The sequence below is a fragment of the Micromonospora sp. NPDC005553 genome (genome assembly GCF_042871765.1).
Lineage (GTDB): Bacteria > Actinomycetota > Actinomycetes > Mycobacteriales > Micromonosporaceae > Micromonospora.
Genome location: NZ_JBIAJD010000002.1, coordinates 336,054 through 391,155, shown reverse-complemented (window position 1 = coordinate 391,155; position 55,102 = coordinate 336,054). Strand labels below are relative to the sequence as shown.

Sequence of the window (55,102 nt, the reverse complement as noted above, 5' to 3'; positions counted from 1 at the left end):
GTACCAGCAGGAACCGCGCACCGATGAAGACGACGAAGAGGCTGAGTACGACGGCGAGCCCGTAGGCGATGAAGGACAGCATGAGTCCGGCTCCAATTCCTAGCGCTGCTAGATACGGGAGCAACGCTAGCAGAGCATCGGCAGAACTGCTAGCAGTGCTAGGGTTGCTGTCATGTCGATGCAGGGACGCCGGGAGCGCGAACGGGCGGAACGGGAGCAGGCGATCATCACCGCGGCTCGCGACCTGGCCCTGGCGGAGGGCTGGGACGCGGTGACCACCCGGCGGCTGGCGGCCGAAATCGAGTACAGCCAGCCCGTCCTCTACAGCCACTTCAAGGGCAAGGACGCCATCATGGCGGCGGTAGCCGTCGAGGGCTTTGCCGAACTGGCCGCCACGCTCGTCTCAGCCCGAGCGTCGGCCGCCGACTCCCGTCAGGCGGTCGCCGACGTCGCAGCGGCGTACGCCTCTTTCGCCGAACAGCGGCCCGCGATCTACGACGCGATGTTCACCCTCGCCGTGGACCTGCCGTTCGCCAGCCAGGACGTCCCGACCGACCTGGCCCGGGGCTTCGCCGAGTTGGCCGAGACGGTGCGCCCATTCGTCGGCAACGACGACCTGGAGGCGGTCACCGAGACGTTCTGGAGCGGCCTACACGGGCTGGTCACGCTGATGCGCAGCGGCCGGCTCCGCCGCGCCGACCACGACCGCCGGCTCGCGGTGCTGGTGGACCGCTTCTCCCGTTGAGCGATGCCGGTCAAGGCTGACGCGGTCGTCGCGCGCACGGCGCGAGGTGGTCGGTGGGCAGAGCGCACCGCGCTGATCGACTCGCGTTCCAGGAAAGCGGGGCATCCCAGCGCCCCGAACACCGCGACTTCCTGGAAACCGAGTCGATCAAGGCCGCGCGGGGGTCAGTCGACCGTGGGCAGCTTCGGGCCGAGGACGTCGTCGGCGTCGACGATCGTGTACGCGTAGCCCTGCTCAGCGAGGAAGCGCTGCCGGTGTGCCGCGTACTCGGTGTCGATCGTGTCCCGGGAGACCACAGTGTAGAAGTGCGCCTGTCGACCGTCGGCCTTCGGCCTGAGCACCCGCCCGAGCCGCTGCGCCTCCTCCTGCCGTGACCCGAACGTCCCGGACACCTGGATCGCCACCGCCGCCTCGGGCAGGTCGATGGAGAAGTTGCCGACCTTGGAGATGACCAGGGTTCGCAGCGTGCCGGACCGGAACGCGTCGAAGAGCCGCTCCCGCTCCTTGTTCGTGGTCGAGCCCTGGATGATCGGCGCGTCGAGGTACTCGCCGAGCTGGTGCAACTGGTCGATGTACGCGCCGATCACCAGCACCTGGTCGTCCGGGTGCCGGTCGACCAGCGCCTTGACCACCGGCAGCTTGGTACGGGCGGTCGCCGCCATCCGGTAACGCTCCTCGGCCTCCGCCGTCGCGTACGACATCCGCTCCGCGTCGGTGAGGGTCACCCGGACCTCGGTGCACTCGGCCGGGGCGATCCAGCCCTGCGACTCGATGTCCTTCCACGGCGCGTCGTACCGCTTCGGCCCGATCAGGCTGAACACGTCGCCCTCGCGGCCGTCCTCGCGTACCAGAGTCGCGGTGAGGCCCAGCCGGCGGCGGGCCTGGAGGTCCGCCGTGAACCGGAAGATCGGCGCCGGCAGCAGGTGCACCTCGTCGTAGACGACCAGGCCCCAGTCGCGGGCCCCGAAGAGGTCCAGGTGGGTGAACGCGCCGCCGCGCCGCGAGGTGAGCACCTGGTACGTGGCGATGGTGACCGGACGGATCTCCTTGCGCTCGCCCGAGTACTCGCCGATCTCCTCCTCGGTCAGCGAGGTACGGGCGATCAGCTCCCGCTTCCACTGCCGACCGGCAACCGTGTTGGTGACCAGGATCAGGGTGGTCGCCTTCGCCTCGGCCATCGCCGCCGCGCCGACCAGGGTCTTGCCGGCACCGCAGGGCAGCACCACCACCCCCGACCCGCCGGCCCAGAACGCCTCCACGGCTTCCCGCTGGTACGAGCGCAGCGTCCACGGCTTGCGCCCGTCCTTGCCGGCCTCGGCCAGCTCGATCGGGTGCGCCTCACCGTCGACGTAACCGGCCAGGTCCTCCGCCGGCCAGCCCAGCTTGAGCAGCGCCTGCTTGAGACGGCCACGCTCGGACGGGTGCACCCTGATGGTGTCGTCGTCGATCTTGTCGCCGAGCATCCCGGCGAGCTTCTTGCTCTTGGCCACCTCGATCAGCACCAGCCGGTCAAGTGCGCGCAGCACCAGCCCGTACGCCGGGTCGTTGGCGAGCTGGAGCCGGCCGTACCGGTCCATCGTCTCGGCCACGTCCACCAGCAGCGCGTGCGGCACCGGGTAGCGGGAGTACTTGAGCAGCGAATCCACCACTCCCTCGGCGTCGTGCCCCGCCGCGCGGGCGTTCCACAGACCCAGCGGGGTCAGTCGGTAGGTGTGCACGTGCTCCGGCGAGCGTTCCAGCTCCGCGAACGGCGCGATCGCCATCCGGCAGGCCTGCGCGTCGGGGTGGTCGATCTCCAGCAGCAGGGTCTTGTCCGACTGCACGATCAGTGGTCCACCGCTCACGCCAGCGTCCTCTCCTCGGTTGGCCGACCGGCCGGAACGGGTCGCATACCCGCTGCTGGCCGACCATCCAGTGTTGCACGGTGCGGGACGGCGGAAGAAAGATGCTCACCAGACGCAACCGTGATGGCACTCACGAACGTCTAGTAAAGGGACAACTGTCTGGGGAGGGCCCATGGAGCATGTTCGGATCGCCTCCCGGCTGGTTGCCCTCGTGGTGGTCGTGCTGGTCGGCGCGGGAGCGTGCGCGTTCGATCCGCAGTCCGGCGGGAGTGGTGGCGGGGGAGCCGCCCCAGCCGGTGCGGCGGAACAGGCAACGGGGGCGGGCGACACGTCCGGGTCCGACCAGCACGGCCGGCCCACCCCGGCCGCGCCCACCGCGAAACCCTCCCCGAAACCCACGCGGAAACCCACGCCGAAGCCGACCCGCCCGGCACCCACCACGACCCCCGGCACCGGTACGCCGACAGTCGCCGGCTGCCCCCAGGGGCAGCACCAGCGGGCGGTGGAGACCCACCTGGCCCGGTTGGGCGGGTTCGGGGCGGTGACAGTGGACGGCCGGCAGTCCGCCGCCGACTGCGCGGCGATCAAGAAGTTCCAGAAGAGGTACGGCATTCGCCCCGTCGAGGGTCGCGCCGGACCAACCACCCTCGACGTGGCCCAGCGCCTCGCCACCACCGACACGACCCGGTGCAAGGCCGGCAGCGGCACCACGTTCTGCGTAGACCTCACCCGGCAGACCGTCTGGGCGCTCCGCGGCGGCAAGGTGATCATGGCGCCGACGGTGACCCGCACCGGCATGTCCGGCTACCGCACCCCGGCCGGCACGTACGCCGTCAACTACCGCAACCCCAAGGAGTGGTCCAACCCGTACGAGGTGTGGCTGCCGTACTGGCAGCACTTCACCCAGGGGATGGGCTTCCACGAAACCACCACCTACCTGCACGACAAGTCGATCGGCTCGCACGGCTGCGTCAACCTGCTGCACGCCGACGCCGTCCGGATGTGGGAGCTCGGCAAGGTCGGCACCCGGGTGGTGCTGATCGGCCGACGCCCCGGCACCTGAGTGACACGGAGCGAATCGCGGCGATAACCCCCTGTCCGACCGGACCAACGAGTGTCACCCTTGGAGTCCAGGGCCGGACCGGGCGGGGAGGCTGGGCATGACGGTCGACCGTGACGTGATCGCGGAGCACGAACACGCACCACCCGACGAGGTGTCCCGAGCGACGGTGATCGCGTACGTCGTCGCGGCGACACTCCTGCTCGGGTGGTTCCTCTTCGGCTGGCTGGTGCTTCAGCAGGGCTTCGTCGACTCCATCGGCGAGTCCGCCGGTGCCGGCTTCGCGCTGCTGTTGATCATCTCGGTGGTCGGCACCGTACGCCGCAGTCGCCGCTGACCGACGGCGTCCGCGCGGTGGCACCGTCGGTCAGTCCGCCACCACCGCCGCGGTGATCCGGTGCAGCGCGAACGTGTGCAGCATCTCGGTCCGTTCGTCCTCGGCCCGCAGGTAGCCGGCACCGATCGAGACCGGCTTGAGCAGGCGTGACGCCGTCGCCCCGTGCGCGTCGACGTAGCCCACCCAGACCAGCGCCTTGTCCCGGACCGCCTGCTGGAGCACCGCCAGTGCCTCGCTGTGGGTGTGCGCCGGAACCGGGCCGCCGCCCAGCCCGGGCGCACCGCCGCGCACCACGGCAGGCGCCCGTCGGGCGGCCCGTGCCGCCGCGTCGCCGCGACGGATGTGCTCCACCACGCCGAGCAGCCGGGGCATGGGCAGCTTCGGTGCGGCCAGCGGATCGATCGTCCGGGTGGTCACCGACACCCGGGGCGGGGCCCGCCGGATTCGCGGCCGGGCCAGCACAGTGCTGCCGGTGCCGTCCTCCTGCACCGGGGCGTACCCCGCGTCGCGCAGCGCACCCAGCAGCCGACCAACCTGGTACTGCGTACACAGCACCGTCGGCGCGAGCCGGCGCAGCGCCAACGACTCCAGCCGCCGGTCGGCCAGCACCTCGCTGATCAGCGTCTCGTCGTCGCTGCGCAGGTACGCCCCGGCCAGGCCGACCCGCAGCCCGCCGTGCTTACGGGCCACGTCGTCGATCAGGTAGGTGAGCCCCTGCGGCACCGGGGTACGTGACCGACGCCGGAACACGTCGTGCAGGTCGTCGGCCGTGTAGCCGGAATCCAGGGCCCGCCGCACGCTCGCCGTGGTGACCCGGTGCACGCTGGCCCCGCCGGCCGACTCCAGCTCGGTCATCGCCTCCAACTCGACGGCGAGCGCCGGCTCGGGTGGGCCGGGCACCACCACTGTCAGGTCGGCCTGCACCAGGAAGTGGTCGACCGGTGCGGGCAGCAGGGCGTCCAGCGCCCGCGCGGTGCTGGACGGGTCACCGCTCTCGACGTCGGCGTGCACGCCCAGCGGGTCGTCACCCCGCTCGTCGGTCGACGTCAGGTCCCCCAGCAGCAGCCGACCGTACGAGGTGAGCGCCCCCAGCCCCGTCACGCCCAGCTGTGCGGCCTCGGCCAGCACCTCCCGGTGCGCGGCGTCCCGGCCCCGGCTGCGACGGGGAGACCGCCAGTCCAGCAGCTCCTGCACCTCTTCCGGGGTGGGCGCCGTCGCCGGCTCCAGATCGGCGAGTACGCCGAGCACCGCCCGTCGGGTGGCCGGCACGCTGGCCCGCTCGGCCTCGGCGGAGAGCGCGGTGATCGGCCGGTCCCGGTCGTCACGGCGGCCCACCAGCCCCACCTGCCGGGTCATGGTCAGCCACGCTCGGGCGAGCTGCTCCCACCGTTGGGCCAGCGAGGCGGCCCGCCACACCTCGTACCCGCCGGTCGGCAGCACCTGCTGATCCGCCCCGTACCGGCCGGTGGTCGCACCGGGCATCTCCAGCTCACCGAGGAGCCCCGTCGCGTACGCCACCTCCAGCAGCAGTGCGGTGGTCGGTTCGTCCAGCCCGGCGGTACGCGCCAACCGGCGCAGGTCCCGTACACCGATGCCACCCGAACGCAGCACCGGCGCGGGTTCGTCGGCGAGCTGCTCCAGCAGCCCTTCGGTGTGCCGGACCACCTCCATGGACTGCCCGGCTCCGGCCGAGTCGACCGCTTTCGGCTCGCGCGGCGCGGCGGCCACCGGCGGCGGGCTGGTACGCAGCGGCCCGAGGGGGCCGCTGTCGCGGCGCAGCAGCAGGCCGACCTCGCGGGGCAGCTCCACAGTCCCGCTGGCCGTGGACGAGCCGGTCGTCGCCGGGACCAGCAGCCGGTTGTCGACGAGCCACCGCACCGGGGAGCCGGTCGGCGCGCCACCGTTCGTCGGGTCGGTGAGGACCGGGTCCGCCGCGCCGAGCGGCGGCGCCTGCAACGCCCCCGGCGGCACGCTGCCCACCGGTGGGCCGGCCGCCAACCGGTCCAGGATCGCCCGGGCCGAGGGCGGGGCGGCGAGCACCGTCCGTCGCAGCTTCGCCGGGTCCGCGCAGAGCGCGGCCGCACGCGGGTCCAGCTCCGCGGCCGGTCGGCCGAGCCCAGCGGGGTACGGGGAGACCTCGTCGACGGCGGGCAACACCTGGAGCGCGTGCTCCGGGCCGTACAGCAGGAAGAGCGCACGCAGTCGGCCCACGGCGGCCCGGACGGCCGTCGGAGCCGGCGGGTGCGGCCCGGCGGTCGCCATCGCGAGCACGGCGTCGATGGCCGTGGTGGCGTCGTCCGGGTTCCGGGTGAGGCGGGCGGCGTCGAGGATCTGGAGGGTGAACTGGTCCAGGCCGTCCAGCGCGCGGGCCACGGAGACCCGGGACTGGGCCCGGATGGCCAGGGCGGAGACGTCGGCCGGCACGGGCACGACGAGGTCGGGCCGCAGTTGGAGGAGCGCGGCCAGTGACTCGTCGGGCAGCGACCGCAGGTGGTCGGCGAGTGAGGTGGTCATCGTCTTTCCACGCTAGCCCGGCACCGGGCTTCCGCGCCCCTCGGACGTCCGGTCGGCTGGGAGTAGCCGGTACGTTTCTCGACATGCCCGCACTGACCGTCGGATTCGACCTCGACATGACCCTGGTGGATTCCCGCCCCGGCATCGCCGCGGCGTACCGGGCGTTGACCGCGAGGACCGGTGTGCCGGTCGACGCCGAGCTGGCGGTGTCCCGGCTCGGGCCGCCGCTGCGTACCGAGATCGCGCACTGGTTCCCGCCGGATCAGGTCGAGTCTGCCGTGCGGGTGTATCGCGAGCTGTACCCGGCGTACGCGATCACCCCGACGCTCCTGCTGCCCGGCGCGCGGGAGGCCATCGAGGCGATCCGTGCGCGCGGTGGCCGGGTGCTGGTCGTCACGTCCAAGATCGGCCGGCTGGCCCGGTTGCACCTGGACCACCTCGGTCTCACTGTCGACGAGTTGGCCGGCGACCTGTTCGCCGAGCAGAAGGCGACCGCTCTGCGGGAGCACGGCGCCACCCACTACGTCGGTGACCATGTCGCGGACATGGTGGCGGCGGCGGCGGCCGGGGTGCCCGGCATCGGTGTGGCGACCGGCCCGTGCTCCTCCGATGAGCTGCGCGCGGCCGGGGCGGAAGTGGTGCTGGACGAGCTCACCGAATTCCCAGCGGCGCTCGACCGGATGATCCAGCTAGCCTTGGAGCAGTAGCGGCTCAAGTGAAGCAGGGGTTTTCAGGTGCCTACGGGTCGAGTGAAGTGGTACGACACGGCCAAGGGATACGGCTTCGTCACGAGTGACGAGGGCGGCGACGTGTTCCTGCCCAAGGGGGCGCTGCCGGCGGGTGTCACCGACCTCAAGGGTGGCCAGCGGGTCGACTTCAGCGTGGTGGACAGCCGCCGGGGCTCGCAGGCCATGGGGGTCAAACTGCTGGACGCGCCGCCGTCGATGTCGGAGCTGCGCCGTCGGCCGGCTGAGGAACTGCACGGCCTGGTCGAAGACATGATCAAGGTGCTGGAGGCGAAGGTCCAGCCGGACCTGCGCCGGGGTCGGTACCCGGACAAGAAGTCCGCGCAGAAGATCGCTCAGCTGGTCCACGCGGTGGCCCGCGAGCTGGAGGTCTGAGGCACCAGGCCGGCGGTGGCGGCCCGGTCGAGCAGTGCCGCCACCGCGGCGAAACCGGCCTCGCCCAGGTCGGCTGTGAACTCGTTGACGTAGAGGCCGATGTGCCGGTCGACCACGTCGAGTTCCATCTCCTGGGCGTGCGCCAGCACGTACTCCCGGCTGGCCGCCGGGTCCGCCCAGGCCTGCCGGACCGACTCGCGGACCCAACCGGCCGCGGCCTGCGGGTCGACCGCCCCGCGTCGGGCCAGGATCGCGCCGAGGGGGATGGGTAGGCCGGTGTCGGCCTCCCACCACTCGCCGAGGTCGACGAGGGCGCTCAGGCCGTGCCGGTGGTAGGTGAACCGGGCCTCGTGGATGACCAGCCCAGCGTCGTAACGCCCAGCCGCCACGCCCGGCATGATCTCGTGGAACGGCACCACCTCGATCCGGGCCGGTGGCCGCCCGGCCGACCAGAGCCGGAACAGCAGGTAAGCGGTGGTCCGGTCACCCGGCACCGCCACAGTGGCACCGGTCAGGTCGGTGCGGTCCGGACCGCCGTCGCGGTCGCCCCGGGTGAGCACCAGCGGACCACAACCGCGACCGAGGGCGCCGCCGCAGGGCAGCAGGTGGTAGTCGTCGAGCAGCCAGGGCAGCGCCGCGAAGCTCACCTTCACCAGGTCGAACGCGCCCCGCTCGGCCGCCGTGTTGGTGACGTCCACGTCGGCGTACGTCACCTCGACCGGCGGTGCGCCGGGCACCCGCCCGTGTACCAGCGCGTGGAAGACGAACGTGTCGTTGGGGCAGGGCGAGATCGCCAGGGAGAGCGCCACACCCTCACGGTAGTCCCGCGCCCGCCTCGCGACCCGCGCCCACCCCACCCGGTGTGATCCGCGTCGGAGATCCGTGATGACCGGCTGGTGGGCCCGGGCCGTGGCCGGTCGCCGGCAGCAGCGTGGGTGCCGGCCCGTTGTGACGCGGGGGTCGGGCACCTGTCTCGGATTCCCTTTGGAGCTGATATCGCAAACGAATCGCACTGGGCTCAGGGCGGTCGTCCACCGACCCGAGCGGTTGTCCACAGCTTTGTCCACAGCTCTGGCCGGGGTGTTGATAGTGCGCTGACCAGCGGGGAGCATCGGTCTGTGACCGAGGCGAGTGACCACACGGATGAGAGCAGCGGGGTCGATCTCGGTCCGGCGCTCCGCGCTCTGCGTCGGCGGGCCGATCTGAGTCAGCGGCAGTTGGCCGAGAGATCTGAGGCGCGCCGCGCTGCCGCACTGCGCCTGGGCCATCCTGGCAAGCGCCGCTTCTCCTGAGCGTCGGCCGGGTCAGCGCAGTGCCGGGGCTGCTGCGGTCAGGGCGGCCAGGGCTTCGCGCAGCCGCCAGGCGTCCCGGTCGCGGGGGCCGATCGGGTTGGAGATCGTGCGCAGTTCGGCGAAGGGCACCCCGGCCTGAGCCGCGGCGACCGCCACGCCGTACCCCTCCATGGCTTCGGCGACCGCTTCCGGATGCCTCCGGCGCAGCTCGTCGCTGCTGGCCGTGGTGCCGGTGACGGTGCTGACCGTGAGCACCGGGCCGGCGGTGGCCGTCGGGAGGGCGGCCCGCAGTGCCGCCAGCAGGCCCGGGTCCGCCGGCACCCTGCTGCCCGCAACGAGCAACGCGGGCGGCATGCCCAGCTCGTCGACCGGGATGAAGCCGTCGGGCGACTCGGCACCCAGGTCGGCGGCGATGCTGGCGGTGCCGAGCACCGTGTCGCCGACCTCGGCCCGCCCGGTGAAGCCGCCGGCCACGCCGACGCTGACGACCGCACGGTACGGACGACCGGCGGCCTCTGCCAGCGCCAGCAGCCGGGCGGTGGCGGCACCGGCGAGGGCCGGGCCCACACCGATCGGGGTGACGGTCACGCTGGGGTCGGTCAGCCCGGAGCGGACCGCGTCCGCCTCGGCTGGAACCGCCGTCACCACGAGCAGCCCGGTCACGAGACTGAGCCGGGGGACTCGCGGCGGGTTTCGTCGTCGGCCCCGCCACCCGGGCCGCCAACGGCCGACGACGGGCGGTAGATGTGGTAGCCCGGCGGGGCGAGGCTCGGGTCGTCGTACTGCGGTGAGCTGGTCTGGGCCGGGGCCGGTGAGGTCGGTGTGGGGTCCCCGGGCTCGTCCGCCGGCTCGTCCTCGGTCAGTTCGTCGTCACCGAGCGGTCGGCCGGCCAGCTTTTCACCGCGCAGCCGGGCGGCGGCCAGCACACCCCGGATCGCCGCCAGTACGCCGACCCCGGCGGCCACGGCGATGCCCATCCGGCCGTCGAACGGCACCAGCCCGAGCCCACCGCCGGCGACGAAGGCGAGCATCAGCACCGTCTCGGAGTGGGCGAAGGAACTGGCCCGCAACCGTTCCGGGATGCGCTCCTGGATCGAGGCGTCCACCGCCAGCTTCGCTATCCCGCTGGCCAGCGCGGCGACAAGGCAGAGCAGGGCGACCATCAGCAGCGAGAACTGGATGACGGCGAGCACCGCCACCCCGGCCACGATGATCATGCTGCTGGACTGGATGGCGGTCGGCCGGTGGATGCGCAGCCGGGTGCCGATGGCGGTGGCCAGGAAGGTGCCGACCGCGAGCGCGCCGCCGACCACGCCCAACGCCCACTCGGCGCCCAGATCCCGGCCGAACACCACTGTGGTCAGGTCGCCCTTCTTGATCGCGAAGGCGAGGAAGAGCAGCAGGAAGCCGTAGAGCGCGCGTAGCGTCGCCGCGCCGATCAGGGTGGCGATCACCAGCCGGCCGGACGGTCGGCCCCGGCCCAGCGGCCGGTCGCCACGGCGGCGGCCCAGCGCGCGCAGTGGCCGGGGGACCCGCTCCGGTGGCTCCGAGTCGGCCTTTGGCGGCAGCCGCAACGAGATCACCATGCCGACCAGGAAGATCACCGACGCGACCCGCAACGGCCACTGCGGCCCGAACCAGAACGCGGCCAACCCGATCGGCGCCACCAGCGCACCCGCGACGGTGCCGTAGACGCTGGCCCGGGCACCCACCTGCGACAGACCGAGCCCTTCCGGCAGCAACCGGGGCACCGCCGCGGATCGGGCCACGCCGTACGCCCGGGAGAGCGCGAGCACCCCGAACGCGGCCGGATAGAGCCCGAAGCCGTGGATGTAGTCGGAGATCAACCAGGCCAGGAAGGCGCGCCCGAGCATCGTCGCCGCCAGGGCGTACCGCCGGCCGTGTCGGAAGTGATCCAGCAGCGGGCCCACCACCGGGGCGAGCATCGCGAACGGCACCATGGTCACCAGCAGGTAGAGCGCGACCTTGCTGCGAGCCTCGCCGAGCGGCACGTTGAAGAAGATCGTGCCGGCCAGACCGATGGCGATCAGGGTGTCACCGGCGCAGGAGAGCGCGTGCAGGTCGAACAGGCGAACCATGCCGACCTCGCCGCCGGCACCCCGGGCGCGGGCCCGACCGGCCCGGCGGGTCACCCAGCGGCCGCTACCCACCGAACCACGCAACAGCAGACGGATGGCGCGAATGCCGGTGCCGACGGTCCGCCCGAGGACGGATCGCCCGGAGCGGGAGTACGACGGCATGTGCACCATCCTCGCCCATCTGATCCGGGTACGCCGCACCACCGCTGGGAAAGGTTCCCCGGGAGTCCCTGTCACCCCTGCGAGGCGCATGGGGAACAATGGTCGGGTGACCAGGCCCGTCTCCACCCGTGCCGCCCGTCTCGACCAGGTCTGCGCCGCCGCCGTCGAGGTGGCCCGCGCTGGCATCACCGAGGTGGACGCCGACGATGTCGGCGACCACCTGCAGGTCGTTGCCGAGGGCGATCGGCTGGTTACCCACTACTTCGAATGTCGCCTCGCCGGCTACAACGGCTGGCGCTGGGCGGTCACCGTCACCCGGGTGTCGCGCAGCAAGACCGTGACCATCTGCGAGACGGTGTTGCTGCCCGGCCCGGACGCGCTGCTCGCGCCCGGCTGGCTGCCCTGGCAGGAGCGGCTCAAGCCGGGCGACCTGGGTCCGGGTGACCTGCTCCCGACCTCGCCCGACGACGATCGACTTGTCCCCGGTTACCTGCTCTCCGACGACCCGGCGGTCGAGGAGACGGCCTGGGAGTTGGGGCTCGGGCGCGCCCGCGTGCTCTCCCGGGAGGGTCGCATCGACACGGCGCAGCGCTGGTACGAAGGTGACCACGGCCCCGCCGCGGCCATCTCGTCCGCCGCTCCGGCCGCCGCCCGCTGCGGCACCTGCGGCTTCTACCTGCCGCTGGCAGGTGCCATGCGGCAGGCATTCGGGGCGTGCGGCAACTTCTACGCTCCCGACGACGGCCGGGTGGTGAGCGCCGACCACGGGTGCGGCGCACACTCCGAGACGTTGATCGAGGTGGCCGAGACCGCTGTCGACGAGCTGCCCACCATCTACGACGACAGCGCGGTGGAGGCCATGTCGGTCAGCCGGGCCCCGGGCTCGGTGGAGGCCGCTGAGCCGGCGGAGCCGTACGAGCACTCCTGATCGTCCGCGCCGGAGTGCTCCGGCGTGGCGGCCAGCTCACCTCGCGCGGCGGCGGCGTCGGTTGGCGTCGTGCCGCATCATCACGGCGAGGCCCGGGAAACCCCACAGGAAACCGGCGAGGCAGGTCCAGAGCCAGTTCTGGTGACCGTGGTCGGTCAGCCAGCCCCTGAAGAAGATCAGCAGGACCAGCCCGGCCACCGCCCACGCGATCAACCCGGCGAGGGCGAACGGCACCATCGGCGGATCCAGTGGTGCGGGCCGCGGTGGCTGCTCGTTCGGCATCCGGCAAGCGTACGGGATCTACTTCCCCTGCCCACCGACGATCTGGGACGATGCGCGCGACAACTGGAAGATCACCTGCGAGGACCTGATGGCCGTAGCGCCGCCCGAGAACGGCACACCTTCCAACTCCGCCCCTCCGCGTAACGGTTTCGACCGGTTCTTCGAGATTTCCGCCCGTGGCTCGACGTTGAGCCGTGAGGTACGCGGTGGTCTGGCGACCTTCTTCACGATGGCGTACATCGTGGTGCTCAACCCGCTGATCCTGGGTGGCGCCGTCGACGGTGACGGCAAGAGCCTCCCGATTCCCGCGCTGGCTGCCGCGACCGCGCTGGTCGCCGGCCTGATGACCATCCTGATGGGTGTGGTCGGCCGGTTCCCGCTGGCGCTCGCCGCCGGCCTGGGTGTCAACGCGCTCGTGGCGTACGAGATCGCCCCCGAGATGACGTGGGCAGACGCGATGGGCCTGGTGGTGATCGAGGGTCTGATCATCGCGGTGCTCGTGCTGACCGGTCTGCGGACCGCTGTGTTCCGCTCGGTGCCGACCCAGATGAAGAGTGCGATCGGGGTCGGCATCGGTCTGTTCCTGACCATCATCGGCCTGGTGGACGCCGGCTTCGTCCGGCGCATCCCGGACGATGCCAACACCACAGTTCCGGTCGGCCTGGGCATCGGCGGCAAGCTGGTGAGCTGGCCGATGCTGGTCTTCGTGGTGGGCCTGCTGATCACGCTGGTGCTGGTGGTCCGTCGGGTGAAGGGCGCGATCCTGATCGGCATCCTCGCCTCGACGGTGCTCGCGGTGATCGTGGAGGCGATCGGCAACATCGGCCCGTCGTTCGTCAACGGTCAGCCCAACCCGAAGGGCTGGTCGCTGAACGTGCCGGAGTTGCCGAAGTCGGTGGTCGACCTGCCGGACCTGTCGCTGCTCGGCAAGTTCAACGTGTTGGACTCGTGGGGCCGAGCCGGTTGGCTGGTCGTGCTGATGTTCATCTTCACGCTGTTGATCACGGATTTCTTCGACACCATGGGCACGATGGTCGCGGTCGGCCAGGAGGGTGGCCTGCTCGACGAGCAGGGCACTCCGCCGAAGGCCAAGGAGATCCTGCTTGTCGACTCGATCGCGGCGGCGGCCGGCGGTGCGGCCAGCACCTCCAGCAACACGTCGTACATCGAGAGCGCCGCCGGTGTCGCGGAGGGTGCCCGGACCGGTGTGGCCAACCTGGTCACCGGCGTGCTCTTCCTGCTCGCGATGTTCCTGGCGCCGCTGGTCGTGATCGTGCCGTTCGAGGCGGCGTCGACGGCACTGGTGGTGGTCGGGTTCCTGATGATGACAGGGGTCCGGACGATCGACTGGTCCGACTACGAGATCGCCATTCCGGCCTTCCTCACCATCGTGTTGATGCCGTTCACCTACTCGATCTCCAACGGGATCGGCGCCGGTCTGATCACCTTCGTGGTGGTCAAGCTGGCGCGGGGCAAGGCCCGGGAGATCCACCCGTTGCTGTACGGGGTGGCCGTGCTGTTCGTGCTGTACTTCCTGCGTGGGCCGATCGAGTCCCTGGTGCTCTGAGGTCTCGTCCGGGCGGGGAGTCGATCAGGATTCCCCGCCCGTACCATCTGAATCCCCTCGTGAGCCTGGTCATAACGGATGTCGTTAGCCATGCTCATTAGTTAAGCTAACTACTGTGACGGAGCGGACGGTGACGGCGGAACGCGTGCCACCGGCGCAGCTGGCTCCCCAGCTGCGTGATGCGATCACCCGACTCAACCGGCGGGTCCGACAGGCCCGACCGGTCGGCGACCTCACGGTCACCCAGGTCTCCGCGCTCACCAGCCTGCGGCTGGCGGGCGCGATGACACCCCGTGAGCTGGCCGACGTGGAGCGGGTGCAGCCGCCGACGATGACCAAGATCGTCGGGAAGCTGGAGGACCGCGGCCTTGTGCAGCGGACACCCCATCCGACCGACGGGCGGCAGGTCATCCTCGCGGCGACCGAAGGAGCGCAGGCCGTGCTCGACCAGTTCGAGCGGGCCCGCGACGAATGGCTGGCCCACCGGCTGGCCGCGCTCGACGAGGACGAACGGGAGACCCTGCAGAGGGCCGCCCAGATTCTTCAGCAGCTCGCTCGCGCCTGAGCCGCGCCCGCGCCACCGGGTCCGTGCCGTCACCTGTCGATGACGCGTACGTCCGAGGAGGCGCACCAAGAGTGCAGGCCAAGCTGAGCACGATGTTCCAGTCCCTACAGGTCCGCAACTACCGGCTCTTCGCATCCGGGCAACTGATCAAACTGATCGGTGTCTGGATGATGTTCATCGCCCAGGACTGGCTCGTCCTCGACCTCTCCGACAACTCGGCGACCGCGCTCGGTGTGGTGACCGCCTGTCAGTTCACCCCGGTGCTGCTGCTCACCCTGTTCTCCGGCCGGCTCGCCGACCGGTACGACAAGCGGGTGCTGCTCTTCGTCGCCAACGCCTTCTGGAGTGTGCTGGCGCTCGGCATGGCGGTGCTGGTCCTCACCGACCTGGTGCAGCTCTGGCACGTCTTCGCCTTCGCCGCCCTGCTCGGCACGGCCAACGCCGTGGAGACCCCGGTCCGGCAGGCGTTCGTCTCCGAACTCGTCGGCACGCCGCTGCTGCCCAACGCGTTGTCGCTGAACGCCGCCGTGTTCAACTCGGCGCGGATCGTCGGCCCGGCCGTCGCCGGCCTGGCGATCGCCGCGTTCGACGTGGGCCCGGTCTTCCTGTTCACCGCCCTCAGTTCGGTCGCGCCCCTGGTCAACGTGGTCCGGATGCGGACGGCCGACCTGCACCGCGACGCCCTGCTGCCCCGCGACGAGCGGGCGTCCGCAAAGGTCATCGACGGGCTGCGGTACGTGTCCCGTCGACCCGACCTGCTGCTGCCGATGGCTGTCATGTCGGTGATCGGCATGTCGCTGTTCAACTTCCAGCTCACCCTCGCCGCGCTGGCGAAGACGGTCTTCCACACCGGTGCGGCCTCCTTCGGCCTGTTCAGCACGGCGCTGGCCGTGGGCGCGCTCGGCGGCGCGCTCAGCGGCACCGGTCGACGCAGCCGGCCGTCGGTCTGGCTGGTGCTCGGCGCGGCGATCGCCTGCGCCAGCTTCGGCACCCTGGTCGGTCTCGCCTCGACGTACTGGCTGGTCGTGGTCCTGCTGGTGCCGACCGGCTTCTTCATGGTCTTCTTCGCCCAGGCCGCCAACCAGCGGGTCCAGTTGGGCGTGGACGCGGCCTTCCGGGGTCGGGTGATGGCGCTGTGGGTGCTGGTGTTCCTGGGTACCAACCCGGTCGGCGCGCCGCTGATCGGCTGGGTCGCGGAGCACTACGGTGCCGGTGCCAGCATCTGGATGGGTGGGCTCATCTCGCTGGCCGCCGCGGTGATCGCCCTCACCTGGCAGCTCCGCCACTCCGGTGCCCGGCTGCGTTTCCGGGTGCTGCCGATGCCCCGCTTCTACGTCACCTCCACCGACTGCTGAGGTTTACCACCAGCTCCGGCCGCGTCCGGTTGCGCGGATTGCTCGGATGCGGCCAAATCGCTGGCGGGGTGGCACGGTGGGGCTTAGCGTCGATGCGTGGGAGTCGGACACGCGCTGATGCTGGCCCTGGCGTTTCTCGCCGTGGCCACGCTGCCGGCGGCGTTCGCCCTGCTCTTCTGCTACGACGAGATTCTCGACCGGGTGGTCTGCGGCTGGTCCGAGTGGCGTGACCGCCGACGGGAGAAGCGCACGATCGCCAGACTCGACCGTGCCATCGAGGCCGACGCGCTGACCCGGGACATCGACCTCAGCGAGTTCGACAGCGTTGACCGCCGGCCGCTGGAGCAGCTCGCCGCCGACCTGCGCCGTCTCGGCGGTCAGCGGGTCGGCGGTAGCGGTCGCTCGATGGTCTGGCACAGCGCGCTGCTCCAGGCGTACGACGACCGGCTTCGTCTCGCCTGCCGCGCCCTCGGCATCGCCGAGCACCTCGCCGAGCTGGAGGGCGTCGACCAGGAGATCGAGCGGGTGCGGGTGGAGGGCGTGCTGCACGCCGCCGGTCTGGCCCTTCCGGCGGCCCGCCCCGGGCAGCGGCAGCGACACCGCTGACCCGCCCGCCAGTCGGTCACCGCCGATCCGGTTGCCCGGTGGCCTGGGCAGCGGGTTGGGTCCCGGTGTGAAGCACCGCGCGGCCCTGCTCGGCGGCGCGGACGACGCTCTCACTGATGAAGTCGAGGAAACGGGCGATGTTCTCCAGGCGGGCGGCGGCGGGGGTCTGCGGGCCGAGAATGGCGACGCCCTGGCGCGCGGTTGCGACGAGCTGGTCGTTGGCCCGGGCGCTGGCGATCGTCGCCTGGTAGAACAGCTCGTCGTCGACCACGTAGCGGTCGCGGCGGCGTTCGTCGCGTTCCCGGCGGACGAGGCTCTGACTCTCCAGGAAGGTGATGGCCTTGGAGATGGACGCCGGGCTGACCTGGAGGCGCTGGGCGAGCTGTGACGCGGTGAGGCTGGCCGAGTCGGTGATGAACAGGTGGGTCAGGACCCGGGCCGCCATCTTGGGCAGGCCCGAAGCCATGAGGACCGTGGTGAACGTCTCCCCGTACTCCGCCACGGCCCCGGCGTCACGTCCATGCTCCTGAGGGAGCGCGCTGGCCCCCGGTGAGGTGACTGTCCTGCGCCGCTGGGCGCGACGTTCGGTGGCGCGGTGGGCCAGCTCGGCGCGGTAGGCGGTGGGGCCGCCGTTGCGCATCACCTCGCGGGTGACTGTCGACGTGGGACGGTCGAGGCGCCGGGCGATCTCCGCGTAGGGGAGGCTGTCGATCAGCCCCAGCGCGATCTGCTGGCGCTCCTGCTGACTGAGTCTGCCTCCCGGCATCACGATCTCCCCGGTGATTCCTCGTCGCGTCCGCTGACTGCCCCACCATAGCGTTCACCCTCCGCCTGTTGCAACGGTTGCGACCTACGTCGTTGCGTTATCTCCGGGATCGTTGCAACACTTTATGAACTCTGAGCTGCATTTATACAACTCCAACGCAACAGACTTGTTGCCCGAATCTGGAAAGCAACGTAGCGTTTCTGTTGTCAGAAAGAACTGCCAACGCAGGAGAACACGATGCAGACGTTCGACACCCCCGCCCCCATCTCGGCCGTCCTCGACATCCCCGCCGGACGGATCCAGTTGATCGCCGCGGACCGCGCCGACACCGTCGTCGAGGTTCTGCCCAGCGACCCCTCGAAGAAGCGCGACACCAGGGCCGCCGAGCAGACCACTGTCGCCTACACCGACGGCGTCCTGCGGATCACGGCCTCGGCCCCCGGCAACCCGCTCGTCGGCCCGTCCGGGTCGCTGGAGGTGACAGTTCAGCTCCCCGCCGGCTCGACGATCAAGGCCAGGACCGCCAGCGCGGAACTTCGCGGCGTCGGGCGTCTCGGCGACATGGCCTTCGACGGGGCGTACCGCCAGATCAAGATCGACGAGGTCGCAAGCCTGCGGCTCACCGCGATCGACGGCGACGTCGAGGTCGGCCGGCTCAACGGCCCCGCCGAGATCAGCACCGCCCGGGGTGACATCCGGATCGCCGAGGCCGTGCGCGGCGCGGTCGTGCTCAGCACCCAGTCCGGCGACATCTCGGTCGGTGCCGCCGCCGGCGTCTCCGCCGCACTCGACGCCGGCACCGGCCACGGCCGGGTCAGCAACGCCCTCAAGAACGACGGCACCACGACGCTCGACATCCGCGCCACCACCTCCCAGGGCGACATCACCGCCCGGAGCCTCTGAACCCCACCACGACCAGGCGACAGGAGTACGACATGAACCCAGCTACCCCGTGGACCGGCATGGTGTCGGTCGACGACACGGCCCTGGCCGTCACCGACACCGGTGGCCCCGGCATCCCGGTGGTCTACCTCAACGGCCAGTTCGCCACCCAGGGCTACTGGCGGCGGGTCATCGCCGAACTGGGCACCGAGTTCCGGCACATCACCTACGACGAGCGGGCTCGCGGCAGAAAGTCGGAGCGCTCAGCCGACTACTCGTTCGAAGCTGCCGTCCGGGACGTCGACGCCGTACTCGCCGCCCGGGGGGTGGCCCAGGTGTTGCTGGTGGGCTGGTCCTACGGAGCGGTTGTCGGGGCGCACTGGGCCAACCGGAACCCGGAGCGTGCCCTGGGCGCGGTCCTGGTCGACGGCGCGTTCCCGCACGACTGGCTCGACGATGCCATGGCGCAACGGATCCGCAGGATGTTCCGACGGATGAACCTGTTCATGCCGCTGCTCCGCCCGACCGGCCTGACCCCACGGATGAACGCCGACCAGATGGCGGACAGCAACATCGAACTGGGCGAACTCTCCCGCGAGCGCGAACTGGGCCCGGTGCTGGACGCCATCAGCGTCCCGGTGCGGTACGTCGTCGCCTCGGGAACGTCCCTCGGCAGTCGCGGGGACGAGCAGGAGCAGATCCGCGCCAGCCTCGACGCGGTGACCGCCCGCAACCCGCACATCACCATCGGGGCGAAGGTCGCCAGCAACCACGGTGCGATCCTCAAAAAGGACTTCCGCGCCGTCGCCGAAGCGGTACGCGGAGTCAACGCCCTCAGCCGAACCGCACGAAGGACCCTCAACGAGGATGCGTAGACGGCCGCTACACCGCGCCGATCTTGCAGTTTCGGTCGCCGAGACGGGCGGATTGCCCAGTGAGTCTGGACAGAAAGTGCAAGATCGCCGGGCGGACCGTGTCGCTCAGGGGGCTGATGTTCGAACGCGCGCGTTGACGGGTGACACAGGGTCACCCGTCAACGCGAGGCGTCAGGAGGATTCGCGGGCGGCCGGGCCGCTGCCGAAGAGCACGTCGTCCCAGCTCGGCAGCCGCTTGCGTGGCTTGCCGTTGGCGTCGGTGGACTCGCCGCCGGTGGCCGCCGCGGCGCCCGTGCGGCGAGGCCGCAGCACCGCCAGCGACGGCACGGCCGGCACCTCCTTGGGCGCGTCCGAATCGTCGTCGAAGGCCGAGCCCTGGCCACCGCCGAGCAGCGCGGCGGCACCCCCACCGACCGGCCGCTGCCGGGGCGCGTCCGACCCGGCCAGGGCAGCCGGGGTACGCGGCTCCAGCCCGCGACCCGACGAACCGCCGAGCGGACGGTCCAGGGAGGCGAGCAGGGCGTCACGGCCGGCCCGGATCGGATCACGGCCAGGGCGCGGGTGCTCGGACGCCGCTGGCAGACCGTGCCCGCCACGACTCGGCTCGCCGCGCGACGGGCCCGGCAGGGCGTGCCCGCCGCGCTCGGGTGCCGGCTCCTGGCCGAGGATCGGCGTGGGCCGCTCGGCGCACAGGTACTGCGCCATGTCGTCGTGCGGCGTGACCACCTGTCGCGCCTTGTCCATGTCCCAGATGGCCTGCGCGGTGGCCTTGCCCGACGGCCAGGTGGCGATGATCCGCCAGGTGCCGTCGTCGCGCCGGTACGCGTCCCAGGAGATCTTCTCGGTGTCGATGCCGTGCTGGCTCAGCCGGCCGTTGACCACCTCGGCGAGCGGGGTGGGCTTCTCCGCGCCCTTGAGTCGGGTGCGCCGGGCGTGCTGGGCGAGCATCGCCCGCTCCTGCAACACCGGGCCGGCGTAACGCAGCACGCGGTCGACCGGCACCCCGGCGATCCGGGCGACGTCCTCCGCGGACTCACCGGAGCGGATGCGGGCCTGGATGTCCCGGGGGGACAGTGAGGGAATTGGGTCGACGGTGCTCGGTGCCACCGCGAGCGGCGGGGCACCCGGCTCGGGGTGCATCACACCGGCGATGCGTTCGTCGATGGGCAGGGCCAGGAGGCGCCCAACCTCGTCGGCGAGCACCAGTGCCTGGCCGTCCTCGGAGAGGGCGACGAAGCGTACTGGGCGCATAACGTTGCCTCCGTCCCGCTTCGCTGGCCGCACACCACGAGTCGGCCACCCAGGCGTCTCGGACCACCGTACGCGCATCTGTCTCGGGGTGGGGGAAGCGACACCCCGCATGTCGTGACTGAGCTGCGGCGATGATCACGGTCGGTGTCCGTGGAGGCTCCAACGGACACCGACCGTGACGAACGTCAGAGTCGCTCGACCACGTAGTCGATGGACGCGGTGAGCGCCTCGACATCTGCCGGCTCGACGGCCGGGAACAGCGCCACCCGCAGCTGGTTGCGACCAAGCTTGCGGTAGGGCTCAGTGTCCACGATGCCGTTGGCGCGCAGCGCCTTGGCGATCGCCGTGGCATCCACCCCGTCGGCGAAGTCGATGGTGGCGACCACGTTGGAGCGCAGCGCCGGGTCGGTGACGAACGGGGTGGCCACGCTGGACCGCTCGGCCCAGCCGTAGACCGCTGCGGCGCTCTCGGCGGTGCGCTTCGCCGCCCAGGACAGGCCGCCCTGCGCGTTCATCCAGTCGGTCTGCTCGGCGGCCAGGAAGATCGTGGCCAGCGCCGGGGTGTTGTAGGTCTGCTCCAGCCGCGAGTTGTCGATTGCGGTGACCAGGTCGAGGAAGGCGGGGATGTAGCGCCCCGACGCCTTGATCTCGGCGGCCCGGTCCAGTGCGGCCGGCGACATCAGAGCCAGCCACAGACCGCCATCGGAGCCGAAGCACTTCTGCGGGGCGAAGTAGTAGACATCGGTCTCACCGACGTTGACGTCCAGGCCACCCGCGCCGGAGGTCGCGTCGACAAGCAGCAGCGCGCCCTCGTCGGCACCGGCCACCCGGCTGATCGGGACGGCCACACCGGTCGAGGTCTCGTTCTGCGGCGTCGCGTACGCGTCCACGCCGGACTCGGCGACCAGGGTCGGCGCGCTGCCCGCCTCGGACTTGCGGACGGTCGGCTCACCCAGGAACGGGGCGTCCTTGACCGACTTGGCGAACTTGGCGCCGAACTCGCCGAAGCTGGCGAACTGGGCCCGCTCGCGAATCAGGCCGAAGGTGGCGACCTCCCAGAACGCGGTGGTGCCGCCGTTGCCGATGACCACCTCGTAGCCCTCGGGCAGCGAGAAGAACTCGGCGATGCCGGAGCGCAGCCGGGCAACCTGGTCACGGACCGTCTTCTGCCGGTGCGAGGTGCCGAGGTAGGTGGTCGCGACCTCGGTGAGGGCGGACACCGCCTCCGGGCGGACCTTGGACGGGCCGCAGCCGAAGCGTCCATCGGCGGGCTTGATCTCATCGGGAATCCGGATGATCGGTGCGTCAGCCACGGTCTTGAAGATCCTTCCGCAAGGGCGAGGGCGGGCCCGGCGACACTGCCGGCCCTCATCCTCGCACCCGGACCGGACGACGGTGGGCGGGGTCCCGGCGGTCGGTCTGAGTCCTTCGCCACAGTCGGCTCCGGTGACCGACGACAACGACCACTCTTCGACGCGCGGCGTGGACAAGGGGCCCTTCCTCGACGTCCGGCGTCGAGGAAGGGCCCCTTGTCGATCAGCTCAGACGCCGTGCGGGATGGCCGCCCAGCCCTCGACGTCGGACGGCTTACGGGTCTCCGGGCCCATGTAGCGGGCGGACGGGCGGACCAGCCGCTGCAGGCGCTTCTGCTCCAGGATGTGCGCGCTCCAGCCGCCCATCCGCGCGCAGGTGAACATCGAGGTGAACATGTGCGCCGGTACCTCGGCGAAGTCCAGCACCACGGCCGACCAGAACTCGACGTTGGTGGCCAGCACCCGGTCCGGGCGGCGGGCCTGAAGCTCGGCGAGGGCGGCCTTCTCCAGCGCCTCGGCGATCTCGAAGCGCGGCGCGCCCAGCTCCTTGGCCGTACGCCGGAGCACTCGGGCGCGCGGGTCCTCGGCACGGTAGACGCGGTGGCCGAAGCCCATCAACCGCTCACCGCGGTCGAGGACGCCCTTGACGTAGCCCTCCGCGTCGCCGCTGCGCTCCACCGCCTCCAGCATGCTGAGCACCCGCGACGGGGCGCCGCCGTGCAACGGGCCGGAGAGGGCGCCGATGCCCGACGAGATGCAGGCAGCCGCGTCCGCACCGGTGGAGGCGACGATGCGAGCGGTGAAGGTGGACGCGTTGAGGCCGTGCTCGGCGGCCGAGATGAAGTACGCGTCGACAGCCTTGACGTGCCGCGGGTCCGGCTCGCCGCGCCAGCGCTTCATGAACCGCTCGACGATGGTCTGCGCCTTGTCGATCTCCTTCTGCGGCACCGCCGGCAGGCCGAGGCCGCGGGCGGACTGGGCGACGAAGGAGAGCGCGGTCACCGAGACCCGGGCGAGATCCTCACGGGCCTGCTCGTCGGAGATGTCCAGCAGTTGGTTGAGACCCCAGTACGGGGCCAGCATGGCGACCGCGGACTGCACGTCGACGCGGATGTCACCGGAGTGCACCGGCACCGGGAACGGCTCCGCCGGCGGCAGGCCCGGCCCGAACCGGCCGTCGACGAGCAGCGCCCAGACGTTGCCGAACGACACCTGGCCGATCAGATCCTCGATGTCGACTCCGCGATAGCGCAGCGCACCGCCCTCACGGTCAGGTTCGGCGATCTCGGTCTCGAAGGCGACGACGCCCTCCAGCCCGGGTTTGAAATCGGCCATGTCGCTCTCCTGGATCTGGTCGGTGCGCCCGATCGCTCATCCGGCCCGGATCGGCCGAGCGCCTTAGGCGACCCTCAGGGATGTGTTCGCAACATACTGCCTGCTGAGTAAGGGATACGCGACCCGCTGCGACTGTGCTGCACACGACATCCCCGGGCGCGCATTCTCCGTCCGGCTCGGTGAGACTGGGCAGGGCGGGCTGGTCAGCGCGGGAGGGTGCTGGTGGAGCCCCCGAGAAGGAGTGGGACGTGACGGGCGACACACCCGCCCCGGCCGCGATGCGTAACGAGTACGCCGCGGACCTGGGCCTGACCGAGGCTGACCTGGCCGCCGACTGGCACACCCAGTTCGACAGCTGGTTCGCCGACGCGGTGGCCTTCGGGCTACCCGAACCGAACGCCATGGTGGTGGGTACCGCCGACCCGGCCGGCCGGCCGAGCGGACGGACGGTGCTGCTGAAGGGGTACGACCCGGAGGGCTTCGTCTTCTTCACCAACCACCTGTCGCGCAAGGGCGTCGAGGCGACCGCCAACCCGTACGCCAGCCTGGTCTTTCCGTGGTTTTCCATGCAGCGCCAGGTGGTGGTCGCCGGACGGGTCACGCCGGTCGACCGTGCCACGAGCGAGGCGTACTTCGCCAGCCGACCGCGCGGCTCCCAACTGGGTGCCTGGGCCAGCCCGCAGTCGCAGGTGGTGTCGGATCGGGCGGCGTTGGAGCAGCGGTACCAGGAGGCGGTCGAGCGGTTCGCCGACCAGGCCGAGATCCCGACCCCGTCGCACTGGGGAGGGCTGCGGGTCCAACCCGAGTCGGTGGAGTTCTGGCAGGGCCGGGCCGGCCGGTTGCACGACCGGCTCCGCTTCCGTCGCCTCGACGAGGGTGGCTGGATCGTCGAGCGGTTGGCGCCGTGACGGGTGTGCGGGAGACCCGGCCGCGCGCAGCGCGCCGCTGGGCGATCGACGTGCGTCCGCTGCGGGTTCCGGCGTACCGCCGGCTCTGGCTCGGCAACACGGTGGCGATGTTCGGCTTCCAGTTCACCGCCGTCGCGGTGCCGGTGGAGATGTACGCCCTGACCCGGGACTCGTTCTGGGTGGGCCTGCTGGGCGTGGCTGCCTTCGTACCGTTGCTGGTCTTCGGGCTCTGGGGCGGCGCGGTCGCCGACGCCCGTGACCGGCGTGCGGTGCTGCTTGGCGGCTCATTGTTGCTCTGGGCATCCACTCTCGGGTTGCTGCTCCAGGCGGTGCTGGACGTGGGCAGCCCGGTGCTGCTGCTGGCGTTGATGGCGTTGCAGTCGGTGGCCTTCGCGATCAGCTCGCCGGCCCGTAGCGCCATGCTGCCCCGGCTGGTGCCGGAGGACCTGGTGGCGTCCGCGACCACCCTGAACTACACGACCTTCACCGCCGCCTCGGTCGCCGGCCCGCTCGCCGCCGGTCTGATCCTCTCCGCCTCGTCGGACACCACTGTGGTCCTGCCGATCGCCTACGGGCTGGACGCGGTGCTGTTCACCGCGATGCTCTGGGCGGCGCTGCGGCTGCCCTCGCTCCCGCCCGAGCCCAGCGCCGACGGCCAGGTCCGGCGTGCCGGTCTGGCCAGCGTCGTCGACGGGTTCCGCTACCTGGCCACCACCCCGGTCCTGCTGCTGTCCTTCGGGGTGGACCTGATCGCGATGATCCTCGCCATGCCACGGGCCCTCTTTCCGGAGATCGCGCACGAGCGCTTCGGTGGCGGTGGCTCGGTCGGTCTGCTCTACAGCGCCATCGCGATCGGCTCGATGATCGGTGGGTTGACCTCCGGCTGGATCGGCAGGCTCCGCCGGCAGGGGCTCGGCCTGGTGCTGGCGGTGGTCGGCTGGGGCCTGGCGATCGCCGCCGCCGGGTTGGCCCACCAGCTCTGGCTGATGGTCGTGCTCCTCGCCGTGGCCGGCGCCGCCGACCTGATCAGCGCGGTGCTGCGTCAGTCGATGCTGCTGGTCTACGCACCGGACCGGATGCGCGGCCGACTCCAGGGCGTGAACACGGTGGTGGTGGCGGGTGGCCCACGCCTGGGTGATCTGCGCGCCGGCACCATGGCCGCCGGGTTCGGTGGCGGGGTGGCCTGGGTGGCCGGTGGGCTCGCCTCCGCGGTGCTCGTGGTGGTGCTCGCTGTCGCGTTCCCGGCGCTGCTGCGCTACCGGGCGGCGACGGCGTCGAGCGACAACCGGACCTGACCGGTTAGTGTCGCCGGCATGGAAAGCCCCGATCCGCGCCCGTTCTCCGGCGCCCAGTGGACCATCTCCGCCGCCGGCCACGAGGCCGTCATCGTGGAGGTCGGCGGTGGGCTCCGGACGTACCGGCACAACGGTGTCGACCTGCTCGACGGGTACCAGACCGACGAGGTCTGCCCCGGTTGCACCGGGCAGGTGCTGGCACCGTGGCCGAACCGGATCCGCGATGGTCGCTACTCGTTCGACGGGCGGACGCACCAGCTTTCGCTGACCGAGCCGGAGCGGCACGTGGCCATCCACGGGCTGGTCAACTGGGTGCCGTGGCAGTTGCTGGAGCAGTCGGCGGACGCCGTGACGGTCGGATACGACCTGCCGCCGCAGCCCGGCTACCCGTGGCCGCTGCGGCTGCGCAGCCGGTGGAGCGTCGACGCGGACGGGCTGCGCGCCGAGCACGAGGTGACGAACATCGGCGGGGAGCTTGCCCCGTTCGGCTTCTCCGTGCACCCGTACCTGCAACTGCCGGGCGTCGCGGTGGACGACCTGGTGATGCGGCTGCCCACCCGCAGCCGTGTGCTGGTGGACGGTCGACTGCTGCCGGTGGGGGTCACCCCGGTGGCCGGCACCGAGTACGACTGGACCAGCCCCCGCCGGATCGGCGCTGCCGTGTTGGACTCCTGCTTCGGCGAGGTGATCTCCGACGCCGACGGCGGTTCGTCGGTGAGCCTCGCCGCGCCGGACGGTTCGGCCGCGGTGAGCATCTGGGCGGACGCCGAGTTCGGCTGGTGGCAGGTGTTCACCGGGGACGCCCTCACCGGCGAGCGGCACCGCCGTTCGGTGGCAATCGAGCCGATGACCTGCCCACCGGACGCGTTCCGGTCGGGCAAGGACCTGCTCACCCTCAAGTCCGGCGCGACCTGGCGAGGTGCCTGGGGCATCCGCCCCGGCGCCTGATGGAGTTCGCCGAGGTCGTCCGCCGGCGGCGGATGGTGCGCAACTACGACCCGGACCGCCCGGTCCCGCCCGACGTGGTGGACCGGTTGCTCGACCACGCGGTCCGCGCGCCGTCGGCCGGCTTCGCCCAGGGCTGGGGTTTCCTGGTGTTGGAGGAGTTGGCCGATCGGGAGCGGTTCTGGGCGGCCACCACGCCCGATGGCGGCGGGCGGGAGCGTTGGCTCGCGGGCATGCGCCGGGCACCAGTGATCGTGGTGCCGCACGCCAACGAGTCGGCCTACCTGCGGCGGTACGCGGAGCCGGACAAGGGCTGGACGGATCAGTCCTCGGACCGGTGGCCGGTGCCGTACTGGCACGTGGACGCCGGCTTCGCGGCGTTGCTGATGCTGCTCACCGCTGTGGACGAGGGGCTGGGGGCGTGCTTCTTCGGCATTCCACAGCAGCGGATCGCCGCCTACCGGGACGCGTTCGGCGTGCCGGCGGAGTACCAACCCATCGGTGCCGTCACAATCGGTTACCGTGCGGCCGACCATCGGTCACCATCGTTGCGCCGTGGACGTCGTCCGATGGACGAGGTGGTGCGGCGCGGTCGGTGGAACTGACGCTGACGTCCCGTTCGTCCGGTTCAGGATCGGACGAGCGATAGCGAAACTGACATCAGGGAGCAGAACGTAGCGTGCGCTGGGCGGCTAGGCTGGCACGGTCATCGGTGCCGCGCCGCGCGGTGCCCGCCGCGGCCCGGCTCGGCGCCGTCGGTCGGCCCGGCCACGGGGAGGGGAGCGTGCCGTCGTGATCTTCAGAGCGGTCCGGGACGGGCGTCCCTATCCGGAGCACAATCTGACGCTCAAGCAGTGGGCGGAGATCCCGCCGAGGCCACTGCGCCTGGATCAGATGATCACCACCAAGCGCGAGTTGGCGCTGGACAAGCTGCTCGCCGAGGATTCGACCTTCTACGGTGACCTCTTCCCGCACGTCGTGCAGTGGAACGGCGGGCTCTACCTGGAGGACGGGCTGCACCGGGCGCTGCGCGCAGCCCTCCAGCAGCGCAACCAGATCCACGCGCGGGTGCTGGTGCTCTCCGGGCCCATCGAGTGACGAGCCCTTCTTTCCCACGCTGAACCTTCGTTAGGGTGGCGTCCATGACCGCTGCGCTGGATCTGCTCGACCTGGACCCGTCGCTCAGCGAGGAGGAGCGGCAGATCCGCGACGTCGTCCGCCAACTCGTCGACGACCGGGTGCGACCCCACGTCGCCGACTGGTACGAGGACGGCCGGGTGCCCGCCCGGGACCTGGCCCGTGAGTTCGGCAAGCTCGGCCTGCTCGGCATGCACCTGACCGGCTACGGCTGCGCCGGCGCCTCCGCTGTCGCCTACGGCCTGGCCTGCCAGGAGCTGGAAGCCGGCGACTCCGGCCTCCGCTCCCTGGTCTCCGTGCAGGGATCGCTCGCCATGTACGCCATCTGGCGTTACGGCAGCGAGGAGCAGAAGCAGCGGTGGCTGCCGTCGATGGCCACCGGTGAGGCGATCGGCTGCTTCGGCCTGACCGAGCCGGATCACGGCTCCGACCCCGCCTCGATGGCCACCCGGGCCCGCCGCGACGGCGACGACTGGGTTCTCACCGGCGGGAAGATGTGGATCACCAACGCCCCGATCGCGGACGTCGCGGTGATCTGGGCGCGCACCGACGAGGGCGTACGGGGTTTCGCCGTACCCATGGACACCCCCGGCGTCACGGCCCGGGAGATCCGCCGAAAGATGTCGCTGCGCGCGTCGGTGACCGGCGAGATCGTGCTCGACGACGTCCGGCTCCCGGCCGACGCCCAACTACCCGAAGCGGTCGGGCTCAAGGCACCGCTGAGCTGCCTCACCGAGGCCCGCTACGGCATCGTCTGGGGAGCGGTGGGCGCGGCCCGCGACTGCCTCGAAACCACACTGGAGTACGCGACCACCCGCACCCAGTTCGGTCGCCCACTGGCCGGCTTCCAACTCACCCAGGCGAAGCTCGCCGACATGGCCGTCGAGTTGGTGAAGGGGCAACTGCTCGCGCTGCACCTGGGCCGGCTCGCCGACGCCCGGCGGCTGCGGCCCGAGCAGGTCAGCGTGGGCAAGCTGAACAACGTGCGGGAGGCGCTGGCCATCGCCCGGCAGTGCCGCACCATCCTCGGCGCCAACGGTGTCTCCGGCGAGTACCCGGTGATGCGGCACGCCAACAACCTGGAGAGCGTGCTGACCTACGAGGGCACCTCCGAGATCCACCAACTGGTCATCGGGCAGCGGCTGACCGGGCTCTCCGCGTTCGCCTGACCTGCTCGTTTGTCACTTCCTGGCGCTCGCCGCGCGACTGTCGTATCGGGGCCGTACCGTCATTGACAGACGACGTGTCTGACGAGGACGGTGAGCGTGATGGCCCGCGACGCTGGCAGCAACGAGCCCACGAGAGAGTTCCCCGGTTACCCGACCGGTGACGATCTCAAGGCGCGGTCGACCGCTACAACCGGGTGGACCATGGACACGCCGGGTGGCCCCGGCGAGCCGGCCGGTCCCGGTGGACCCGCTGGCCCCGGTGGGCCTGGAGATCCCGGTGGCCCGACGAGCGGTGGCGATGGCCCCGTCGGTGGTGGTGGCGGTGGGGCGGCCCGCGGTCTGCTCCTGCTGCTCGGCGCCGCCGCGCTGGCAGTGGTCGTGCTGCTCGGCATCCAGGCGACCGGCATTCTGCCGGAGTTCCGCAACCCGTTCGCCAAGGAGCAGACCGACCGCAGTCAGCCACCGCTGCTGAAGTCGATCCAGGACCTGAGCCGCTACGTGGCCGCGGAGGGCAACTTCCAGGTCGTGGTCGACACGCAGAACGACAGGCGCAACGTTCCGGACTTCCTGCTCAACGAGCGCACCCTGTTCGTCGGGGCCGGCAGTGTCGAGGCGTACGTCGACTTCACGAAGATCGGTGAGGGCGCCGTCGTCCAGTCCGCCGACGGCAAGTCCGTCGAGATCAAACTGCCCGCTCCGCAACTCGGTGAGACCAACCTCGACATGGAGAAGAGCTACGTCTTCGCCGAGCAGCGCGGTCTGCTCAACCGACTCGGTGACCTGGTCGGCAACGACCCCAACCGGCAGCAGCAGGTCTACAAGCTCGCCGAGGACCGGATCACCGCCGCCGCCCGGGACAGCGGGCTCTCGGCCCGAGCCGAGGAGAACACCCGCAAGATGCTGGAGGGGCTGCTCCGCTCCCTCGGCTACCAGCAGATCACTGTCACCTACATCGCCCCCTGACCTGCCCTCCGTACGCCGAAGCGCCCGCCCCGACCTCCGTCGGAGCGGGCGCTCCCGTCTCTACCGCCGCCGCGTCCTCCCCCAAGATCCGCCGCCCGGGGTGGGGTGTGACCGTGGCGGGTGGGTCAGTGTTGGGCGGATCAGTGTCCGGTGGACGCGAGGTAGCGGTCCTCGTTCGGCATCAGCACCCACAGGATCAGGTAGACGATCACCTGCGTGCCGGGCAGTAGCAGCGACAGCAGGAACAGCAGCCGGACCATTCCGGCCGACATGCCGAACCGCCGCCCGAGACCGGCGCAGACACCAGCGATCATGCGCCCCTCGCGGGGCCGAACCAGTTTGCGACTCATCGTCGTACTCCCACTCTGCGGCGGTGCGCCGCGTCTGCAATCCACGGTAGAAAGGGATGGCCACCTCGCCCTCGGTCCCGAGGAGGAGCGGCGACCCGTGGACCCGTAGGTGCTTTACCCGGGCAACCCCTCGCTGACGCCTCCCCGAGCCGCCCGCCGCAGCCAGGCGGGCGTGGCGGGCGGGGCGTGGGGCAGGAGACGGTGGTCGGGTGTTCACGTCCCGGACCGGGTGGCGGGTGAGCTGGGCGGGTAGGCTGGTAGATCGGCCTTCCACACCCCGGGAGGCCGGCACCCCATACCCCGGACGGTCACGAGCGGGGCCGCCAGACCGGCGGTCACGACCCGGCCGGGTCCCGTACGCCGGGACGACGGCGAGGAAGCGCAGCCATGATCAGTGTTTTCGACCTCTTCAGCGTCGGTATCGGGCCGTCCAGCTCACACACGGTGGGGCCGATGCGGGCCGCGCGGACGTTCGTCGGAGGGCTGAAGGCCGACGGGCTGCTCAGCGACACGGCGCGGGTGCAGGCCGAGCTGTTCGGCTCGCTGGGCGCCACCGGGCACGGCCACGGCAGTGGTCCGGCGGTGCTGCTCGGGTTGGCCGGCGAGTCGCCGGAGACCGTCGACACGGACACCGTCGGTCCTCGGGTCGAGCGGATCCGGGCCGAGCGGCGGATCAACATCCTCGACGCGCACGAGATCGACTTCGACCCGGATCGGGATCTGACGCTGCACCGCCGCCGGTCGTTGCCGTACCACCCGAACGGGATGACCTTCGCGGCGTACGACCGGGCCGGCACCGAGCTGCGCAGCCGCACCTACTACTCGGTGGGTGGCGGGTTCGTGGTGGACGAGGCGGCTGCCGGGGCGGACCGGATCAAGCCGGACAGCACCGTGGTGCGGTACCCCTTCCTGACCGGGGCGCAACTCCTCGACGTCACCACCCGCACCGGGCTGTCGATCAGCGAGGTGATGCTCGCCAACGAGCGTTCCTGGCGCAGCGAGGCGGACATCCGGGCCGGTCTGCTGGAGATCTGGCGGGTGATGCAGGAGTGCGTGCGCAACGGCTGCGAGCGCGACGGCGTACTCCCTGGGGGGTTGAAGGTCCGCCGGCGCGCGGCGGAGCTGCGGCGTGGCCTGGAGGCGGAGGCCGGGTCGGCCGACCCGCTGCACGCGATGGACTGGGTGACCCTGTTCGCGCTGGCGGTCAACGAGGAGAACGCCGCGGGTGGCCGGGTGGTCACCGCGCCGACCAACGGCGCGGCCGGGATCATTCCGGCGGTGCTGCACTACTACACCCGGTTCGTGCCGGACGCCGATGACGAGGGTGTGGTGCGGTTCCTGCTGACGGCGGGCGCGATCGGTGTGCTGTTCAAGGAGAACGCCTCGATCTCGGGCGCCGAGGTGGGCTGTCAGGGTGAGGTCGGTTCGGCGTGCTCGATGGCGGCGGCGGGGCTGGCCGAGGTGCTCGGTGGCACCCCGGAGCAGGTGGAGAACGCGGCCGAGATCGGGATGGAGCACAACCTCGGGTTGACCTGTGACCCGGTGGGTGGCCTGGTGCAGATCCCCTGCATCGAGCGGAACGCGGTGGCTAGCATCAAGGCGATCACGGCCTCCCGGTTGGCGTTGCGCGGCGACGGGGTGCACAAGGTGTCGCTGGACAAGGTCATCAAGACCATGCGGGAGACCGGCGCCGACATGAAGGTCAAGTACAAGGAGACGGCGCGTGGCGGTTTGGCCGTCAACGTGATCGAGTGCTGAGTCCGGTCGATTCGGGGCAATCGTTCACCGACTGCTAACCTGTCGTCCGTTTCAGGAGGCGGGAGGCTGCGGTGACCTCTGGCGTCGCGGCGTTGTGGTCGCACCGCAACTCGCTGCGCATCCTGGTCAGGCGGGATCTCGCGGTCAAGTACCAGCAGTCGGTGCTGGGCTACTTCTGGTCGTTGATCGAGCCGCTCGGCATGGGCGCCATCTACTGGTTCGTCTTCGGGGTGCTCTACTCCCGGGACACCGGTCGGCACCTCGGTGAGGCGGCCGGGTCGTACCCGTTGTTCCTGATCACCGGCATCTTCGCCTGGATGTGGACCAGCTCCGCGCTGAGTGAGGCGACGAACGCGCTGACCGGCCAGTCCCGGCTGATCACCACGATGAACGTGCCGCGTCAGGTGTTTCCGATCGGCCGGGTCACCGGCCGGTTCGCCGAGTACGCGGCCGGCCTGCCGATCCTGATCGCCATCGCGGTGATCTACGCGGTGCACGGCCGGATCCACCCGGGTTGGTCGCTGCTCTCCCTGCCGCTGGCGGTGGCCGTCCAGGCCGTTCTGCTGACCGGGCTCGCCCTGCTGCTGTCCGCGTGGAACGTGCTGATGCGCGACGTGGAACGGCTGATGCGGCTGATCATCCGGGTGCTCTTCTACGCCACGCCGATCATCTACCCGCTCAGCCTGGTCCGGGAGTCCGGGCTGCCCGGCTGGCTGAAGGTGGTGTACGAGCTGAACCCGCTGGTCGGGATCTTCCAGCTGCACCACGCGATCTGGTACCCGGACGAGTTCCCGGACGCCCGACTGCTCGCCACCACGATCGTCGGCAGCCTGCTGGTGCTGGCCGCCGGTTGGTGGTCGTTCCGCCGGTTGGAGCCTGCCGTGCTCAAGGAGCTCTGAGGTGGCCGCGCCGATCATCGAGGCGGACGGCCTGGGCATTCGGTTCGTCCGCAACCGTCGCCGTCAGCTCCGCCTGCGGGAGTTGTTCATCCACCGGGGCGCCCGTGGCGCGCTGCCCGGCCAGTTCTGGCCGTTGCGGGACGTGTCGTTCGCAGTGCAGCCCGGCGAGACCGTCGGGGTGATCGGGCGCAACGGCACCGGCAAGAGCACACTGCTGCGGCTGATCGCCGGGGTGCTCATCCCGGACGAGGGCGACATCCGGGTGCACGGCGCGGTGGCGCCGTTGCTGGAGTTGTCCGCCGGTTTCTCCAACGACCTGACCGGGCGGGAGAACCTGCACCTGGTCGGTGGGCTGCACGGACTGTCGACGAGCTACCTGAAGCGGCACTTCGACGAGATCGTCGAGTTCGCCGGTGAGCAGGTGGAACGGGCCATCGACACGTCGGTGCGGCACTACTCGTCGGGGATGAAGGTGCGGCTCGGCTTCGCGATCATCTCGCACCTGCCGCACCCGATCCTGCTGATGGACGAGGTGACCGCGGTCGGGGACGCGGAGTTCCGCAAGAAGTGTTACGCGACGATTGATCGTCTGCTCGGGGAGGGGCGCACGCTGGTGCTGGTGTCACACAACGAAAAGGACCTGACCCGGTTCTGCCGTCGGGGGTTGTACCTCGACGCGGGCCGGTTGACGCTCGACGGCACCATCGCCGAGGCGCTCGACGCGTACCACGCAGCGGTTCCGCGGTGACGCTCGCGATCGTGCTCGCCGCCGGAACGTCCGCGGCGGGCCTCACCACGGCGGGCCTCACCACGGCGACAGGTGAGCCACTGGCCGACCGGTTGGCCGCCCAGTTGCGCCTGGCCGGGGCGGACGAGGTGCGCTTCGCCGCCACCCTCGACGAGTTGTCCGACCTGGTCACCACCGCGACCGCCCCGGTGCTGATCACCGGCACCGACCTGGTCGCGCACACCGCCGTACTGCGGCACCTGGCCACCAGCCCGGTGGGCCCCACCGTGGCGCTGGTGCTCGGCGACCCGCCGGTGCCCGGTCGGACCGCCGTGCGGGAGGAGCGCGGCCAGGTGGTCGACGCCGGCGCGTTGGACGCCCTCGACGGGGCTGCCACGGGCGTGTTCGGCGGCGCGCTGCGGGTCGGCGTGGACGACCTGCCGACCCTCGCGGCCGCCGCCCGGGCCGCCGCGTCCGGGATGCTTCCCGTCGCCGCGCCGATCGGCCCGGCCGGAGACGTGGCGCCGCTGCCGGCGGCCGGCGGGGTCGGGGCCGGCGGGTCGGTTGCGGCCGGTGGCCCCGGGTCCGCCGTGGACCGGCTCTTCGCGGGCCTCACGGCGCTCGGCACCCTGGTCTTCGCCCAGCGGGTACGCCTGCTCGTCGCCCACCGGGTCGAGGACCCGGCCGGGCTGACCGCTGCCGAGGCGGCGGTGACCGCTGTCGACGAGGACCGGGCCGAGTTGCGGCTGTCGGTGAAGGAGAAGGACGACTTCTTCTCCACCTACTTCGTCAGCACCTGGTCGCCGTACCTGGTCCGGCTCTCGGCCCGGCTCCGGCTCACCCCGACCGGGGTGACGGTGATCTCGGTGCTCTTCGCGCTTGGCGCGGCGGTGCTGTTCGGGGTCGGTGGGCGGCCCGCGCTGGTCGGTGGCGCGGTGCTGCTCTACCTCGGCTTCGTGCTCGACTGCGTGGACGGCCAACTGGCCCGCTACACCCGGCACTTCAGCGCCTGGGGTGGCTGGCTGGACACCATGGCGGACCGGGCCAAGGAGTACCTGGTCTACGCCGGGTTGGGCTTCGGTGTGAGCCACGCTGGGCTGGGCAACGGGTGGGCGCTCGCGATCGCCGCGATGACGTTGCAGACCGTCCGGCACATGACCGACACCTGGTACGGGGTGCTGCACGACGAGGCGGCCCGCCGCCCGCGTACGGCCACGAACGCCAGCGGCGGGATCGGCGACCGGCTCAACGCCGCGTCGACCCGGGTGCAGGCGGACACCGGGTCGGTGTCGTACTGGCTGAAGCGGACTGTGGTCTTCCCGATCGGTGAGCGGTGGGCGCTGATCGCGCTGACCGTGGCGCTGTTCAACCCACTGGTCAGCCTGATCGCCGTGCTGGTCTGGGGGGTGCTGGCGTTCGCGTACACCGGGGCGCTGCGGACCCTGCGGGCCCGGTGGATGTGGGTGCCGGTGCTGGACACGGTCGACGCCACCCTGCACCGCGATGACGGCCCGTTGGCCCGCTGGCTGCCGGTGGTCCGCCCGATGGGGCCACTGACCCTGGCGGTCATCGCCGCGCTCGGCCCGGCGGTGCTTCTGGTAGCGGCGCTGCTGAGCGACGCCCCGGACGGGCTGCGCTGGGCGGTGCCGGTGGCACTGCTGGTGCTGCTCATCGGTGGCCTCGGGGCCGGGGCGGCGCACAACGGCCCGCTGGACTGGCTGGTGCCCGCGGCGTTGCGGGCCGCCGAGTACCTGTTCGCCATCGCGGTCGGGGTGGTCGGTGCGGCACCCGGTTGGCTGATCTTCGGGTACGTCTTCGTGCTCACCGTGCACCACTACGACCTGACCGCCCGGTTGGAGAAGCGGCAGGCGGCACCGCCCCTGCACGCGGCGACGCTGGGCTGGGAGGGGCGTTCGGTGCTGCTGGCCCTCGCGGCGATCGCCGGTATTGCGGGTGTCGGACTGGCTACACTCGGTGCGTACCTTCTCGTGGTTTTCGTGGTGAGCGTCGTCCTGGCCTGGTTCGTGCGACCGGCCCGTAGCGCGCGGGCGTCGGTGGCGCCGGCGGGCGCTGGAGGTGCCGCGCCGCGCTGACGGAGGGCGGCCGGATGACTCTGATCAGCTTCGTGGTGCCGGCCTTCCGGGTGCAGGGATACCTGCGGGAGTGCCTGGACTCCATCCTCGGTCAGCCGGAGACCGACATCGAGGTGATCGCCGTCGACGACTGCTCCCCGGACGCCAGCGGCGACATCATCGACGAGTACGCGGCCCGCGACCAGCGGGTCCACTCGGTCCGGCTGCCGGAGAACGTCGGCCTCGGTCCGGCCCGGAACATCGGGCTGGACCGGGCCGTCGGCGAGTACGTGTGGTTCCTCGACGGCGACGACTGGCTGGCTCCGGAGTGTCTGACCGAGGTCGCCGAACGGTTGCGGGTCACCCGCCCGGACGTCCTGCTGGTCGACCACGTCCGCACCCACTGGAACAACACCGCCACCCGCAGCGCGATGGCCGAGGTGTTTCCGGAGTCCCCGGGGCCGGGCACCTTCCGCCTGCGGGACCGGCCGCAGGCGATGCACCTGCTGCACACCGCGTGGAACCGGCTGGTCCGGCGGGAGTTCCTCACCGACCTGGGGTTGCGTTTCGCGCCCGGCTGGTACGAGGATGTCTCCTTCAGCTACCCGGTGCTGATGGCCGCGCACCGGATCGGCGTACTCGACCGGGTCTGCGTCAACTACCGCCAGCGCCGCGCCGGCGCGATCACCCGGACCCGGGGTGACCGGCACTTCGAGGTGTTCCCGCAGTGGCACCGGGTCTTCCACCTGATGGATGCGTGGGGGCCGGCGACGGAGGCCCTGCGGCCGGCGGTCTTCGAACGGATGATCTGGCACTACCTGACAGTGCTCGGCAACGGTCAGCGGATCGCCCCGGAACTGCGGGAGGCGTTCTTCGCGCAGATCACCGCGGACTACGAGCGCTGGCTGCCGCCCGGCGGCTATCCGGTGCCGGACGGGGTCGAGGGGATCAAGCACAAGCTTGTCGCCTCCGGCCGGTGGCGCACCTTCAGCGCGTTGCGAGCCGCCAGCCGGGCCCGTGACGCCGCCCGTCGACGGGCCCGCACCGCGCGGCGCACTGTCGGCCCGGTCGCCCGGCGCGGTGCCCGGCTGACCCGGGACGGGCTGCTGCGTGAGTACTACCGGGCCGAGTTGCGGCGGCCGGTCGACCCGACGCTCGCGGTGTACGCCGCGTACTGGTACCGGGGCTACTCCTGCAACCCGGCGGCCATCTACGAGGTCGCCCGCCGGTTGGCGCCGGGGGTGCGCGGGGTGTGGGTGGTGCGCCGGGACCGGGTGGAGGCCGTGCCGGCCGGAGTGGAGTACGTGGTGGCCGGCACGCCGGCGTACTACCGGGTGCTCGCCCGCGCCCGGTGGCTGGTCAACAACGTCAACTTTCCGGACTTCGTCCGCAAGCGACCGGAACAGGTGCACGTGCAGACCCACCACGGCACGCCGGTCAAGGTGATGGGGCTTGATCAGCAGCGCCACCCGATCGGCGCGGGTCGGATGGACTTCGCCGGGCTGCTGCGCCGGGTGGACCGCTGGGACTACAGCGTCAGCGCCAACAGCTTCTCCACCCAGATGTGGGACCGGGCGTACCCGGCCACGTACACCACGCTGGAGGTGGGGTACCCGCGCAACGACCGCCTGGTCACCGCGGGCCCGGACGAGGTGCGCCGACTCCGCGCGGAGTTCGGCCTCGACCCCGACGAACAGGTCGTCCTGTACGCCCCGACGCACCGCGAGCACCTGCCCGGCTACCGGCCACCGTTCGACCCGGACCGGTTCGTCCAGGCGCTGGGTGACTCGGGCCGGTTACTGATGCGCAGTCACTACTTCCACGACCGTGATCGACGCCCCGGCCAGCCGAGGGACTGGGAGCGGGTTAGGGACGTCAGCGGCCATCAACGGGTGGAGGATCTGTACCTGGTGGCGGATGTGCTGGTCACCGACTACTCGTCGGCCATGTTCGACTATGCGGTGTTGGACCGGCCGATCGTGCTCTACACCCCGGACTGGGAGGCGTACCGGCTGGCCCGGGGGGTCTACTTCGACGTCACCGCCGAACCGCCGGGCGCGGTGGCCTCCACTTTTGCCGATCTGCTCGATCTGTTCCGCACCGACGGGGTGCGCTCGGACGCGGCGACCAAGGCCCGCGAGCATTTCCGGGACCGGTTCTGCACGTTGGACGACGGGCGGGCGGCGGAGCGCGTGGTGCGGCGGGTGTTCCTCGGGGAGCCGGACGAGCGGTCAACGCGCTGCTGATCGCGGTTTCTGTCGTGTAATAGCAGCGTCATCGATCGAACATGAGACGTTTACCCGATGTCACAAACCCATGATCCTGGTCACAGTCTTGGGGGGTTCGGCCAACGCGCGCTGGGGGGGAAGACGGTGAGCACCGTCACGCTCAAGGATGTGACCAAGGTTTTCCGAGATGGCACGCTGGCCGTCGACAGCATCAACCTCGATGTGAACGACGGCGAATTCCTGGTGCTGCTCGGGCCGTCCGGGTGCGGCAAGTCGACAGTGCTGCGAATGATCGCCGGGCTGGAGGAGCCGACCACCGGTGCGGTGATGCTCGACGGGGAGTTGGCGAACGACCTCCCCCCACGCGACCGCCGGATCGCCATGGTCTTCCAGGACTTCGCCCTCTACCCGCACATGACGGTCGGCGACAACATCGCCTTCCCGCTGCGACTGGCGGGGGTCGAGCCGGAGCCGCGGGGCGAGCGGGTCAGCGACGTGGCGAGCGCGCTGGGCATCGGTGACGTGCTGGCCCGCAAGCCGGGTCAGCTCTCCGGCGGGCAGCGGCAGCGGGTGGCGATGGGCCGCGCGATCGTCCGCCGGCCCGGCCTGTTCCTGATGGACGAGCCGCTGTCCAACCTGGACAGCGGCCTGCGCGCCGAGTTGCGCGCGGAGATCTCCGGCCTGACCCGCGAGCTGGGCGTCACCACTGTCTACGTCACGCACGACCAGGCCGAGGCGCTCACCATGGCCGACCGGGTGGCGATCATGCGTCGCGGCGTGCTTCAGGACGTGGGCACACCGACCCAGGTGTACGGCCGGCCGGCGACGCTCTACGTCGCGGCGTTCCTGGGCAGCCCACGGATGAACCTGCTGGAGGCGTCGGTCTACGTCCATCTCGACCGGTACGTCACGCTCAACCTCGGTGACCAGTCGCTCTACCTGCCCTGGAACGACATCCGCAGTCGGGCGGTGGCGCACTACCACGGTGAGCGGATCGTGGTCGGCATGCGGGCCGAGGCGCTCACCCCGGTCGCACCGGACAGCCCAGGCGACGTGCTGCGCGGGCGGATCCGCTACCTGGAGCACCACGGGCACGAGTCGCTGGCGTTCCTCGACATCGGCGCGACCGCGATCGTGGTCGACGAGATGGGTGCTCCGCTCGACCCGCCGCCGGTCGGCCAACGCGGCCTACGCCGCTTCGGCTCGGTGATGCAGCGGCTCACCGGCAAGCCGGTGGACGCGCAGGAGGCTCCGGCCAGTGGCGTCCAGACCAGCGTGCTGCCCGATCCGGGCCGGCACCACCGCCGCCCGGCGGAGCTGGCGGTGCGGCTGGCGCCGTACCCGGCGGTCAGCGCCGGTCACCCGCTCGCCGTCTCGGTACGGATGGACGCGCTGCACTTCTTCGACGAGCGTGGCGACCGGATCGACGTGGGTTGGCGCTGACGACGTCTGACCGTGCCATGGCGGCGAAGTCGCTGGTTGCCGGCCTGGTTACCGGTGAGTAACGTCAGGCCATGACTATCGACTCCCGCCAGGTGGCGGCCGGCATGCTGGAAGCGGTGCCGTTCGCTCGCACGCTCGGTATCGAGTTCGTCGAGGTGGCACCCGAGGCGGAGGGCGGCGTGCGGGCAGTCGTCCGGCTGCCCGACTCGGCGGCCACCCACAACCACATCGGCGGGCCGCACGCCGGCGCCATGTTCACCCTCGGCGAGACGGCCTCCGGCGCGGTCGTGCTGGCTGCCTTCGGGCGACTGCTCGACCAGGCCGTGCCACTGGCCGTCCGGGCCGAGATCGCCTACCGGAAACTCGCCATGGGTCCGGTGCTGGCCACCGCGCGACTCGGCCGGCCGGCGGCCGAGGTGACCGAGGAGTTGGCCGCCGGTCGACGACCGGAATTCCCCGTCACGGTCCAGATCACCACCGAGGACGGCAAGCCGACCTCGGAGATGACAGTGATCTGGACGCTGCGACCGAACTGAAACACCTCAGGGCGGCCGAAACGGGTTTGCGTGCCCAGCAGGGTGGATAGATTCGTACCGTGCTGGGCCTACCTGCTCACGTGACCGCCTGTCTCTTCGACCTGGACGGTGTGCTGACGCAGACCGCCCGCGTACACAACGCCGCCTGGACGCAGACGTTCGACGAGTTCCTCAGTCAGCGCGCAGCGACCTCCGGTGAACCGTTCCAACCGTTCGACCCGGGCCCGGACTACAACCGCTACGTCGACGGCCGCCCCCGGGCCGACGGCGTGCGGTCGTTCCTCGCCTCCCGAGGGATCGTGTTGCCCGAGGGCAGCCCTGACGACCCGCCGGAGGCGGAGACCGTCAACGGCCTGGGCAACCGCAAGAACGTCCTGCTGCTGCACCGTCTGCGTACCGCAGGCGTCGAGGTCTACCCGGGCTCGGTGCGGTATCTGAAGGCGGCGAGCGCCGCCGGGCTCCGCCGCGCCGTGGTCACCGCCAGCGCGAACGGGGGCGAGGTGGTGGCCGCCGCCGGGCTGGAGCCGCTGCTGGAGGCGCGGGTGGACGGGATCGTCGCCCGCACGCAGGGGCTGCGCGGCAAACCACACCCCGACTCGTTCCTCGCCGGTGCCAGGCTGCTCGGCGTCGATCCGACGCAGGCCGCCGTCTTCGAGGACGCGCTCTCCGGTGTGGCCGCCGGCCGCGCCGGGGGCTTCGGCTACGTGGTCGGCGTCGACCGGGTCGGGCAGGCCGACGAGCTGCTGGCCCACGGGGCCGACATCGTGGTGACCGACCTCGCCGACCTGCTCGACGGCGCGAACCCTCCGGCGCCGAACCGCACCGCCACCGACCCGCTCGCCGCCGAACGAGGCTCCGGATGATTCGGGAGCGCGCCTACCCGGTCGAGCCGTGGCACGTCCGGGAGACCCGGCTGGACATGGACGTGCTGGCCCAGTCCGAGTCGGTCTTCGCGCTCTCCAACGGGCACGTCGGCCTGCGGGGCAACCTCGACGAGGGCGAACCGCACGGCCTGCCCGGCACCTACCTCAACTCGTTCTACGAGCTGCGTCCACTGCCGTACGCGGAGGCGGGCTACGGCTTCCCCGAGTCCGGGCAGACCATCGTCAACGTCACCAACGGCAAACTGATCCGGCTGCTGGTCGACGACGAACCGCTCGATGTGCGTTACGGCGAGCTGATCGCCCACGAGCGGATCCTCGACCTGCGGGCCGGCACGCTGCACCGGGAGCTGCACTGGCGCTCGCCCGCCGGCCGGGAGGTCAAGGTCCGCAGCACCCGTCTCGTCTCGTTCACCCAGCGGTCCGTGGCCGCCATCAGCTACGAGGTGGAGGCCGTCGACGGCCCGCTGCGGTTGATCGTGCAGTCCGAGTTGGTGGCGAACGAATCGCTGCCCGCGCAGAGCAAGGACCCCCGGGTCGCGGCGGTGCTGGAGTCGCCTCTCCTGGCCGAGGAGGAGCTGACCACCCCCGACGGCGGCCAGCTGATCCACCGCACGAAGGTCTCCGGTCTACGGGTCGCCGCCGCCATGGAGCACGAGGTGCACGGCCCGGACCACACCACCATCGAGTCCGAGGGTTACCAGGACTGGGTCCGGACCACCATCGCCTGCGTGCTCCAGCCCGGCGAGAAGCTGCGGGTGATCAAGTATCTGACGTACAGCTGGTCGAGTCGCCGCTCTCTGCCGGCGTTGCGCGACCAGGTCGGCGCGGCACTCGCCGGCGCCCGACTCGACGGATGGGACGGGCTGCACCGGGAGCAGCGCAACTACCTCGACGCGTTCTGGGACGCCTCCGACGTGCTGGTCGAGGGCGACCCGGAGGTGCAGCAGGCGGTCCGCTTCGGGCTCTTCCACGTGTTGCAGGCCGGCGCGCGGGCCGAGCAGCGGCCGATCTCGGCGAAGGGGCTGACCGGCCCCGGTTACGACGGACACGCCTTCTGGGACACCGAGATGTTCGTCCTTCCGGTGCTCACGTACACCCAGCCGAGCGCGGTGCGCAGCGCGTTGCAGTGGCGACACAGCACGCTGGAATCGGCGCGCGAACGCGCCGAGACGCTCAACCTCAAGGGCGCCGCCTTCCCCTGGCGCACCATCGGCGGCCCGGAATCATCCGGGTACTGGCCGGCCGGAACGGCAGCCTTCCACATCGCCGCCGACATCGCCGACGCCGTGCGCCGCTACGTGATGGTCACCGGGGACACCCAGCTGGAACGGGAGATCGGGCTGGAGCTGCTGGTGGAGACCGCCCGGCTGTGGCGCTCGATCGGTCACCACGACCGGCACGGGCAGTTCCACATCGACGGTGTCACCGGCCCGGACGAGTACACCGCAGTGAAGAACGACAACGTCTACACCAACCTGATGGCGCAGCGGAACCTGCTCGCCGCCGCCGACGTGGTCATGCGCCACCGGGACGAGGCGTTCCACCTCGGGGTCACCGACGAGGAGGCCGCGAGCTGGCGGGACGCCGCCACCTCCATGCACGTCCCGTACGACGATGAGCTCGAGGTCCACCAGCAGGTCGAGGGCTTCACCCGACTCCAGGAATGGGACTTCACGCACACACCGGCGGAGAAGTACCCGTTGCTGCTGCACTACCCGTACTTCGAGCTGTACCGCAAGCAGGTGGTGAAGCAGGCCGACCTGGTCCTCGCCATGCACTGGCGGGGCGACGCCTTCACACCCGAGGAGAAGGTGCGCAACTTCCTCTACTACGAGCGCCGCACCGTACGCGACTCGTCGTTGTCGGCGTGCACCCAGTCGGTGCTCGCCGCCGAGGTGGGCCACCCCGAACTCGCGCACACCTACCTGCGTGAGGCCGCGTTGATGGACCTGCACGACCTCAACGAGAACACCCGCGACGGCGTCCACATGGCGTCGTTGGCCGGCGCGTGGCTCGCCCTGGTCAGCGGGTTGGGCGGTCTACGCGACCACGACGGCGAGCTGTCCTTCGCCCCCCGGCTGTCCAGCCGACTCAGCCGGTTGGAGTTCTCACTCCAGTGGCGGGGGCTGTCGCTGCGGGTGGATGTCCGGCCGCACCAGACGACGTACTCGCTGCGACACGGCGGCCCGGACGACGTGGTGGAGCTGCGCCACCATGACCAGGTACTGCGGGTGACCTGCGACGAGCCGGTGACGGTACCGGTGCCGCCGGCCGAGCCGTCCGGCCCGCCGCCCGAGCAGCCACCGGGCCGGTCCCCGCTGCTGCGGTTGCCCGAACGCGAACAGTGACGGGCGGGGCGGGAGTCTTCCCGCCCCGCCCGCGCTGTTGATCAGACCGGATTGCCGGCCCAGGTTGATCAGACCGGCTCGCCGGTCGAGGTGGATCAGACCGGCTCGCCGGTGGACGGACGCCCGATCGCGTCCCGGGGCGCCGCCGCCTTCGGGTCGTCGGGCAGCCGGGCCGAAGCGGCCTGGTCGCCGAAATCCTGGTCCCCGACGTCCTGGTTGCGCTCGGCGTCCTGTTCACGCTGGGCTCGCTCGGTCAGCTGCTGCTGCCGGGAAATCTGCTGCTTGGCCATGGCGATCCTCGCGATCCGTCGGGGCGCGGCTGCGCCGACACGGTCTGCGGTCGCTCGTCGCGTACCCGGCGCCCCAGCCGACAAACGCGGCCCGGCAGCGGGCGCACGGCCTCGGGTGAACGCCGTCGCGGCGTGCGTGCCCGGCGGCTGGCGGGGTAACCGGGCCACCGGCGAGTACGCGGAGGTGGGGCATGGACGAGCAGCGCAGCGTGACCATCCCGGTCGGGGACGCTCAACTCCCCGCCGACCTGACGCTGCCCGCCCAGCCTGTCGGCGTGGTGCTGTTCGCGCATGGCAGCGGCAGTTCCCGGCACAGCCCGCGCAACGTGGCGGTGGCCCGGACGCTGAACGACAGTGGGCTCGGGACGGTGCTGGCGGACCTGCTCACTCCGGCCGAGGACGAGGTGGACGCGCGAACAGCCGAACTGCGCTTCGACATCGGGCTGCTGGCCAGCCGGCTGGCCGGGATCGTCGACTGGCTGGCCGTCGAGCGTCCTGCCGGCGATGCGCCGATCGGCCTGTTCGGGGCCAGCACGGGTGCTGCCGCTGCCCTGGTCGCGGCGTCGTCCCGCGCCGATCGGGTGGCCGCAGTGGTCAGCAGGGGTGGTCGGCCGGACCTGGCCGGGAACGCGCTGGCCCAGGTGCGTACCCCGACGTTGCTCCTGGTCGGCGGGCTCGACGAAGAGGTGATCACGCTCAACGAGCGGGCGCTGGCCGAGTTGGGGGAGGTCGGCGAGTTGCGGGTGATCCCCGGCGCCACCCATCTCTTCGAGGAGCCCGGCACCCTTGAGCAGGTCGCCGATCAGGCTGGCACCTGGTTCACCACGCACCTCGGTCGATGATGATCACTCCGAGGGCAGGAGAGCCGAGGCCGAGCGGCGCTGTTGGACGGTGTCGATGACGCGCCAGAGGACGGCGGTGATCGGGACGCTGACGAACGCCCCAGCAATACCCGCGATCAGCGTGCCAGCGGTGACCGCCACCAGGATCACCGCCGGATGCAGTCGGACCTGCCGCTTCATGACCAGCGGCTCCAGCAGGTTGCCCTCGATCTGCTGCACGGCGATCACCGCCGCGAGGGTGAGCAGCGCTGTGGTCGGCCCGTTGGCTGCCAGCGCCACCAGCACCGCCACCGCGCCGGCCACCGTCGCCCCGATGATCGGCACGAACCCGCCGAGGAACGTGATCAACGCCAGCGGCAGGGCTAGTGGCACCCGCAGCACCACGAGAGCCAGCCCGATGCCCAGCGCGTCGATAGCGGCGATGAACATGGTTCCCCGGCTGTACGCGCCCAACGTCTGCCAACCGTTACGGCCGGCCTCGGCCAGCACTGGTTGGTTCGGGCCGGACGCCCGGGACAGCACCCAGTGCCACATGGACCGGCCGTCCTTGAGCAGGAAGAAGAGCAGCACCAGAGCCAGCAGCGCGGAGCCGAACACCTCGGTGGCGGTCCGGGCGCCGGCCACCGGGTCGGGTGAGCTGCCGCTGAGCCCTTCCCGGGCCTGGTCGACCAGCCGGTCCAGCTGTGCCTCGCTGACCGGAAGGGTGGACGTCACGAAGTCCCGGCTGCGTTCGACCCCCTGCGTCAACTCCTGGCTGAGCTGATCGAACTGGCTGGCGGTCAGGTTCCACACCAGAGCGCCGACGCCGACCAGGATGCCGAGCAGCAGCAGTACGGTGCAGAGCGCGGCCAGCGCCGTCGGCAGGCGCAACCGGCGCAGCAGCAGCAGGACCGGATCCAGCAGCGCGGTGAGGAAGATGGTGGCGGCCAGCGCGATGGCCAGCGGCGCCAACAGGACGGCGATCCGGCCGAGCAGGTACAGCCCTGCGGCGATCACCACCAGGCAGGCGCTCCACAACACAGCGGTCCGGACCAGCCACGGCAGCGCCGCCCAGGTCTGGCGCGGCCCGGGGCCGCCTGTCGGTCCGGGTACCTCTGCGGCCATGTCGGTCCTCCTCGATGTCGACGAGGTCGGTACCCGGTCGGTCGTGCCCCGACACCCGAATCGCTGGCCGTTGCCCGCGCGGATCGTACGTCGGCCGGAGTGACGCCGGTGGGTGTTCGCCAATCACGTCCGGAGCGGCGGCGTTTGGGTGGTCCGGCCGAGGGAACGCGAAGGGGACGGACCAGACTGAGGAGGAACGCCATGGGTGACTTCATGGACAAGGCCAAGGACTTCGCGGACAAGCATGACAAGCAGGTCGACCAGGGTGCGGAGAAGGCCGGCGACATGGCCGACAAGCGCACCGGCGGCAAGTACGGCGATCAGATCGACAAGGGCGTCGACCAGGCCCAGGCGCGCACCGGCGAGGGCGATCAGGTCCGCTGACCCGCCGCGCTTCTCCCGGGCCGCCGAGCCTCGGCGACCCGGGAGTGCCGGGTCCGGACGATGCGGATCAGCGCTTGTCGCGTAACTCGTCCATCGTGGTCGGCCGGCCGCTCAACGCGTCGCGCAACCGGTCGACCAGGCCGATGCCGGGGGCGAGCAGCTTGTTCGCCGGTGGGTGCTCCGGGCTTCCCGGGTGCGGCCGGGTCGGCCCGATCTCCTTGATCACCGTCACCCGGGCGGCGATCTCGACCAGCTCCTCCCGGGCCGTCGCCGCGCGCAGCCGCGGAAAGAGCTCCTTCTCCTCTTCCGCCACGTGGTGTCGGACGGTGCTGGTCAGGTGGGCGAGCAGTTCGTCGAAGCGGGGGTCGGACGGGTCGGCTGACTCCAGCTCCTTCATGGTCCGCTCGGCGTCGGCGTGCTCCGCGATCTCCCGATCGGCGATCTCGTTGCCGTCGGGCAGCACCTTTCGGGCGATCGGATACACGTACGCCTCCTCGGCCACCGAGTGGCGGACGAGTTCGGCGATCACCACGTCGGCGAGGTGGCGGCGGTGCTCGGCGGTGCCCTGCCGGGTCGCCAACTCGACGAGGACCGCCTCGATCGCACGATGATCGGAGACCAGGATGTCGACGGCGTCGTGGTCGTCGGTGTTCGGTGGATTGGTCATTGTCACGGCCCCTTACCGGTTGCGGATCGGTGGGAGGTGTGTGGCTCTGGTACCCCCACGGGGCTGCACAAACCCACGGTTGACGATGCGTACGACGTTGTTTTTGGTACCTGCGGGGGCTGTGGTGCCCGGCCGCCACGATTGCTGTGCCGCCGCCGGGGTAACCGCCGCCATGGCCGACGAACGCCCACCCGCCGACCGCGATCAGTCGCGGTTCGATGAGACCGCCGAGCGGACGGTCCGGCGGGTGCGGCACCGTGGCGGGCAGGCCGGCCGGATCCGGGCCCGGCAGTGGGAGGTCACTCTGGTGATCTCCATCCAGGCCGGGCTGGCCGCGGCCATCGCCGCCCTGCTCGCCAAGAATCTGCTCGGCCAGGGATCGCACGTCTTCGCCCCCGCCGCCGCCGTCGGTACGATCGCCACCGCCATCGGGCAGCGGGCCCGCCGGACCTTCGAGCTGTTGGGCGGCGTGGCCCTGGGCATCATCATCGGCGACACGCTGCGATTCCTGCTCGGCTCGGGACCGTGGCAGACCGGCGTGGTGGTCGCGTTGGCCATCGCCAGCGCGTTGCTGGTGGCCGGCAAGGGTGGTCCGCTCGTCGGCCAGGCCGGCGGTACCGCCGTGCTGATCGCCACGCTGGCCCCGATGCAACGTGGCCTGGAGGTGCCCCGCATCTTCGACGCGCTCGTCGGTGGGGCGGTCGGCCTGGTGGTGGTCGCGCTGTTGTTGCCGATCAATCCGATGCGGGTGCTGGACCGGGCCGCGGCACCGATCTTCGCGATCCTCTGCGAGCAACTCGACGAGCTGGCGCAGGCGATGCGCGAGCGCGACGTCGCCCGGACCATGGGCGTTCTCGACCGGCTTCGCAGCACCGAGGACGACCTGGGCCGGTTGCACGATGCGCTCAGCGGCGCCGAGGAGGTGGTGACGATCGCCCCGGTGCGCTGGCACCGCCGGCAGCAGTACCACCGTTACGCCCGCAGCGCGGGCCACCTGGAGCGGTTACTGCTGGACACTCGCGCCATGGCCCGCTGGTCGACCACCGCGTTGCAGTACGACGAGCCGATCCCACCGGAGCTGCCGGACGCGATGGCCCGACTGGGTCAGGCGGTGGCGGAGATGCGTGCGGAGTGCAAGGTCGGCGACGACACCCAGCGCACCCGTCGACTGGTCGAGCAGTGCGCCGAGTTGGCCGGGCGGGCATCGGCGACCGGGGTCAAGTCGTTCGGCGAATCCCTCGTCACCGGGCTGCGTACCGCAGCCAGCGACCTGCTCCGGGCAGCGGGTTCCGAACCGGAGGACGCCAACCGGATCGTGCGCCGCGCGGCCGGAGCCGGCGAGGCGGAGATCCACCCGCCACTCCACCGACAACTGCACAGGGCCCCACCGACGCGAGCCGCCCGAGCCCGCCGACGCGCGCACCTCGCCAACCGCCGTGACAACGGTCGGGCCGGCCTCCCCGCACGGGAGAGGCCGGCCCGGTGAAGCGTCCGGATCAGGAGGAGTAGCCGCGCTCGGCGATCCAGTTGGCGACCTTCGGCAGGCTCATCCAGTACTCGCCCAACGCCGGGTCGGCCGGGTCGGCGACCCGGATCGTGTCACCACCGTCGCGGTAGCCGACGAGGGTCAGGTAGTGGCCACCCTCGTACGAGTGCGGGTTGCCGTCGGTGTCCACTGTCGTGCCCTTGATGTTGGCCACCACCGGGCGGCCGGCGTCGACCGCGGCCAGCACGTCACGGCGCAGCTGCTCGACCTGGTCGGGGCGGGCCACCGAATCACGGATCTCGGTGGTCCGGTACTTGCCGCCGGTCAGTTCGTTGAGCACCCGGGTGGTGTCCAGGGCCGAGGGGGTGCCCGCCTCGGTGGTGCCCAGCAGCCGGGCCACCTCGTCCTGGGAGAGCGCCTTGCCCTGGGCGGACAACGCGATCCTGGTCGCGGCCGGGCCGCAGTAGTAGAAGTTCGGCTGGGCCTGGTAGTCGACGCCGAGGACCCGCTCGGCGTGCCTGTCGGTCTGGCTCGGCGAAGCCGGAGCGGCGGGTGCCGGCGCGGCCTGCGCGGCCACCGCCGGGCCGAGGGCGCAGCCGCCGGCGACGAGCAGGCCGACGACGGACAGGCCGCTCTTCTGGACGATCGGGTTCATGGTCGAGTCTCCGTTCGGGGGTTGTCGGCTCCGACAAGCGGAGGGCGGCAGCACCGGGAATGGCGCTCGGCGCAACACGGGGGCCGACCACCTGTGGTCTCGGCCCTGGGCGTACCGAGGGCGTAACGGCTCTGCTCCACGGAGAATTCCGCCGGCTGAGGGCACCGGGCCCGCACGGCGTCCCTGCCCGACCCGAACCGGTCATCGGGGACAGACGGTCAGCTCAGAGGCTGCCCAACAACCTGGTCACGGTGATCTCGATGACCACCCGCTCCGGATTCGGGCGTGGTGTCCGATACCGCTCGGCGTACCGCCGCTCGGCCTCCGCCACCGCGGCCGGATCCGACCGCAGCACCGCGCGGCCCTCGATGGTCAACCAGCGGCGGCCATCCACGTGGCAGACGGCCACCGCCGCGCCAGCCTCGCCGGCAGCCGCCACCTGACGGGCTTTGCGGGAGGCGCCGGAGGTGATGACCCGGGCCAGGCCGGCCGCCGGGTCGAGCGTCACCCCGACCGGTACGACGTGCGGGGTGCCGTCCGCCCGCAGGGTGGTCAGCGTCGCCAGGTGTCGTTCGGCGCAGAAGGCGACAACCCGCTCATCGTGCACGTCCAACCGATGATCGCCCGCCATGCCCGTCCCCTGTCCGCCGAACCGACCCCGATCATGGCACGCGGCGGCGCACCTGGCCCCGATCCGGCGGGGCGTCCGGCTGACCGGGCAGCTGGCGACCTGCCGCCCGACGTTGGTGCACCAGCCGGGTCAGGTAGATCAGCGCGGCGGCCAGGACCCCCATGTCATCCAGGTAGATCGGGTCCGGCAGCACGTCGACCGGGAAGATCGTGTAGATCAGCGCCCCGTAGAAGGCGACCTTGCCGCCGGCGCCCAGCCCGGTCAGCATCCGCCGGGTACGCACCACCCGCACCGCCAGCACCACGGCACCGACCAGTGTGGCGAGCGCCAGGATGCTGGCGATCACCACGAGGACCCACGCCTGTCGGGACATGCCGTCACGCTAACCCACCCGAGCCCGCGCGGCTCAGAACGCGGGCACCGTCGCACGGCCGCGAGCGGTCACCTTGTTCTCCCGGGTCTGCTCGACGTTCTCCCGGGGCTGCGCGCCCACCGGCCGGGCAACCTCGCTCAGCGGCAGCACCGACGCGGACTCGGCGACCCGTCGCCCGCTCGCGGCGTGCGCCTCCTCGCGCAGACTGCGAGCCGCGGCAACCGCCAACTCCGCCGCCCGCCACGCGCTCTGCTCCCGCTCGCGGGCCGCGGCGTGCCGGGCCGCCAGGTTGTCCCGGATCGCCCGCTGGAGCACCAGCTCCTGCTCGACCGGGTGCAGTCGCGGGTCCCAGCCGTCGCGGTGCGCGAAGACGTCGCTGAGCTGCTCCACCGACAGGTCCCGCCGCCAGTACGCATCCAGCGCCGCCCGGTGCAGGTAGCGCTCGCGGTCCGCGTACTCGGCGGGGGTCCGCGCGGTGTGCGGCAGCGGCATGGCGGCCGCCGCGTCCAACCGCCGTACGCCAGCCTCGGCCGCCTCGTACGTCAACCAGGCCGCTTCGACCGCCTCCTGCGCGGCCACCCACTCCGCCCGGCGGCGCTGCACGGTGGTGGTCGCCCGCTCGGCGGCCACCGCGACCTCCTGCGCGTAACGGCTCTGCTCCCGCTCCTCCTGGGCCTGCTCAAGTTGGCTCGGCATTGCGGCGCGCCGGATCCGGGAACCCGGGTCGAAGCGGAGCCGGCCGGGTCGCAGCAGGAGAGCGGAGACAACGACGGCTACCACCCCGAGCAGGCTCAGCCAGATGACGGCGGCCCGGGAGAGGTCGGGCAGGACGGCGGAGAGGATGGTTTGCATGTAACAGCACCTCGCGGTCGAAGGCGGGTATCGACGGGCGGCGGGAAGGCGCGGCAGCACCGGTCGGCACGGTGGCGGGATGATCCGTGGACGGCGAACTCAGGTGCCGTGCGGGAGGATCAGCCGGGATCGGGCCCCGGGGATCGCCGGGCCTGGCTCAGCGGGCGGCGGGTGGGCCGCGTCGCGCGGGGGAGCCACGGCCGGGATCGGCGGCCGGGACGTGCACCGGGCTAGCCGCGACCGGACCGGTCGCCGTGGCGGTGTCGAGCGTGCCAGCCGGCGGGGCTTCAGCGGCCTGGTCGGCTCGCTCGTCGGCCGGGCCGGCGTCGGGGCTGACACTCGCCACCCGGCTGCTCACGGCGCTGGGCCGCAGCTGCGTGGGGGTGGGCGGTGGGGTCGCGGCGAGAGCGGCACCGAGGCCGACCGCGAGGACCAGTGCGGTGACCGCCAGGCGGGTCAGTTCCCGCAGTGACCGCAGCGCAGCCCACCTGGCTGGGCGGACGGACGCTACGGAAGGCACCCGACCAACCTATCGCCAGTTCCGGCCAACCGCAGCACGGCGATGGACGGCGCGGGCGTGACCGCCACCACCATGCGCACTGTGGACGCCGCCGATCAGGGCCCAGGAACGGCAACGCCCCCGACCGGATCGGGTCCGATCGGGGGCACCGTGAATCGGTGGGCCGTGGTCAGTCGCCGGTGCCGAGCACCGGGGGCGCAGGCCTCTCGTCGCCCTGCCACACCATCTCGTCCTCGGTCAGCCAGGTCAGCCGCTCGTCGGAGTCGTCGTCCTGCGCACGCCCCTGCCCGCCGAGCACACCGGGACGACCGCCGCCGGACCCCGGCCGGGCGTTGCCACCGGTCATGGCCGGACGGCCGCCGCTCCCACCACGCTGGCCGTCGATGCTGCGCCCGACCCCGTTGGCGGCACGGGTCTCCGCCGGGGGCGCGCCACCGCCGGTCGGTCGAGCCGAGGTGGGGGCCGCGCTGCCCGAGCCGGCGAGCGCGCCGCTGCGCAACACCCCGCCGGCCGGTGCCCCGCCCTGCGCCCCGTAGAGCAGGCCGGGGCCGGTGCTCGCCGCGGTGGGCGCGCCGGCCGGCCCGGACAGCCCGACCAGCCCGGCGGCACCCCCGCCGAGCAGCGCGCCGCCGAGAAGCGGGTCGGCTCCGGCGAGGGATGTGCCGCCGCCAGCGAGGTCGCTGCCAGCGCCGGTCGGAACGGTGACGACAGCCGCCCCGCCGCCGGTGACCGCGCCGACCTCGCCCGGCGTCGAACCGTCGCCCGGCAGTTGGGCGACATGGTCGGGCGTCGAGATGGTGGCGTCACCCTTGCGCCCGGTGTCGGCGCCGGTGTGGGGGCCGCCGCTCACCCGGGCGATCGCCGAGACGCTCTGTGGCGTCGTCGGGTCCTTCCGGGCGGTGGTCGGCGTGTCCGGGTCCGGTGGGGGCGGTTCGACCACCCGGTCGTAGGCGGAGATCTCGTAACTGTTGGCCAGGCCGGCCACCAGGTTCACCATCCGCTGGTGGGCCTTCTCCTGCTCTGCCTTGTCCTGCTGGTGACCCGCGATGCCTCCGACGATCAGACCGGTCAGACCGAAGACCGCGCCACCCTTGATCGCACCGCCGATCGCCTTGTCGTTGTCGTCGGTCTCCTCCGGGCTCTCAGCCTGCTTGTGGGCGTCGCGCAGATGGTCGGCCATCATGGTCAACCCCTGCCTGATGCCGGCCATCCCTTCGCCCAACGCGTCAGTGTGGGCGACGATGAAGCTGAGTCGCCGGTGGAACTCCTGACCCGCCGAACCCGTCCAGGTGTTGGCGAGCTTGTCGAGGTCGCCGCTCAGCTCCCGGCCGAGACCGTCGAGGATGCCCTTGAGCTCGGCCCACTGGGTGGCCACGCCCTCGATCTGCTCCGGCTTGCCCGCCATCAGGCCGTCGTACAGCTGCTGGTGACTGTTGCCCTGGTAGCGCTGGGTGTAGTCAGACACGCCCGTCCTCCTTCGGCTGCAACGCCCGGTCGACCGGGGTCAGCGCGGCGGTGACATCGTCGGCGTTTGCCGCGTTACGCGCCTCGGCGGTGCGGTAGTTGTTCAGGATCGTGCTCGTCGCCTGCTGTGCCGCCAGCACCGCCTGCCGGATCCGTTCGGCCTGGTCGACATAGGACTGGTGGACCTCGCTGTAGCGACGCGCCTTGTCGGTGGCGTCGAAGAACGAGCCCAGAGCCGGAGGACGGCACTGCATCTCGGTGTTGAGCTTGCGCAGCACCGACTCGGCCTGGCTCAACCGCGACGCCAGGTGCTCGTGGAAGTCCTCAAGGGACAACAGGTCGACTTCCGTACGCCCGGCCATGGCAACATCCCCGTCGTTCTGGTTGACAACCGTCAGCGGCATCCAGGTTAGTCCACCAGTGCGACTCCGGGCGACCCGTCGAAGCTGCTCAGCCGTCGGCGTCGGTCGATTCCGTGGACCCCCCGCCGGTCCCACCGCTCGACGGGGTGCCACTGGCCGGACTCGACGATGTCGACCCCGACGGTTGCGCGGCGGACGGCGTGCCCGACGGCGGTGCCGCTGACGGCGAGCCCGACCTCGGCGCGGTCGACGGCGGTGCGGTCGGTGCCGGCCCGTCGGCAGCGAAGACGGCGAACGCGTCCTCGCGGTCCAGCGTCGGCCCGGTCGGGATCAGTGCGAGCAGGGAGCCGGGCACCGCCAGTGGGGTGATCCCGCCGTAACCGAGCACGTCGAGGGTCTCCGCCGAAGCGAGCGGATACCGGATGCCCTGCGGGCTGATCAGGTAGATCGTCGACCCGGCGGCACCGGAACCGCTGGTCCCGGCACCGGGCGAGGCCTGCGCGATGACACCCTTGCCGCCGGGCAGCAGCACCGCCTCAGCGGTGCGTACGGCGTCGCGCCTGGTCTGGCGCACCGGCACCAGGCCCGGATCGCTGTCGGTCAACTCGGTCGGCACCCGGTCGAAGACCTCCAGGGTGGTGGTCGGCGGGCCGCCCGCGCTGCCCTTGCGGTACGTAGCGCACAGCGTGGTCTGACCGGGCTGGGCCGGGTAGAGGGCGGGCATCGTCGCCGGCACCCCCTCCTCCTCGATCCGCCGCTCCTCGAACGCCTCGCTGGCCTGGTTCGGGGTGATGTCGGTGATCCGACCGCCGTTGCTGACGAGCAGCAGAGCGGTGATCTCACTGATCGAGACGAGAGCGTCCCGGGTCAGCACGTAGTGCCGCCCGGCGGCCTTGAACACCGAACCGACGTCGTACGTCTGCCCTGCCACAGTGCGACTGCTGGGTTGACCCTCGCCGGGCAGTGACGGCCGGCGCAGCGGTGGCCCGGCCGGCACGGCGTTGAGCAGCTGCTGTCCGACCTGGAGTCGCTCGGTGCCGGCCATCCGCAGCGCCGTGATCGTGCGGGACGGATCGAGCAGCTGGAGTCGGGTGTTGTTGGTGACCAGGTACCGCTGGTCGTTCACCGAGACCAGCACCGCCCGGTCACCCAGCGGCGTGCCGCCGGGCAGCGCCCGGTCGATCACCAGCCGGGTGCTGGAGCGCTGCCGGTCGACCGGGTCGGGCACGTCGCAGACCGACCAGGGCAGGCCGGTCAGCGACTTGCGGTCCGGCAGGGCGTCCGGTGCCCCGACGATGCCGACGGTGACGCCGCGGGGCCGGTCCCGCAGCGACGCCTGGGACATCGTCCGCACCTGGGCACTCGCATCGTTCACGATGAGGCGTGCCGAGGTGTAGTTGAGCGTCGGGTGCAACTTGCCCTCGATGAACACGTACGTCGCGCCGGTCTCCCGTTCGATGACCAGGGTCTGGTCGTCCAGCGGTGCCGCGCCACCGGTCAACTGGCCGTAGGCCCCGACCCCGCCCAGCACGATGGCCGCGGTGAGGACACTGCCGAAGACGGCCATGCCGAGCCGTCGCATCGGCAGGTTGGTGGTCTCCGGATCGCCCGACAGCAAGGCGGAGACGATGCGGCGGGTGACGAAGCGGTACGCCTGCACCTGATCGCGGCGGGTCCGCATGACTTACCTCCGGCGGGGTGGATCCGCGACGATCAGGGTCGGGGTGCCGTCGCGGGCTTCCCTACGATAAGGGGCCGACTGTGGTTCCTAGGGACCACCGCTCGTGGCCGGCACCGGAGAAGACCCGGCGCAGAGTCGTACCGTGCAGGAGGGACAGTCAGCGATGACGCAGGTTCAGGCGCCACCCGTCCGAGCGGTCACGGACCCTGTCGACGTTCCGACCCGGCCGGCGCCCCCGGCCGAGCAGCCCGGCCGTGGACGGGTCGGCCCCGTGCTGGTCGGGCAGCTCGTCGTACTGGAGCTGTGCGTGGTCGGCGTCTGGGCCGCCACGGCCGGACCCAGCTGGGTGCTCGCCGCGGCGGGTGTCGCTTCGCTGCTGGTCGTCCTGGCGGCCTTCGCCCGTCGGGGTGGCCGCTGGTGGTTCGAGGACCTGCTGCTGCGCCGGCGTCTGCGGCGACGTGGTGACCGGGCGTCGGCAGCGCTGGCCAGCGGCACGGCGACCGACCCGAGGTTGGCTGCGCTCGCTCCCGAGCTGAGCGTCATCGAGTTGACCGACCGAGGCACCCGGCTCGGCATCGGGCGCGACGACCAGGGCTGGTTCGCCGCCGTCGCCCTGCAGTCCGCCACCGGTGCGGCGGTCGGCTCGGTCGACGCCGCCGCCGTGGACCGCGCGCTGCGGGTGCTCGCGGACTTCAGCGCCCCGGTCTCCCGGGCCCAGGTCGTCGCGCACACGTTGGTCTGGTACCCGGCACCCGGCGCGCCGCCGGCTGCTCACCGGACCGTCTGGGTGGCGGTGCGGCTCACCGTCCGGGACGCCCGGGTCGAGGCGGTGAGCCGGGGCGGCGGGTTGACCGGCGTACACCGGACGGTGGCGGCCGGCATCGGCCGGCTCGGCAAGGCGCTGACCTCGGCGGGGCTGGCACATCGCCCACTGGGCCGGGAGGAGCTGCGTGCGGCCATCGTCTCGGCTGCCGGCCTCGACCTGGTGCCCGAGGCGCCGGCCGAGAGTTGGCGCGGGTTGCGCGGCGGCGGCTGGACGCACCGCTGCATGGCGCTGCGGGGCCGCTTCGACGCGCCGCTCGGTCCGCTGGTGGACGCGATCACCGCGACCTCGGCGCCGTCGCACACGGTGGCCGTGACCGTCTCGTCGGACGGTCGGGTGGCGGCACCGCTGCTGCGGGTCGCGGCGATGGACAACCACGTCGAGGCCCTGGTCAAGGTGGTTCGCGA

55 protein-coding genes (2 of these 55 only partly in view) are annotated in these 55,102 nt (G+C 71.5%); 32 read left to right on the top strand and 23 right to left on the bottom strand.

What is annotated here, in order from left to right; translation table 11 throughout:
- Positions 1 to 82: the 5' end (the start) of a DUF4267 domain-containing protein gene (locus ACFYPG_RS09120; RefSeq protein WP_355004950.1), read on the bottom strand. It extends 290 nt beyond the left edge of the window; only the first 82 of its 372 coding nucleotides appear in the window; it begins with the start codon at positions 80 to 82; its stop codon lies off the left edge, out of view.
- Between the two features lie 90 nt (positions 83 to 172).
- Here ACFYPG_RS09120 and ACFYPG_RS09115 point away from each other — a divergent pair, with 90 nt between their 5' ends.
- Positions 173 to 745 (top strand): TetR/AcrR family transcriptional regulator, encoded by a 573-nt coding sequence (locus ACFYPG_RS09115; protein ID WP_355004951.1) that lies wholly within the window; start codon positions 173 to 175, stop codon positions 743 to 745.
- Between the two features lie 164 nt (positions 746 to 909).
- Here the strand turns inward: ACFYPG_RS09115 and ACFYPG_RS09110 are convergent, their stop codons facing one another.
- A complete protein-coding gene (locus tag ACFYPG_RS09110; RefSeq protein WP_387351239.1) occupies positions 910 to 2,589 on the bottom strand; it encodes a DNA repair helicase XPB in 1,680 nt (559 codons plus the stop codon).
- A gap of 172 nt (positions 2,590 to 2,761) precedes the next feature.
- Between ACFYPG_RS09110 and ACFYPG_RS09105 the strand changes: the two genes are divergently transcribed.
- A complete protein-coding gene (locus ACFYPG_RS09105) occupies positions 2,762 to 3,652 on the top strand; it encodes a L,D-transpeptidase family protein (RefSeq protein WP_387351237.1) in 891 nt (296 codons plus the stop codon).
- Positions 3,653 to 3,749: 97 nt separating this feature from the next.
- A complete protein-coding gene (locus ACFYPG_RS09100; RefSeq protein ID WP_355004954.1) occupies positions 3,750 to 3,986 on the top strand; it encodes a hypothetical protein in 237 nt (78 codons plus the stop codon).
- 30 nt (positions 3,987 to 4,016) lie between these two features.
- On the opposite strand, the gene ACFYPG_RS09095 is transcribed toward ACFYPG_RS09100, so the two are convergent.
- Positions 4,017 to 6,500, bottom strand: a complete 2,484-nt coding sequence (locus ACFYPG_RS09095; RefSeq protein WP_387351236.1) for a helicase-associated domain-containing protein — start codon at positions 6,498 to 6,500, stop codon at positions 4,017 to 4,019.
- A gap of 83 nt (positions 6,501 to 6,583) precedes the next feature.
- On the opposite strand from ACFYPG_RS09095, the gene ACFYPG_RS09090 reads away from it, so the two are divergent.
- The gene (locus tag ACFYPG_RS09090) at positions 6,584 to 7,207 is read left to right on the top strand and encodes an HAD hydrolase-like protein (protein WP_355004956.1); all 624 of its coding nucleotides are present in this window, start codon (positions 6,584 to 6,586) and stop codon (positions 7,205 to 7,207) included.
- 27 nt (positions 7,208 to 7,234) lie between these two features.
- Positions 7,235 to 7,621 (top strand): cold shock domain-containing protein, encoded by a 387-nt coding sequence (locus ACFYPG_RS09085; RefSeq protein ID WP_355004957.1) that lies wholly within the window; start codon positions 7,235 to 7,237, stop codon positions 7,619 to 7,621.
- On the opposite strand, the gene ACFYPG_RS09080 is transcribed toward ACFYPG_RS09085, so the two are convergent.
- From ACFYPG_RS09080 to ACFYPG_RS09070, 3 genes are all read right to left on the bottom strand, one after another.
- Positions 7,582 to 8,430: a 1,4-dihydroxy-6-naphthoate synthase gene (locus tag ACFYPG_RS09080; protein WP_357221085.1), complete on the bottom strand. Its 849-nt coding sequence runs from the start codon at positions 8,428 to 8,430 to the stop codon at positions 7,582 to 7,584. The two genes, ACFYPG_RS09085 and ACFYPG_RS09080, sit on opposite strands and share 40 nt — an antisense overlap.
- A 495-nt stretch (positions 8,431 to 8,925) precedes the next feature.
- Positions 8,926 to 9,576, bottom strand: a complete 651-nt coding sequence (locus ACFYPG_RS09075) for a futalosine hydrolase (protein WP_387351233.1) — start codon at positions 9,574 to 9,576, stop codon at positions 8,926 to 8,928.
- Entirely contained in the window at positions 9,573 to 11,174 is a 1,602-nt protein-coding gene (locus ACFYPG_RS09070) for an MFS transporter (protein WP_355004960.1), read from the bottom strand. The genes ACFYPG_RS09075 and ACFYPG_RS09070 overlap by 4 nt, the downstream gene beginning before the upstream one ends.
- On the opposite strand from ACFYPG_RS09070, the gene ACFYPG_RS09065 reads away from it, so the two are divergent.
- A complete protein-coding gene (locus tag ACFYPG_RS09065) occupies positions 11,173 to 12,102 on the top strand; it encodes a DUF3027 domain-containing protein (RefSeq protein ID WP_387351231.1) in 930 nt (309 codons plus the stop codon). The two genes, ACFYPG_RS09070 and ACFYPG_RS09065, sit on opposite strands and share 2 nt — an antisense overlap.
- A 36-nt stretch (positions 12,103 to 12,138) precedes the next feature.
- On the opposite strand, the gene ACFYPG_RS09060 is transcribed toward ACFYPG_RS09065, so the two are convergent.
- Positions 12,139 to 12,384 (bottom strand): DUF2530 domain-containing protein, encoded by a 246-nt coding sequence (locus ACFYPG_RS09060; protein WP_091395273.1) that lies wholly within the window; start codon positions 12,382 to 12,384, stop codon positions 12,139 to 12,141.
- Positions 12,385 to 12,472: 88 nt separating this feature from the next.
- Between ACFYPG_RS09060 and ACFYPG_RS09055 the strand changes: the two genes are divergently transcribed.
- The 4 genes from ACFYPG_RS09055 (at position 12,473) to ACFYPG_RS09040 (ending at position 16,477) form a co-directional block, all read left to right on the top strand.
- Entirely contained in the window at positions 12,473 to 13,951 is a 1,479-nt protein-coding gene (locus tag ACFYPG_RS09055) for an NCS2 family permease (protein ID WP_387351230.1), read from the top strand.
- Between the two features lie 115 nt (positions 13,952 to 14,066).
- Positions 14,067 to 14,516, top strand: coding sequence for a MarR family transcriptional regulator (locus tag ACFYPG_RS09050; RefSeq protein ID WP_355004963.1), 450 nt, complete (start codon positions 14,067 to 14,069; stop codon positions 14,514 to 14,516).
- 71 nt (positions 14,517 to 14,587) lie between these two features.
- Entirely contained in the window at positions 14,588 to 15,871 is a 1,284-nt protein-coding gene (locus ACFYPG_RS09045) for an MFS transporter (protein WP_387351228.1), read from the top strand.
- Positions 15,872 to 15,967: 96 nt separating this feature from the next.
- A complete protein-coding gene (locus ACFYPG_RS09040; RefSeq protein WP_355004965.1) occupies positions 15,968 to 16,477 on the top strand; it encodes a hypothetical protein in 510 nt (169 codons plus the stop codon).
- Positions 16,478 to 16,493: 16 nt separating this feature from the next.
- Here ACFYPG_RS09040 and ACFYPG_RS09035 read toward each other — a convergent pair whose 3' ends face one another.
- Entirely contained in the window at positions 16,494 to 17,243 is a 750-nt protein-coding gene (locus ACFYPG_RS09035; RefSeq protein WP_355004966.1) for a helix-turn-helix domain-containing protein, read from the bottom strand.
- 237 nt (positions 17,244 to 17,480) lie between these two features.
- Here ACFYPG_RS09035 and ACFYPG_RS09030 point away from each other — a divergent pair, with 237 nt between their 5' ends.
- Both ACFYPG_RS09030 and ACFYPG_RS09025 read left to right on the top strand, forming a co-directional pair.
- Positions 17,481 to 18,146 (top strand): DUF4097 family beta strand repeat-containing protein, encoded by a 666-nt coding sequence (locus tag ACFYPG_RS09030; protein ID WP_355004967.1) that lies wholly within the window; start codon positions 17,481 to 17,483, stop codon positions 18,144 to 18,146.
- Positions 18,147 to 18,178: 32 nt separating this feature from the next.
- Positions 18,179 to 19,000 carry an alpha/beta fold hydrolase gene (locus ACFYPG_RS09025; RefSeq protein WP_387351226.1) on the top strand — a complete coding sequence of 274 codons (822 nt, stop codon included), beginning with the start codon at positions 18,179 to 18,181 and terminating at the stop codon, positions 18,998 to 19,000.
- Between the two features lie 171 nt (positions 19,001 to 19,171).
- On the opposite strand, the gene sepH is transcribed toward ACFYPG_RS09025, so the two are convergent.
- The 3 genes from sepH to ACFYPG_RS09010 all read right to left on the bottom strand — a co-directional run bounded on the left by sepH (position 19,172) and on the right by ACFYPG_RS09010 (position 22,899).
- Positions 19,172 to 20,251, bottom strand: coding sequence for a septation protein SepH (gene sepH, locus ACFYPG_RS09020; RefSeq protein ID WP_355004969.1), 1,080 nt, complete (start codon positions 20,249 to 20,251; stop codon positions 19,172 to 19,174).
- A 185-nt stretch (positions 20,252 to 20,436) separates the two neighbouring features.
- Positions 20,437 to 21,564, bottom strand: a complete 1,128-nt coding sequence (gene serC, locus ACFYPG_RS09015; protein ID WP_355004970.1) for a phosphoserine transaminase — start codon at positions 21,562 to 21,564, stop codon at positions 20,437 to 20,439.
- 228 nt (positions 21,565 to 21,792) lie between these two features.
- Positions 21,793 to 22,899: a citrate synthase 2 gene (locus tag ACFYPG_RS09010; protein WP_091395245.1), complete on the bottom strand. Its 1,107-nt coding sequence runs from the start codon at positions 22,897 to 22,899 to the stop codon at positions 21,793 to 21,795.
- A gap of 278 nt (positions 22,900 to 23,177) precedes the next feature.
- Between ACFYPG_RS09010 and pdxH the strand changes: the two genes are divergently transcribed.
- The 7 genes from pdxH (at position 23,178) to ACFYPG_RS08975 (ending at position 29,316) form a co-directional block, all read left to right on the top strand.
- Positions 23,178 to 23,807, top strand: a complete 630-nt coding sequence (gene pdxH / locus ACFYPG_RS09005) for a pyridoxamine 5'-phosphate oxidase (protein WP_387351833.1) — start codon at positions 23,178 to 23,180, stop codon at positions 23,805 to 23,807.
- Complete coding sequence (locus tag ACFYPG_RS09000; RefSeq protein WP_355004971.1) at positions 23,804 to 25,102, top strand: MFS transporter; 1,299 nt, start codon at positions 23,804 to 23,806, stop codon at positions 25,100 to 25,102. Before pdxH ends, ACFYPG_RS09000 begins: the two co-directional genes overlap by 4 nt.
- 18 nt (positions 25,103 to 25,120) lie before the next feature.
- Positions 25,121 to 26,050 carry an aldose 1-epimerase family protein gene (locus ACFYPG_RS08995; RefSeq protein WP_387351223.1) on the top strand — a complete coding sequence of 310 codons (930 nt, stop codon included), beginning with the start codon at positions 25,121 to 25,123 and terminating at the stop codon, positions 26,048 to 26,050.
- A complete protein-coding gene (locus ACFYPG_RS08990) occupies positions 26,050 to 26,652 on the top strand; it encodes a nitroreductase family protein (protein ID WP_387351221.1) in 603 nt (200 codons plus the stop codon). Before ACFYPG_RS08995 ends, ACFYPG_RS08990 begins: the two co-directional genes overlap by 1 nt.
- 187 nt (positions 26,653 to 26,839) lie before the next feature.
- Positions 26,840 to 27,145, top strand: coding sequence for a type II toxin-antitoxin system VapB family antitoxin (locus ACFYPG_RS08985; RefSeq protein WP_091395231.1), 306 nt, complete (start codon positions 26,840 to 26,842; stop codon positions 27,143 to 27,145).
- 44 nt (positions 27,146 to 27,189) lie between these two features.
- Complete coding sequence (locus ACFYPG_RS08980; protein ID WP_387351219.1) at positions 27,190 to 28,353, top strand: acyl-CoA dehydrogenase family protein; 1,164 nt, start codon at positions 27,190 to 27,192, stop codon at positions 28,351 to 28,353.
- 99 nt (positions 28,354 to 28,452) lie between these two features.
- Entirely contained in the window at positions 28,453 to 29,316 is an 864-nt protein-coding gene (locus ACFYPG_RS08975; protein WP_355004975.1) for a DUF4230 domain-containing protein, read from the top strand.
- 140 nt (positions 29,317 to 29,456) lie between these two features.
- Here the strand turns inward: ACFYPG_RS08975 and ACFYPG_RS08970 are convergent, their stop codons facing one another.
- Positions 29,457 to 29,666: a PspC domain-containing protein gene (locus ACFYPG_RS08970; RefSeq protein WP_030486383.1), complete on the bottom strand. Its 210-nt coding sequence runs from the start codon at positions 29,664 to 29,666 to the stop codon at positions 29,457 to 29,459.
- 387 nt (positions 29,667 to 30,053) lie between these two features.
- Here ACFYPG_RS08970 and ACFYPG_RS08965 point away from each other — a divergent pair, with 387 nt between their 5' ends.
- From ACFYPG_RS08965 to ACFYPG_RS08925, 9 genes are all read left to right on the top strand, one after another.
- Entirely contained in the window at positions 30,054 to 31,424 is a 1,371-nt protein-coding gene (locus tag ACFYPG_RS08965; RefSeq protein ID WP_355004977.1) for an L-serine ammonia-lyase, read from the top strand.
- Between the two features lie 71 nt (positions 31,425 to 31,495).
- A complete protein-coding gene (locus ACFYPG_RS08960) occupies positions 31,496 to 32,323 on the top strand; it encodes an ABC transporter permease (RefSeq protein WP_112581809.1) in 828 nt (275 codons plus the stop codon).
- Position 32,324: 1 nt separating this feature from the next.
- On the top strand, positions 32,325 to 33,071 hold the full coding sequence (locus ACFYPG_RS08955) for an ABC transporter ATP-binding protein (protein WP_355004978.1): 747 nt from the start codon (positions 32,325 to 32,327) through the stop codon (positions 33,069 to 33,071).
- Complete coding sequence (locus ACFYPG_RS08950) at positions 33,068 to 35,143, top strand: DUF5941 domain-containing protein (protein ID WP_387351216.1); 2,076 nt, start codon at positions 33,068 to 33,070, stop codon at positions 35,141 to 35,143. The genes ACFYPG_RS08955 and ACFYPG_RS08950 overlap by 4 nt, the downstream gene beginning before the upstream one ends.
- Positions 35,144 to 35,157: 14 nt before the next feature.
- Positions 35,158 to 37,368, top strand: coding sequence for a bifunctional glycosyltransferase family 2 protein/CDP-glycerol:glycerophosphate glycerophosphotransferase (locus ACFYPG_RS08945; protein ID WP_355004979.1), 2,211 nt, complete (start codon positions 35,158 to 35,160; stop codon positions 37,366 to 37,368).
- A 126-nt stretch (positions 37,369 to 37,494) separates the two neighbouring features.
- The gene (locus ACFYPG_RS08940; RefSeq protein WP_355004980.1) at positions 37,495 to 38,793 is read left to right on the top strand and encodes an ABC transporter ATP-binding protein; all 1,299 of its coding nucleotides are present in this window, start codon (positions 37,495 to 37,497) and stop codon (positions 38,791 to 38,793) included.
- A gap of 71 nt (positions 38,794 to 38,864) precedes the next feature.
- Positions 38,865 to 39,329 (top strand): DUF4442 domain-containing protein, encoded by a 465-nt coding sequence (locus ACFYPG_RS08935; protein ID WP_355004981.1) that lies wholly within the window; start codon positions 38,865 to 38,867, stop codon positions 39,327 to 39,329.
- 59 nt (positions 39,330 to 39,388) lie between these two features.
- Positions 39,389 to 40,192, top strand: coding sequence for a beta-phosphoglucomutase family hydrolase (locus tag ACFYPG_RS08930; RefSeq protein ID WP_355004982.1), 804 nt, complete (start codon positions 39,389 to 39,391; stop codon positions 40,190 to 40,192).
- Positions 40,189 to 42,561 (top strand): glycoside hydrolase family 65 protein, encoded by a 2,373-nt coding sequence (locus ACFYPG_RS08925; protein WP_355004983.1) that lies wholly within the window; start codon positions 40,189 to 40,191, stop codon positions 42,559 to 42,561. The genes ACFYPG_RS08930 and ACFYPG_RS08925 overlap by 4 nt, the downstream gene beginning before the upstream one ends.
- 95 nt (positions 42,562 to 42,656) lie before the next feature.
- Here the strand turns inward: ACFYPG_RS08925 and ACFYPG_RS08920 are convergent, their stop codons facing one another.
- Positions 42,657 to 42,851, bottom strand: a complete 195-nt coding sequence (locus tag ACFYPG_RS08920; RefSeq protein ID WP_355004984.1) for a hypothetical protein — start codon at positions 42,849 to 42,851, stop codon at positions 42,657 to 42,659.
- Between the two features lie 191 nt (positions 42,852 to 43,042).
- Between ACFYPG_RS08920 and ACFYPG_RS08915 the strand changes: the two genes are divergently transcribed.
- Complete coding sequence (locus ACFYPG_RS08915; RefSeq protein ID WP_355004985.1) at positions 43,043 to 43,693, top strand: alpha/beta fold hydrolase; 651 nt, start codon at positions 43,043 to 43,045, stop codon at positions 43,691 to 43,693.
- Between the two features lie 3 nt (positions 43,694 to 43,696).
- Here ACFYPG_RS08915 and ACFYPG_RS08910 read toward each other — a convergent pair whose 3' ends face one another.
- Complete coding sequence (locus tag ACFYPG_RS08910; RefSeq protein WP_355004986.1) at positions 43,697 to 44,797, bottom strand: AI-2E family transporter; 1,101 nt, start codon at positions 44,795 to 44,797, stop codon at positions 43,697 to 43,699.
- A gap of 201 nt (positions 44,798 to 44,998) precedes the next feature.
- Here ACFYPG_RS08910 and ACFYPG_RS08905 point away from each other — a divergent pair, with 201 nt between their 5' ends.
- Positions 44,999 to 45,181 carry an antitoxin gene (locus tag ACFYPG_RS08905; protein ID WP_091395189.1) on the top strand — a complete coding sequence of 61 codons (183 nt, stop codon included), beginning with the start codon at positions 44,999 to 45,001 and terminating at the stop codon, positions 45,179 to 45,181.
- Between the two features lie 67 nt (positions 45,182 to 45,248).
- On the opposite strand, the gene ACFYPG_RS08900 is transcribed toward ACFYPG_RS08905, so the two are convergent.
- On the bottom strand, positions 45,249 to 45,848 hold the full coding sequence (locus ACFYPG_RS08900) for a hemerythrin domain-containing protein (RefSeq protein ID WP_355004987.1): 600 nt from the start codon (positions 45,846 to 45,848) through the stop codon (positions 45,249 to 45,251).
- 172 nt (positions 45,849 to 46,020) lie between these two features.
- Here ACFYPG_RS08900 and ACFYPG_RS08895 point away from each other — a divergent pair, with 172 nt between their 5' ends.
- On the top strand, positions 46,021 to 47,334 hold the full coding sequence (locus tag ACFYPG_RS08895; RefSeq protein ID WP_355004988.1) for an FUSC family protein: 1,314 nt from the start codon (positions 46,021 to 46,023) through the stop codon (positions 47,332 to 47,334).
- Between the two features lie 10 nt (positions 47,335 to 47,344).
- On the opposite strand, the gene ACFYPG_RS08890 is transcribed toward ACFYPG_RS08895, so the two are convergent.
- The 8 genes from ACFYPG_RS08890 to eccB form a co-directional block, all read right to left on the bottom strand.
- Complete coding sequence (locus ACFYPG_RS08890) at positions 47,345 to 47,989, bottom strand: C39 family peptidase (protein WP_355004989.1); 645 nt, start codon at positions 47,987 to 47,989, stop codon at positions 47,345 to 47,347.
- A 223-nt stretch (positions 47,990 to 48,212) separates the two neighbouring features.
- Entirely contained in the window at positions 48,213 to 48,620 is a 408-nt protein-coding gene (locus tag ACFYPG_RS08885; protein ID WP_355004990.1) for a TIGR03618 family F420-dependent PPOX class oxidoreductase, read from the bottom strand.
- A gap of 31 nt (positions 48,621 to 48,651) precedes the next feature.
- Positions 48,652 to 48,993 (bottom strand): YkvA family protein, encoded by a 342-nt coding sequence (locus tag ACFYPG_RS08880; protein WP_091395179.1) that lies wholly within the window; start codon positions 48,991 to 48,993, stop codon positions 48,652 to 48,654.
- Between the two features lie 33 nt (positions 48,994 to 49,026).
- Positions 49,027 to 49,845, bottom strand: a complete 819-nt coding sequence (locus tag ACFYPG_RS08875) for a hypothetical protein (protein ID WP_355004991.1) — start codon at positions 49,843 to 49,845, stop codon at positions 49,027 to 49,029.
- Between the two features lie 157 nt (positions 49,846 to 50,002).
- On the bottom strand, positions 50,003 to 50,365 hold the full coding sequence (locus tag ACFYPG_RS08870; protein ID WP_355004992.1) for a hypothetical protein: 363 nt from the start codon (positions 50,363 to 50,365) through the stop codon (positions 50,003 to 50,005).
- 169 nt (positions 50,366 to 50,534) lie between these two features.
- Complete coding sequence (locus ACFYPG_RS08865) at positions 50,535 to 51,830, bottom strand: WXG100 family type VII secretion target (RefSeq protein ID WP_355004993.1); 1,296 nt, start codon at positions 51,828 to 51,830, stop codon at positions 50,535 to 50,537.
- Entirely contained in the window at positions 51,823 to 52,233 is a 411-nt protein-coding gene (locus ACFYPG_RS08860; RefSeq protein WP_355004994.1) for a hypothetical protein, read from the bottom strand. Before ACFYPG_RS08860 ends, ACFYPG_RS08865 begins: the two co-directional genes overlap by 8 nt.
- A gap of 46 nt (positions 52,234 to 52,279) precedes the next feature.
- Positions 52,280 to 53,872, bottom strand: coding sequence for a type VII secretion protein EccB (gene eccB / locus ACFYPG_RS08855; RefSeq protein ID WP_355004995.1), 1,593 nt, complete (start codon positions 53,870 to 53,872; stop codon positions 52,280 to 52,282).
- A 163-nt stretch (positions 53,873 to 54,035) separates the two neighbouring features.
- On the opposite strand from eccB, the gene ACFYPG_RS08850 reads away from it, so the two are divergent.
- Positions 54,036 to 55,102 carry the 5' portion of a type VII secretion protein EccE gene (locus tag ACFYPG_RS08850; RefSeq protein ID WP_355004996.1) on the top strand. It continues 121 nt past the right edge of the window, so only the first 1,067 of its 1,188 coding nucleotides appear in the window; the start codon lies at positions 54,036 to 54,038; its stop codon lies beyond the right edge, outside the window.

What these genes read in the sequence shown, in the direction of transcription:
- ACFYPG_RS09105 (WP_387351237.1), top strand. Translation starts at nt 2,762, where the DNA reads ATGGAGCATGTTCGGATCGCCTCCCGGCTGGTTGCCCTCGTGGTGGTC.
- ACFYPG_RS08970 (WP_030486383.1), bottom strand. Translation starts at nt 29,666, where the DNA reads ATGAGTCGCAAACTGGTTCGGCCCCGCGAGGGGCGCATGATCGCTGGT.
- ACFYPG_RS08920 (WP_355004984.1), bottom strand. Translation starts at nt 42,851, where the DNA reads ATGGCCAAGCAGCAGATTTCCCGGCAGCAGCAGCTGACCGAGCGAGCC.
- ACFYPG_RS08915 (WP_355004985.1), top strand. Translation starts at nt 43,043, where the DNA reads ATGGACGAGCAGCGCAGCGTGACCATCCCGGTCGGGGACGCTCAACTC.
- ACFYPG_RS08905 (WP_091395189.1), top strand. Translation starts at nt 44,999, where the DNA reads ATGGGTGACTTCATGGACAAGGCCAAGGACTTCGCGGACAAGCATGAC.
- ACFYPG_RS09100 (WP_355004954.1), top strand. Translation starts at nt 3,750, where the DNA reads ATGACGGTCGACCGTGACGTGATCGCGGAGCACGAACACGCACCACCC.
- ACFYPG_RS08980 (WP_387351219.1), top strand. Translation starts at nt 27,190, where the DNA reads ATGACCGCTGCGCTGGATCTGCTCGACCTGGACCCGTCGCTCAGCGAG.
- ACFYPG_RS09060 (WP_091395273.1), bottom strand. Translation starts at nt 12,384, where the DNA reads ATGCCGAACGAGCAGCCACCGCGGCCCGCACCACTGGATCCGCCGATG.
- ACFYPG_RS08965 (WP_355004977.1), top strand. Translation starts at nt 30,054, where the DNA reads ATGATCAGTGTTTTCGACCTCTTCAGCGTCGGTATCGGGCCGTCCAGC.
- ACFYPG_RS09025 (WP_387351226.1), top strand. Translation starts at nt 18,179, where the DNA reads ATGAACCCAGCTACCCCGTGGACCGGCATGGTGTCGGTCGACGACACG.
- ACFYPG_RS08895 (WP_355004988.1), top strand. Translation starts at nt 46,021, where the DNA reads ATGGCCGACGAACGCCCACCCGCCGACCGCGATCAGTCGCGGTTCGAT.
- ACFYPG_RS08875 (WP_355004991.1), bottom strand. Translation starts at nt 49,845, where the DNA reads ATGCAAACCATCCTCTCCGCCGTCCTGCCCGACCTCTCCCGGGCCGCC.
- ACFYPG_RS08890 (WP_355004989.1), bottom strand. Translation starts at nt 47,989, where the DNA reads ATGAACCCGATCGTCCAGAAGAGCGGCCTGTCCGTCGTCGGCCTGCTC.
- sepH (WP_355004969.1), bottom strand. Translation starts at nt 20,251, where the DNA reads ATGCGCCCAGTACGCTTCGTCGCCCTCTCCGAGGACGGCCAGGCACTG.
- pdxH (WP_387351833.1), top strand. Translation starts at nt 23,178, where the DNA reads ATGCGTAACGAGTACGCCGCGGACCTGGGCCTGACCGAGGCTGACCTG.
- ACFYPG_RS09030 (WP_355004967.1), top strand. Translation starts at nt 17,481, where the DNA reads ATGCAGACGTTCGACACCCCCGCCCCCATCTCGGCCGTCCTCGACATC.
- ACFYPG_RS09035 (WP_355004966.1), bottom strand. Translation starts at nt 17,243, where the DNA reads ATGCCGGGAGGCAGACTCAGTCAGCAGGAGCGCCAGCAGATCGCGCTG.
- ACFYPG_RS08900 (WP_355004987.1), bottom strand. Translation starts at nt 45,848, where the DNA reads ATGACCAATCCACCGAACACCGACGACCACGACGCCGTCGACATCCTG.
- ACFYPG_RS08995 (WP_387351223.1), top strand. Translation starts at nt 25,121, where the DNA reads ATGGAAAGCCCCGATCCGCGCCCGTTCTCCGGCGCCCAGTGGACCATC.
- ACFYPG_RS08910 (WP_355004986.1), bottom strand. Translation starts at nt 44,797, where the DNA reads ATGGCCGCAGAGGTACCCGGACCGACAGGCGGCCCCGGGCCGCGCCAG.
- ACFYPG_RS08990 (WP_387351221.1), top strand. Translation starts at nt 26,050, where the DNA reads ATGGAGTTCGCCGAGGTCGTCCGCCGGCGGCGGATGGTGCGCAACTAC.
- ACFYPG_RS08885 (WP_355004990.1), bottom strand. Translation starts at nt 48,620, where the DNA reads ATGGCGGGCGATCATCGGTTGGACGTGCACGATGAGCGGGTTGTCGCC.
- ACFYPG_RS08860 (WP_355004994.1), bottom strand. Translation starts at nt 52,233, where the DNA reads ATGCCGCTGACGGTTGTCAACCAGAACGACGGGGATGTTGCCATGGCC.
- ACFYPG_RS08945 (WP_355004979.1), top strand. Translation starts at nt 35,158, where the DNA reads ATGACTCTGATCAGCTTCGTGGTGCCGGCCTTCCGGGTGCAGGGATAC.
- ACFYPG_RS09090 (WP_355004956.1), top strand. Translation starts at nt 6,584, where the DNA reads ATGCCCGCACTGACCGTCGGATTCGACCTCGACATGACCCTGGTGGAT.
- ACFYPG_RS09055 (WP_387351230.1), top strand. Translation starts at nt 12,473, where the DNA reads ATGGCCGTAGCGCCGCCCGAGAACGGCACACCTTCCAACTCCGCCCCT.
- eccB (WP_355004995.1), bottom strand. Translation starts at nt 53,872, where the DNA reads ATGCGGACCCGCCGCGATCAGGTGCAGGCGTACCGCTTCGTCACCCGC.
- ACFYPG_RS09115 (WP_355004951.1), top strand. Translation starts at nt 173, where the DNA reads ATGTCGATGCAGGGACGCCGGGAGCGCGAACGGGCGGAACGGGAGCAG.
- ACFYPG_RS09095 (WP_387351236.1), bottom strand. Translation starts at nt 6,500, where the DNA reads ATGACCACCTCACTCGCCGACCACCTGCGGTCGCTGCCCGACGAGTCA.
- ACFYPG_RS09010 (WP_091395245.1), bottom strand. Translation starts at nt 22,899, where the DNA reads ATGGCCGATTTCAAACCCGGGCTGGAGGGCGTCGTCGCCTTCGAGACC.
- ACFYPG_RS09070 (WP_355004960.1), bottom strand. Translation starts at nt 11,174, where the DNA reads ATGCCGTCGTACTCCCGCTCCGGGCGATCCGTCCTCGGGCGGACCGTC.
- ACFYPG_RS09065 (WP_387351231.1), top strand. Translation starts at nt 11,173, where the DNA reads ATGTGCACCATCCTCGCCCATCTGATCCGGGTACGCCGCACCACCGCT.
- ACFYPG_RS08935 (WP_355004981.1), top strand. Translation starts at nt 38,865, where the DNA reads ATGACTATCGACTCCCGCCAGGTGGCGGCCGGCATGCTGGAAGCGGTG.
- ACFYPG_RS08880 (WP_091395179.1), bottom strand. Translation starts at nt 48,993, where the DNA reads ATGTCCCGACAGGCGTGGGTCCTCGTGGTGATCGCCAGCATCCTGGCG.
- ACFYPG_RS08975 (WP_355004975.1), top strand. Translation starts at nt 28,453, where the DNA reads ATGGCCCGCGACGCTGGCAGCAACGAGCCCACGAGAGAGTTCCCCGGT.
- ACFYPG_RS08925 (WP_355004983.1), top strand. Translation starts at nt 40,189, where the DNA reads ATGATTCGGGAGCGCGCCTACCCGGTCGAGCCGTGGCACGTCCGGGAG.